Source organism: Alcaligenes sp. Lyrl_28, assembly GCF_051948705.1.
Classification (GTDB): Bacteria; Pseudomonadota; Gammaproteobacteria; order Burkholderiales; family Burkholderiaceae_B; genus Alcaligenes; species Alcaligenes ammonioxydans.
Map to the genome: position 1 here is coordinate 114,765 of NZ_JAYJLG010000001.1, position 57,671 is coordinate 172,435.

50 protein-coding genes (2 of these 50 cut by a window edge) are annotated in these 57,671 nt (G+C 58.1%); 14 read left to right on the forward strand and 36 right to left on the reverse strand.

What is annotated here, in order from left to right; all coding sequences use genetic code 11:
• From VF694_RS00510 to VF694_RS00520, 3 genes are all read left to right on the forward strand, one after another.
• Positions 1 to 517, forward strand: partial view of a multicopper oxidase family protein gene (locus VF694_RS00510; RefSeq protein ID WP_440163514.1) — the 3' portion only. It extends 992 nt beyond the left edge of the window; the window shows 517 of its 1,509 coding nt (coding positions 993-1,509); the start codon falls outside the window, past its left edge; the stop codon is at positions 515 to 517.
• A 156-nt stretch (positions 518 to 673) separates the two neighbouring features.
• On the forward strand, positions 674 to 1,876 hold the full coding sequence (gene purT, locus VF694_RS00515) for a formate-dependent phosphoribosylglycinamide formyltransferase (RefSeq protein WP_440163515.1): 1,203 nt from the start codon (positions 674 to 676) through the stop codon (positions 1,874 to 1,876).
• A gap of 21 nt (positions 1,877 to 1,897) precedes the next feature.
• Positions 1,898 to 2,356 carry a hypothetical protein gene (locus tag VF694_RS00520; protein WP_440163516.1) on the forward strand — a complete coding sequence of 153 codons (459 nt, stop codon included), beginning with the start codon at positions 1,898 to 1,900 and terminating at the stop codon, positions 2,354 to 2,356.
• A gap of 193 nt (positions 2,357 to 2,549) precedes the next feature.
• Here VF694_RS00520 and pap read toward each other — a convergent pair whose 3' ends face one another.
• From pap to VF694_RS00535, 3 genes are all read right to left on the reverse strand, one after another.
• A complete protein-coding gene (pap, locus tag VF694_RS00525) occupies positions 2,550 to 4,079 on the reverse strand; it encodes a polyphosphate:AMP phosphotransferase (protein WP_440163517.1) in 1,530 nt (509 codons plus the stop codon).
• A gap of 591 nt (positions 4,080 to 4,670) precedes the next feature.
• A complete protein-coding gene (locus tag VF694_RS00530) occupies positions 4,671 to 5,633 on the reverse strand; it encodes a DUF4892 domain-containing protein (RefSeq protein WP_440163518.1) in 963 nt (320 codons plus the stop codon).
• A gap of 93 nt (positions 5,634 to 5,726) precedes the next feature.
• Positions 5,727 to 6,155 (reverse strand): hypothetical protein, encoded by a 429-nt coding sequence (locus VF694_RS00535; RefSeq protein WP_131070581.1) that lies wholly within the window; start codon positions 6,153 to 6,155, stop codon positions 5,727 to 5,729.
• A 1,069-nt stretch (positions 6,156 to 7,224) separates the two neighbouring features.
• Between VF694_RS00535 and VF694_RS00540 the strand changes: the two genes are divergently transcribed.
• On the forward strand, positions 7,225 to 10,791 hold the full coding sequence (locus VF694_RS00540; RefSeq protein ID WP_440163519.1) for an AAA family ATPase: 3,567 nt from the start codon (positions 7,225 to 7,227) through the stop codon (positions 10,789 to 10,791).
• Here VF694_RS00540 and VF694_RS00545 read toward each other — a convergent pair.
• The 22 genes from VF694_RS00545 to VF694_RS00650 form a co-directional block, all read right to left on the reverse strand.
• A complete protein-coding gene (locus tag VF694_RS00545; RefSeq protein ID WP_440163520.1) occupies positions 10,760 to 14,752 on the reverse strand; it encodes a type VI secretion protein IcmF/TssM N-terminal domain-containing protein in 3,993 nt (1,330 codons plus the stop codon). The two genes, VF694_RS00540 and VF694_RS00545, sit on opposite strands and share 32 nt — an antisense overlap.
• Before the next feature lies 1 nt (position 14,753).
• Positions 14,754 to 15,434 (reverse strand): DotU family type IV/VI secretion system protein, encoded by a 681-nt coding sequence (locus tag VF694_RS00550; protein WP_081050039.1) that lies wholly within the window; start codon positions 15,432 to 15,434, stop codon positions 14,754 to 14,756.
• Between the two features lie 5 nt (positions 15,435 to 15,439).
• Positions 15,440 to 16,837, reverse strand: a complete 1,398-nt coding sequence (tssK, locus tag VF694_RS00555; RefSeq protein WP_003799839.1) for a type VI secretion system baseplate subunit TssK — start codon at positions 16,835 to 16,837, stop codon at positions 15,440 to 15,442.
• Positions 16,838 to 16,844: 7 nt separating this feature from the next.
• Positions 16,845 to 17,486 carry a type VI secretion system lipoprotein TssJ gene (gene tssJ, locus VF694_RS00560; RefSeq protein WP_059317616.1) on the reverse strand — a complete coding sequence of 214 codons (642 nt, stop codon included), beginning with the start codon at positions 17,484 to 17,486 and terminating at the stop codon, positions 16,845 to 16,847.
• Between the two features lie 2 nt (positions 17,487 to 17,488).
• Complete coding sequence (locus VF694_RS00565) at positions 17,489 to 17,893, reverse strand: DUF4150 domain-containing protein (protein WP_059317615.1); 405 nt, start codon at positions 17,891 to 17,893, stop codon at positions 17,489 to 17,491.
• 29 nt (positions 17,894 to 17,922) lie between these two features.
• The gene (locus tag VF694_RS00570; RefSeq protein ID WP_003799836.1) at positions 17,923 to 18,594 is read right to left on the reverse strand and encodes a DUF3540 domain-containing protein; all 672 of its coding nucleotides are present in this window, start codon (positions 18,592 to 18,594) and stop codon (positions 17,923 to 17,925) included.
• A gap of 13 nt (positions 18,595 to 18,607) precedes the next feature.
• Positions 18,608 to 19,564, reverse strand: a complete 957-nt coding sequence (locus tag VF694_RS00575) for a pentapeptide repeat-containing protein (RefSeq protein ID WP_440163521.1) — start codon at positions 19,562 to 19,564, stop codon at positions 18,608 to 18,610.
• Positions 19,561 to 22,062 carry a DUF2169 domain-containing protein gene (locus VF694_RS00580; protein ID WP_440163522.1) on the reverse strand — a complete coding sequence of 834 codons (2,502 nt, stop codon included), beginning with the start codon at positions 22,060 to 22,062 and terminating at the stop codon, positions 19,561 to 19,563. Before VF694_RS00580 ends, VF694_RS00575 begins: the two co-directional genes overlap by 4 nt.
• A 13-nt stretch (positions 22,063 to 22,075) precedes the next feature.
• The gene (tssI, locus tag VF694_RS00585) at positions 22,076 to 24,961 is read right to left on the reverse strand and encodes a type VI secretion system tip protein TssI/VgrG (RefSeq protein WP_059317612.1); all 2,886 of its coding nucleotides are present in this window, start codon (positions 24,959 to 24,961) and stop codon (positions 22,076 to 22,078) included.
• Positions 24,962 to 24,964: 3 nt separating this feature from the next.
• On the reverse strand, positions 24,965 to 27,646 hold the full coding sequence (gene tssH / locus VF694_RS00590) for a type VI secretion system ATPase TssH (RefSeq protein WP_440163523.1): 2,682 nt from the start codon (positions 27,644 to 27,646) through the stop codon (positions 24,965 to 24,967).
• Positions 27,633 to 28,661 (reverse strand): type VI secretion system baseplate subunit TssG, encoded by a 1,029-nt coding sequence (gene tssG / locus VF694_RS00595; RefSeq protein WP_336579486.1) that lies wholly within the window; start codon positions 28,659 to 28,661, stop codon positions 27,633 to 27,635. Before tssG ends, tssH begins: the two co-directional genes overlap by 14 nt.
• A complete protein-coding gene (tssF, locus tag VF694_RS00600; RefSeq protein ID WP_094196780.1) occupies positions 28,625 to 30,343 on the reverse strand; it encodes a type VI secretion system baseplate subunit TssF in 1,719 nt (572 codons plus the stop codon). Before tssF ends, tssG begins: the two co-directional genes overlap by 37 nt.
• 40 nt (positions 30,344 to 30,383) lie before the next feature.
• Positions 30,384 to 30,803: a type VI secretion system baseplate subunit TssE gene (gene tssE, locus VF694_RS00605; RefSeq protein ID WP_003799822.1), complete on the reverse strand. Its 420-nt coding sequence runs from the start codon at positions 30,801 to 30,803 to the stop codon at positions 30,384 to 30,386.
• Positions 30,804 to 30,815: 12 nt separating this feature from the next.
• The gene (locus VF694_RS00610) at positions 30,816 to 31,301 is read right to left on the reverse strand and encodes an Hcp family type VI secretion system effector (RefSeq protein WP_003799821.1); all 486 of its coding nucleotides are present in this window, start codon (positions 31,299 to 31,301) and stop codon (positions 30,816 to 30,818) included.
• Between the two features lie 143 nt (positions 31,302 to 31,444).
• Positions 31,445 to 32,932, reverse strand: coding sequence for a type VI secretion system contractile sheath large subunit (gene tssC, locus VF694_RS00615; RefSeq protein WP_003799819.1), 1,488 nt, complete (start codon positions 32,930 to 32,932; stop codon positions 31,445 to 31,447).
• 2 nt (positions 32,933 to 32,934) lie between these two features.
• The gene (gene tssB, locus VF694_RS00620) at positions 32,935 to 33,438 is read right to left on the reverse strand and encodes a type VI secretion system contractile sheath small subunit (RefSeq protein ID WP_003799817.1); all 504 of its coding nucleotides are present in this window, start codon (positions 33,436 to 33,438) and stop codon (positions 32,935 to 32,937) included.
• A gap of 38 nt (positions 33,439 to 33,476) precedes the next feature.
• A complete protein-coding gene (locus VF694_RS00625; protein ID WP_003799815.1) occupies positions 33,477 to 34,904 on the reverse strand; it encodes a TssA family type VI secretion system protein in 1,428 nt (475 codons plus the stop codon).
• Between the two features lie 288 nt (positions 34,905 to 35,192).
• Positions 35,193 to 35,855, reverse strand: a complete 663-nt coding sequence (locus VF694_RS00630) for a hypothetical protein (protein WP_440163524.1) — start codon at positions 35,853 to 35,855, stop codon at positions 35,193 to 35,195.
• 444 nt (positions 35,856 to 36,299) lie between these two features.
• Complete coding sequence (locus VF694_RS00635) at positions 36,300 to 36,761, reverse strand: GNAT family N-acetyltransferase (protein WP_039942953.1); 462 nt, start codon at positions 36,759 to 36,761, stop codon at positions 36,300 to 36,302.
• An 80-nt stretch (positions 36,762 to 36,841) separates the two neighbouring features.
• Positions 36,842 to 37,969 carry a site-specific integrase gene (locus tag VF694_RS00640; protein WP_240208665.1) on the reverse strand — a complete coding sequence of 376 codons (1,128 nt, stop codon included), beginning with the start codon at positions 37,967 to 37,969 and terminating at the stop codon, positions 36,842 to 36,844.
• A gap of 71 nt (positions 37,970 to 38,040) precedes the next feature.
• Entirely contained in the window at positions 38,041 to 38,553 is a 513-nt protein-coding gene (locus VF694_RS00645) for a ClbS/DfsB family four-helix bundle protein (protein WP_003799808.1), read from the reverse strand.
• Positions 38,554 to 38,634: 81 nt separating this feature from the next.
• A complete protein-coding gene (locus VF694_RS00650; RefSeq protein WP_003799807.1) occupies positions 38,635 to 39,219 on the reverse strand; it encodes a hypothetical protein in 585 nt (194 codons plus the stop codon).
• Between the two features lie 214 nt (positions 39,220 to 39,433).
• On the opposite strand from VF694_RS00650, the gene VF694_RS00655 reads away from it, so the two are divergent.
• From VF694_RS00655 to VF694_RS00665, 3 genes are read left to right on the forward strand one after another with little or no spacing between them, the layout of a single operon-like run.
• Positions 39,434 to 40,003 (forward strand): cytochrome b, encoded by a 570-nt coding sequence (locus tag VF694_RS00655; RefSeq protein ID WP_003799806.1) that lies wholly within the window; start codon positions 39,434 to 39,436, stop codon positions 40,001 to 40,003.
• Entirely contained in the window at positions 40,000 to 40,563 is a 564-nt protein-coding gene (locus VF694_RS00660; RefSeq protein WP_003799805.1) for a YceI family protein, read from the forward strand. The genes VF694_RS00655 and VF694_RS00660 overlap by 4 nt, the downstream gene beginning before the upstream one ends.
• 58 nt (positions 40,564 to 40,621) lie before the next feature.
• Positions 40,622 to 41,194 (forward strand): YceI family protein, encoded by a 573-nt coding sequence (locus VF694_RS00665; protein WP_039942951.1) that lies wholly within the window; start codon positions 40,622 to 40,624, stop codon positions 41,192 to 41,194.
• Between the two features lie 32 nt (positions 41,195 to 41,226).
• On the opposite strand, the gene arsC is transcribed toward VF694_RS00665, so the two are convergent.
• Positions 41,227 to 41,571 (reverse strand): arsenate reductase (glutaredoxin), encoded by a 345-nt coding sequence (gene arsC, locus VF694_RS00670; RefSeq protein WP_003799803.1) that lies wholly within the window; start codon positions 41,569 to 41,571, stop codon positions 41,227 to 41,229.
• 122 nt (positions 41,572 to 41,693) lie between these two features.
• Between arsC and VF694_RS00675 the strand changes: the two genes are divergently transcribed.
• The 3 genes from VF694_RS00675 to VF694_RS00685 all read left to right on the forward strand — a co-directional run bounded on the left by VF694_RS00675 (position 41,694) and on the right by VF694_RS00685 (position 44,198).
• A complete protein-coding gene (locus VF694_RS00675) occupies positions 41,694 to 42,392 on the forward strand; it encodes a glutathione binding-like protein (RefSeq protein WP_059317607.1) in 699 nt (232 codons plus the stop codon).
• A gap of 12 nt (positions 42,393 to 42,404) precedes the next feature.
• Positions 42,405 to 43,199 carry an RsiV family protein gene (locus VF694_RS00680; RefSeq protein WP_003799801.1) on the forward strand — a complete coding sequence of 265 codons (795 nt, stop codon included), beginning with the start codon at positions 42,405 to 42,407 and terminating at the stop codon, positions 43,197 to 43,199.
• 159 nt (positions 43,200 to 43,358) lie between these two features.
• On the forward strand, positions 43,359 to 44,198 hold the full coding sequence (locus tag VF694_RS00685; protein ID WP_003799800.1) for a DUF2789 family protein: 840 nt from the start codon (positions 43,359 to 43,361) through the stop codon (positions 44,196 to 44,198).
• 160 nt (positions 44,199 to 44,358) lie between these two features.
• On the opposite strand, the gene VF694_RS00690 is transcribed toward VF694_RS00685, so the two are convergent.
• The 3 genes from VF694_RS00690 to holB form a co-directional block, all read right to left on the reverse strand.
• Positions 44,359 to 45,213 (reverse strand): ankyrin repeat domain-containing protein, encoded by an 855-nt coding sequence (locus VF694_RS00690; protein WP_003799799.1) that lies wholly within the window; start codon positions 45,211 to 45,213, stop codon positions 44,359 to 44,361.
• Positions 45,214 to 45,698: 485 nt separating this feature from the next.
• Complete coding sequence (locus VF694_RS00695; RefSeq protein ID WP_059317606.1) at positions 45,699 to 46,469, reverse strand: TatD family hydrolase; 771 nt, start codon at positions 46,467 to 46,469, stop codon at positions 45,699 to 45,701.
• 17 nt (positions 46,470 to 46,486) lie between these two features.
• Entirely contained in the window at positions 46,487 to 47,536 is a 1,050-nt protein-coding gene (gene holB / locus VF694_RS00700) for a DNA polymerase III subunit delta' (protein ID WP_003799797.1), read from the reverse strand.
• Between the two features lie 136 nt (positions 47,537 to 47,672).
• Between holB and VF694_RS00705 the strand changes: the two genes are divergently transcribed.
• Positions 47,673 to 48,482, forward strand: coding sequence for a hypothetical protein (locus VF694_RS00705; RefSeq protein ID WP_003799796.1), 810 nt, complete (start codon positions 47,673 to 47,675; stop codon positions 48,480 to 48,482).
• An 86-nt stretch (positions 48,483 to 48,568) separates the two neighbouring features.
• On the opposite strand, the gene mltG is transcribed toward VF694_RS00705, so the two are convergent.
• Positions 48,569 to 49,576: an endolytic transglycosylase MltG gene (gene mltG / locus VF694_RS00710; protein WP_440163525.1), complete on the reverse strand. Its 1,008-nt coding sequence runs from the start codon at positions 49,574 to 49,576 to the stop codon at positions 48,569 to 48,571.
• Positions 49,577 to 49,778: 202 nt separating this feature from the next.
• On the opposite strand from mltG, the gene ygfZ reads away from it, so the two are divergent.
• Positions 49,779 to 50,702: a CAF17-like 4Fe-4S cluster assembly/insertion protein YgfZ gene (ygfZ, locus tag VF694_RS00715; protein WP_440163526.1), complete on the forward strand. Its 924-nt coding sequence runs from the start codon at positions 49,779 to 49,781 to the stop codon at positions 50,700 to 50,702.
• Here ygfZ and mmsB read toward each other — a convergent pair.
• The 5 genes from mmsB to VF694_RS00740 form a co-directional block, all read right to left on the reverse strand.
• Positions 50,677 to 51,573, reverse strand: coding sequence for a 3-hydroxyisobutyrate dehydrogenase (gene mmsB / locus VF694_RS00720; RefSeq protein WP_059317604.1), 897 nt, complete (start codon positions 51,571 to 51,573; stop codon positions 50,677 to 50,679). The two genes, ygfZ and mmsB, sit on opposite strands and share 26 nt — an antisense overlap.
• A gap of 59 nt (positions 51,574 to 51,632) precedes the next feature.
• The gene (locus tag VF694_RS00725; RefSeq protein ID WP_440163527.1) at positions 51,633 to 52,760 is read right to left on the reverse strand and encodes an enoyl-CoA hydratase/isomerase family protein; all 1,128 of its coding nucleotides are present in this window, start codon (positions 52,758 to 52,760) and stop codon (positions 51,633 to 51,635) included.
• Positions 52,757 to 53,905, reverse strand: coding sequence for an acyl-CoA dehydrogenase family protein (locus VF694_RS00730; protein ID WP_003799787.1), 1,149 nt, complete (start codon positions 53,903 to 53,905; stop codon positions 52,757 to 52,759). Before VF694_RS00730 ends, VF694_RS00725 begins: the two co-directional genes overlap by 4 nt.
• Positions 53,906 to 54,054: 149 nt before the next feature.
• Positions 54,055 to 54,408 (reverse strand): RnfH family protein, encoded by a 354-nt coding sequence (locus tag VF694_RS00735; protein WP_003799785.1) that lies wholly within the window; start codon positions 54,406 to 54,408, stop codon positions 54,055 to 54,057.
• On the reverse strand, positions 54,401 to 54,835 hold the full coding sequence (locus tag VF694_RS00740; protein ID WP_003799783.1) for a type II toxin-antitoxin system RatA family toxin: 435 nt from the start codon (positions 54,833 to 54,835) through the stop codon (positions 54,401 to 54,403). Before VF694_RS00740 ends, VF694_RS00735 begins: the two co-directional genes overlap by 8 nt.
• A 59-nt stretch (positions 54,836 to 54,894) precedes the next feature.
• Here VF694_RS00740 and smpB point away from each other — a divergent pair, with 59 nt between their 5' ends.
• Entirely contained in the window at positions 54,895 to 55,359 is a 465-nt protein-coding gene (gene smpB, locus VF694_RS00745; protein WP_003799781.1) for an SsrA-binding protein SmpB, read from the forward strand.
• A 32-nt stretch (positions 55,360 to 55,391) separates the two neighbouring features.
• Here the strand turns inward: smpB and VF694_RS00750 are convergent, their stop codons facing one another.
• Complete coding sequence (locus VF694_RS00750; RefSeq protein WP_059317600.1) at positions 55,392 to 56,702, reverse strand: NAD(P)/FAD-dependent oxidoreductase; 1,311 nt, start codon at positions 56,700 to 56,702, stop codon at positions 55,392 to 55,394.
• 342 nt (positions 56,703 to 57,044) lie between these two features.
• Here VF694_RS00750 and VF694_RS00755 point away from each other — a divergent pair, with 342 nt between their 5' ends.
• Positions 57,045 to 57,671, forward strand: partial view of a TetR/AcrR family transcriptional regulator gene (locus tag VF694_RS00755; RefSeq protein WP_440163528.1) — the 5' portion only. 15 nt of this gene lie beyond the right edge of the window; the window shows 627 of its 642 coding nt (coding positions 1-627); the start codon lies at positions 57,045 to 57,047; the stop codon falls past the right edge of the window.

The following is a 57,671-nucleotide window of genomic DNA, read 5'->3' on the forward strand; positions in this document are numbered from 1 at the left end:
CGGTGCCTCCAACACCACGAAAGTGGTCTTTAGCGAATTGATGCCCATGGATCATGACATGCCCATGTCGTCAGAACACGGCTCAGGGGCGACATCGAACCAGCACCATCAGAACATGGGCGCAATGAATATCGCCAGCACCATGGACGGCAATGCCATGATGCCTGAAATGGCAGCTTTGCGTTCCATGTTCCGCATCAACGATCAGGTTTATGACATGAACCGCATAGACCTGCGCTGTCCGACCGGGCAATGGCAATACTGGGACGTGATCAACGACTCACACATGGACCATCCCTTCCATCTGCACGGGACCCAGTTTCAGGTCCTCGCCCGACAAACCGGGATGCAGTCGGTTCCAGAGGCGTTCCGCGCCTGGAAAGATACTGTCAATCTGCGTCCCAGAGAAACCGTGCGTCTGGCATTCCGACAGGAACTACCGGGCCTGCGAATGTTCCACTGCCACATCCTGGAGCATGAGGACCTGGGCATGATGGCTCAGTTAATGGTGGAATAGAGGCCGCGCATCCTGCGGTCTCGGTCAACAAAGTCCGCCTTGCCGGTGTGTGTGTGCCGGCAGGGCGGACAAAGCCGTCCCCCCTTTTAAAAAAGCAGGCACGGCCTGCATTACAATAGCGCTTTTGACTTTCTCATTTTCTGCGGAGCATGCACCATGAGCCTGTTGGGCACCCCCTTATCGTCGTCGTCGGACAAAATCATGCTCCTGGGCTCGGGAGAGCTGGGCAAAGAGGTGCTGATTGCGCTGCAACGTCTTGGGGTGGAAACCATCGCGGTCGACCGCTACGAGAATGCGCCGGGGCAACAGGTCGCCCATCACGCGCGCACGATCACCATGAGTGACCCCGACCAACTGCGCGCCCTGATCGAAAAAGAAAAGCCCACCTTAGTGGTACCGGAAATCGAGGCAATTGCCACGGGCGTGCTGGAAGAATTGGAAGCGCAAGGTCTGGTCCGTGTCATCCCTACCGCTCGTGCCGCCAGACTCACCATGGATCGCGAAGGTATTCGTCGTCTTGCCGCGGAAACTCTGGGTGTGCCCACCAGCCCCTATCAGTTCTGTGAATCACTGCAAGAACTCCAAGCGGCCATTGACAGCAAAATCGGCTACCCCTGCGTAGTCAAACCGTTGATGAGTAGTTCAGGCAAAGGCCAAAGCAAAATCAGCGGCCCCGAGGACGTTGCCCAAGCCTGGGACTACGCGATGGCTGGTGGCCGCGTCAGCCAGTGCCGCGTCATCGTGGAGGGCTTCATCGATTTTGATTACGAAATTACCTTGCTGACCGTGCGCGCTGTCGGCGCCGATGGTCAGATTGAAACCCAGTTCTGCGATCCCATCGGTCACCAACAAGTGGATGGCGATTACGTGGAAAGCTGGCAGCCGCAGCCCATGAGTCCCCAAGCGTTGCAAAGCGCGCGCGAGATTGCCCAGGCGCTCACTCAGAACCTGGGCGGTCAAGGTCTGTTTGGTGTCGAGCTTTTCGTCAAAGGCGATCAGGTCTGGTTCAGCGAAGTCAGCCCGCGTCCCCACGACACCGGCATGGTGACCATGGGAACTCAATGGCAGTCGGAGTTTGAGCTGCACGCACGTGCCATTCTGGGCCTGCCTGTCAACACCGCCTTGCGTATGCCCGGTGCCAGCGCAGTGATTTACGGAGGGGTAGACGCCAAAGAGGTCGATTTCCTGAACGTAGCTCAGGCGTTGCGCATTCCGCAAACCGATATCCGCTTGTTCGGCAAACCCGAAAGCTTCGAGAAACGACGCATGGGTGTCGCTCTGGCGGCACATGACGACCTGGAAACTGCTCGTGAAAATGCGCGTCAGGCGGCGGCCACGGTGACCGTTCAAGCCCGCTAAGTCCAAAGACCGGTCGTCGCCATGCCCATTATCGTCGTCCTGCTGCTAATCGGCATTCTTGCGGGGCTGGTGCAGGGCGGCGTGCAGCTTTTCAATCGGGTGAACGCCAGCGCGGGTGTAATGGCCGCTATCTTCAGTCTACTGGTGGCGGTGGCCATACTGCTGACACCATTCATCCTCTGGCGTCGTCATCACCTGGCTATTCACGGAAAAAAACAGCATGGCCAACGCATTGTGGAGCTGGCATTCGCTGATGGTTCCTTACGACTGGATGCCCTGCAAAAGCGGGGCCATATTCAGACCGGGCAGGGGAGCCGCGCCTTTATTTTTGCGGATATTGACACCATTGAAGTGCAGGACAGGGGCTTGACGCTGCTACTGCGCAACCCCGTACAGCCTTGGCATATCCGTCCCACCAATGCCGCCGATCTCCGAAGTTGGCACAAGATACTTCGTCTTGCCGCCAGCCAGGATCTCTAAGCGGCGTCCGCACTGCGGGACCAGGCCAAACAGCGCTAAATGAACGCGGTGCTGACGAGCCTGTGAGCGTAGCGTCAAGACACATCATCACGATCCGGTGTGCGTGTTCCCATGGCCGCCCACCATTCCCACACAAATTCGCCCCAAATGCAGGATGACTGCATTTGGGGCGGATCATTAGCAGCCCGCTGTTTTATACCTGCTCACTGACCTGATCGGCCAAAGCCGGCTCATTCAGGCTGATCATATGTTCGTCCAAAGATTCCAGAGTCTCGACCACGGTGCGCAATACCTGGATGCGAGCGGCTTTTTTATCTTTACTGGGCACAATATGCCAAGGCGCCATATGAGTGTCAGTCTGAGCAAACATATCTTCAGCCGCCCGTTGATAAGCCGCCCAGTTTTCCCGATTGCGCCAATCTTCTGGCGTGATCTTGTAATTCTTGAAGGGCGTTTGCTCACGGGCCTTGAAACGCTTAAGTTGCTCATCTTTATCAATATCCAACCAAAACTTGATCACGGCCGTGCCATTGGCAAGCAATTGCGCCTCAAATTCGTTTATTTCTTCATAAGAGCGTTGCCAGGCGGCCCGGGAAATCAGCTTTTCCACCCGTTCCACCAGAACTCGGCCATACCAAGAGCGATCAAAAATCGCGACCTCGCCCAGCCGCGGCAACTTACGCCAGAAGCGCCATAAATATGGCCGTGCCCGTTCCACCGCATTGGGAGCGGAAATAGGATGAATATCGTAAATGCGAACATCCAGCGCTTCGGTCAGACGACGAATCGTGCCGCCTTTGCCAGCGGCATCGCGCCCTTCAAACACCAGTACCAGAGAATGATTACGAAACGCCTTGCTGCGTACCGCGGTCGACAGACGCCCCTGCCAATGCAGGAGTTCCGTGTCGTAATCGAGCACAGGCTTTACAGGGGGAGGGGACAGCAAGGAAGCGGCCGGAACATTCAAGCGAAACGGGAAGGCATGCGGCTCTCTGACCTGACGCGGGACAATAGGCTTGTCCATCGCTTGCAATACCACTTTTGCCAAGGACACATCACGCAGATTCTTGTCCGCACTGGGGATGACCACCCAAGGCGCATAGTTACGATGAGTCAGATTGATGGTCTGCGTGGCGGCGTTACGCAAGGTCTTGAATTGTTTGTGAACTTTCAGGTCAGCCTTGCTAACGCGCCATGCCGTATTGGGGTCAGCCATCAGCATGGCACAACGATCCAGCTGCGCCTGGGCAGACAGGTGGAACCACAACTTGAGCACCTGCACACCCTGATAGGCCAATTGCGCCTCAAACCGGTTAATCAAGTGGGTATATAACGCAATCCTGGCCGGATCGGGCGTTTTACGCGCCAGCTCTTTCATCAGGGGTGCATACCAGGAGCCAAACACCAGTCCGGTCTGACCCCGTGCCGGCAAGCGATTCCAATAACGCCACATAAGGGGACGCATGGCTTCTTCTTCACTGAGTTTGCCGAACGCCAAGGTATGCACATGACGCGGGTCCAACCAGGTGTTCAGGGTGTTGATGGCAGATCCTTTCCCCACACCGTCCATGCCGGCCACCACAATCAGCAAGGTTTGATCGGCTTTTTCCAGCCGTTCGTACTGTTTGAGCAACAAGGCTTCGCGCAGTGTTTCGATCTGCGCCTTGGCCAACTCATCACTTAAGCTGGGGTCGCGTTCAGCAAACTGTAGTACATGGCCCATCGTGTTTTTGCTCCGTTTTACTTAGCAATCCACTATAACCACGCCAGGGAAAACTTAACTACCTTGGGCGTAAAAATAATCGGCGAAAGATAAACGGAGGGGAGACCGAAACGGAACTGCGCCTCAACCAGAAACATTGATCGATTCGCGACTTTACATAATATACATTATGCGATAATTGCCAGCGAACTAAACAAGAGGTCTTTATTTGTCCCACACAGCAATCTCGCGGGACCTTCAAGCAACTGATTTTCAAGCAAAAAAGCATTCAATACAGTCAAAATCCGGCCGCCTGTCGTTGCTTCGGTGCACCGGCCACCTGCACCCATAAGGTCTACACCCAATCCTGGGCAATGCGCGCTTTCAGTTCCCTTAAATCGGATTGATTGCCCCTAGGGCTGGGCTCGATGTGTTTTGTGGCATGAGTGTAGCCACCACAAGCACGCCCAAGCACAGCCGCTCAAGATCAACCCGCCACAGATACAGAGCGGTGTAGGACGACGGAACGAACGCAAGCCCTATCCCTGATCGCCCGAGCCCGCAGCCAGCACACTGGTTCTGGTCATCTCGTTGCTTGCGCCTGAGATAGTGTTACTGCACTACCAACTCAACTCGTCTATTGCGCGCGCGCCCTTTTTCGTCTGCATTGCTTGCTACCGGAGAAAAAGACGCGACCCCTTTAGCCAGCAAGTTTTCCGCCTTAACACCATATGAAGTATGTAAAGCCTGAACAACTGCCTGAGCTCTACTCTGCGACAAGGTCAGATTGGCCTCAAGCGAACCTTGATTATCCGTATGGCCCACCACATATACTTTTAGGTCTGGATGGCTAGAGAGCAATTTAGCCATTTCTGATAAGGCCGTATCCGATTCTGGTTTTATCTCTGCTTTAGCACTATCGAAGTAAATGCCTGGAACCGTGACATACCCTTGGCGTTCGAGTGATTGTTGCAACTCGTCCGCTTGTAGCACTTTAATTTGATCCAGTTCCAATTGGGCACCTTCTACGATTTCCTGATAGAGATAGGTCCTGTTATTGGACGTATCATCCACCACATGCAGAAAAACGTGGACCTCTCCTGCCTCATCACTACGACGGGTGAGCAAAACACGCTCACTTGAACTACCAAAGACCGCATCGCCAAATGCAGTAGGTCGAACGCGTCCTTCAAGGGAAATAAAGGGCATCATATCCGGACCACAGGTCTCTGGGCCATGGCAGGCAAACAGCGTTTCAAACCCGCCTTGCTGCAGCGCTTTCTCGTAATTTCGCAGAACCTCCAATGCTGAATGCTCACCCGGAATCCGGTAAGCGATGCGAGTGACCTTGCCCTCCAATTCAAGCAATTGCCCCGGTGCTTTCTTGTCCTTAATGATTCCCGCAGGCAACACGGCGGCATCGTAGTTTTTTCTCAAATAGTTGCGAATCTCTGCCCCTGGGAATCGACTCAAAAGCGGATGATCGCTAGAACCTTTGACGTCAGCAGCAAAAACAGCTGGTGTATCCACTATCAGCAACACCAGAAACACGAAAGATAAAATTGTCTTTAACATATATTTTAATTATAAAAATAAACCGCTATTTATTACTATTTACATTCTGATTTTTTGATTCTTGATTTCTATGATCATTAATATTTTTTGTTGTTATAGGTTCCGCAATGCACTACGGACTTCTCCACATTTTGCGGGATTGGTGAGTTCAAAATCCGTCACCAAACGCGTCTTTGGATCGTAGGACATCGTTAGCTGACAGGGACGGAGTATGTCTCTGTCCTCATAAATAATACCTGTCGTCATTCCTGGTCGATCCAAGTTATGGTATGCGTAAGTATCTGCCTCCACGGTGACTCGTTGGTAGTAGGAAAGATTCCACTTATAGGCAGGCTCTCCATTCAAAACGGTTTCAACTTCCCCGCTACGACCAAAAGCATCACGATATTTTTCTATGCTCTCCCCCCTTACCATCGGTTTTTCTATAAGCTGAATACCTAACGCGGAGCCTATTTCAGCAGCACAGCCACCAAGACTTATCAGGGTTAAAAACGAAATAATTAATTTTATGATGTGTGTCATTTTATATAAAAAGATACAAATTGTATTAAACGATCAGCTCGGAATAATTCCAAAAGCCACGTGTTTTTAACACACATTCTGCAAGCTCAGGCTTAAAATTTTTCTCTTTTCCAAAGCATGCTCGATAAAAACAATTCAAAGAGAATCTGCACTCTTTTTCACTCATAGCCATGTTGCAAGGCTATGACGGAACGCCTGGCTAAGCACTCAACGACTCAGCCCATATCCATTAAGCCTCCACAATCGCCATAGTCGTTTTAATACGCAACTGTGTACGGCAAGCCCCTTCTTTTAAACGCAAGGTCAAAAGTATCTGGGTTGTTTGCCTTCTAGAGGGAAGCGGACACCCACTGCATACGGCGTGTAGTGATTTGCTCGTAACTAGCATTGAACAATCCCACATGGAGGGAACGGTCTGTGCCCAGTACAGAGAGAAACAATGACTTCCGGTGCCCCAGCCGTTCTGAGTACACGTCAAATCCCGACAAGGAAAGCACCATAAGGTTGGGGCACAGACCCAAGCCGACAAGGGCAACCGCCCTGAGCCTTGCGTGCAAAGCGCAAGACCAGCCATGCGCGACAGTTCTGGCGCATCTGAGCACGGCCGGAGCAACACCATTCTATCGGGACCTGTACCCTGCTCCGTCGATCCTGCTACGCAGACCGGCCCGCCAATAGTCGTTTTTTCAGCGCTATGTGATGTCGCGTTTGAGCCGCCGTAATCCTCACAAAGCCATTAACAGCCAATTATCGCCCCCCATGTGATCTATGTTTTGCCACAGCCGCGTAATAAATCAGAGGCCTAATTAGTTTTGTTACAAGCCGACGCGGCCCGCTGCATGCCTTGTGTTCGCGCGGCCAAGCTTGATGGGTCCCTCATAGCGGTATTGGGGATCAGGTTTCCTTCCCGGTTAAACCAAAAATAAACGCCTGCAAACCAGAATGAAGCCTTTTGTTGCATCACTCTAACATTTACTAACGCAGGGTGCAGTCGGCAGGGATGGAAAACAAGATGGGAATGCAAACGGGGATCTCGAGACAGGGTCCCAACCGAATTGAACTCTATTGTTTGGGAACCTTTCGTTTATTGATCGACGGGCAGGACCGCAGTCACCTGTTAAGTTATGACAAGGTCAAGCTGCTGCTCGCTCTTTTGGTGCTGGCACAGGGCCAGGCAATAGCACGAGTCAAGCTGGCCGATATGCTCTGGCCCGAGAGCGACCCCGAGCAGGGGCGCGCTCGGGTGCGCCATGCCTTGTATGTGTTGCGTCAGGCATTGGCCCCCCTGTCCAAGGTGCTGCTCAGCTCCACGGCAAGCCTGACACTGGAGTCCGATACCGTCTGGAGTGACGTTCTGTACATAGGCAGTTCCACGGCGACCGAGCTGGACGAAGCGCGCAACAAACTAAGCCTGTACCAAGGTCCATTTCTGGAGGGCCTTAAATTGCCCGGTAGTGACAGTTTGATGAGCTGGCACAACAACTGGAATGCACGCCTGGACATCGAGCTGGCGCAATGCCGACACCATCTGATCAAGGCATTGATGGCCAGCGAACAGCAGCAGGCAGCCCTGGCGTATGCCAAAACCTGGGTCAATCTGTGGCCTGAGGATGAATCCTGCCACCGTTTACTTATCCGACTTTTGGTGCAGGACAATGATCATGACGCGGCCATGCTGGCCTATCAGCAATGCTGTGATGTGCTCCAGCAGCGTCTGGGTGTACAACCTGACGCACAGACGCGCGCTTTGCTGGGCACCGGTGTTAACGCAGCGCCCGCCTTACATGGGCCGTCCGATCCCGAAGGCTACCACTTTCGGGCCATGGCTACGGTAGCCATTGCGATTGGCTGGCGCCCCAACCCGGACAGCGGCGACGATCCCATGGAGACGGATTACGAAACCAGAACCTTTCTCCTGCGCGAAACGCATGAGCGTGTGGTGCGCTGTGCTCGCGAACACGGGGCCTGGATAGAACAGGAACATAACGCCACCTTGCTGGCGCATTTCGGTTACCCCGCCATCAATGAGCGTCCCGTGGCCCCTGCCCTGACCCTGGCGCGCACGCTGGCCGGTCTCAGCCGGCCAGCCCAAGTCAGTCTTGGCCTGGCCGTTCATGCTGATGTACTGCCCATTGATCCGACCACGCCCATCAACGCACACCATTTGCTCTGCCAATCCGTCATTTCCCTGGCCTGGCAAGCAGACAATGGGGCGGTCTTGCTCAGCAGTCAGGCGGCTGCACGCCTGTCGTCCTGGTCTCTGGAGGCCTTGCCATCAGGCAAAGAACCATCCTCATACCAGTTACGCCTGAGCGAAACCGCCACCGATACCGGCCGCATTCACGGACGGCTGCGCGAGTTCGATATTCTGCTTCAATACTGGAGCGGTCGTCTTAGCGCGGCGCCACGCATGCTGTTGCTGCATGGTCATACCGGAATGGGCAAGACCAAGCTGCTGCGTTCGCTGCAGGACTATGTGCGCAATGTGGAAGGTGCCGTCGTGGCGCTGCAGACCCAGGAAAATGATGTACGCAGCCCTTACGCACCGGTATTGCGCTGGCTACAAAAAGAGCTGCGATATGTCACACCGAATACCGCCGACACCCGTAACGGCGAGCAGGACGCGCAGCTACATCAACGATTGATGGCCCAGTACGACCTGAGCGTTGCGCAGGCCGATATTCTGCATCAGACCTTGATTGAACCGTCCACACTCGGCCAGAGCGTAGTGCGTGAACAAACGCAACACGTCTTGCTGGCCCTGTTGCACGCGCTTTGTCGGAACCAGACCTTGTTGCTGACCTGGGAGGACTTGCACTGGTGTGATGCCGCCAGCCTACAATTGTTGCAGCGTCTGCTGGCTGGCGAGGAGCGGCTGCGCATCGTGGCCACCTCTCGCCAGGCCTTGCCCGAGTCCTGGCCTGTCCTGCCCTTGCGGATTGGCGCACTCGCCCACCAGGACATGAATGAACTGATCAGTCAGCGCAGCCGCTCGATCAAGCTGCCTCGCGATATTCGCACGCACATCATCGAGCACAGTGAAGGCAGCCCCATGCTGGCACGCGAACTGCTGCACTTATATCAGCTCGGTCAGGACCTGACCCTGGTGCCGCGCTTGCTGGACCAGTGCGCCGCCCATTTGCGCCGCCTGACGCCGCTACAACGCGAACTGGCCTACTTGGCAGCCCTGCTGCCCGATATTGACGAGCGCCTTGCCAGCCGTTTGCTGGAGCAACCCCAATCGACCATCCGTACCGTTTTGCAGATCCTGGAGCAGCATGAATGGTTGATGTCCACCGAGCAATCCCGCTGGCGCTGCCCCGATATACTGGGCAACTGTCTGCGCCAGCTCATTATCCGTCCCGAGCGCGAACGACTCGGACGACGGCTGGCCGAGCATATGGTCGAGCATAATCACGCGCCATCGGCTATTGCCACCCTACTGGGGCAAGTTCGCTACCAGGATACGGTCCAGTGGTGGCAACGCGCCATCGAGCACGCACTCGAACACGGCCAGTTACAGGAAGCCGAGCGCTACCTGTCACAGGCTTTACGCAGCCGGCGCTTCATCGCCGATCCCACCGTGCATTCACAAACCAGTTTTGCACTGCACCTGACTAAAGCCTCCTTAAGCACCGCGGCCACGGGCCCGGGCTCTCCCCGTTCGGTAGAAGCCTTCGAGCAGGTCAACGAGCTCAGGGACCCTGAAGAGCCCCTGACCTTGCTGGCCAGCCTGTGGGGCGAATGGTTGACCCGTCACAATCGCGGACAATTGGACGGTTCCTTGCCGATTGCCGAAAAAGTACTGCGCTTGTCCCAGGATCAACTCAACGAGGCTTGGCAAGGCTGGGCCTGGTACGCATTGGCCCAGCATCGCCTGTGGCGGGGCGATCCGGTACAGGCAGAAACGTTGCTGGTGCGGGCCCTGCCGTTGATCGGCATGTCGGCCGAACCCCAGGATGCCCAGGCCCTGCCATCCCAGAAGCCCTCGCAGGCGCTGGCCTATGCCTCGTTGGGATTGTGTCAGGCCTTACAAGGCCATTTTTCCACTGGTTTGCAAAATGCCCGCCACGCCATCACCCTGGCCAGCTACCACCATCATCCTTTGGCGGGCGCCATTGCCTCCCGGCTACATCTGATGCGTATTTACTACCTGGCCGGAAATCTGCAGGAAATGGCTCAGGAGAGTTTGGCGTTGACTGGAACGCAGTCACCGGCCAAGCCCGATACGGTCTGGATTGCACTGGCGCAGATGCATCAATTACTACCCGCTGTGCTACAGACCCGCAACGCGGACCTGATTGAGCCCATGCAGGCCGCGATCGAACGTATACGCATGGATATGCCTGTTGCTGTGGAAGGACAACTGTGCATGCTGGCTCGCGCCCTGCTTAGCCTGGCGCGCGAAGACGCAGCGTTTGCCGTATTGGCCGAAGCCGAACAGATCAGCGAACAACACGGTTCCGTGCTGATGCTTCCAGAAATACAGTGTCTGCGCGGCGATATCTGGCTACAGCGCCAATGCCCGGACCTGGCCAGCCAACACTGGCAGCAGGCCCGGGAAAGCATGGACCAGCATGGGCTGCTGGCCTACCAGCACTGGCTTAACGATCGCCAGGCACTAATTCCGGGTTGACCCGCAAGGCCTGGGCAATCTGCCCGGCCACGATGCGGGCTTGTTCGCGGCTGTCATAAACCGGGCTTTGCACCCGGTACAGATCTTTGCGTCCCGGACGAGGCAAGGGAATCTGCACGGCGTCAATCCCCAGCGCATCCAATTGCTCCACGGCAGCGCGGGGATCGGCAAACACCCCCACCTGAACACGCCAGCCCTGCTGCGACCGCTCCTGAGCCGGCGTCGCTAATGAGGCCGCCACTTGCTTGGGCGCAGGTTTGGCGGCCCGTTTTGAAGCGGGCTGAACAGCCTGCTTTTGCGGTGCCGGTGCAGTCGGGGCCGAATCGGGCGACAATGGTCCCTCCTTCTGAAACACCGTTACTGGCGAACGCCAGCACTGGGTCACAATGCGCTCGGGCACCAGATCCTGCGTCCAGCTCGGTTGCGCCATCGGACTGCTCACGCCGGACTGCGCCTCGCGCAGGGTCAGCAATTGCTCGTTGATCTGAGCCTGTCGGGCCTGAATGCGATGCAACTGGTTCACGTTATCCACCAGATTACGTTGCCCCTGCAAACGCCAGTTCAAGACCAGCCACTGTACGCCGGCATCGATCAGACGCTCTTCTTGCTGCGGGAAGTCGCTGGCCTGGAAACGGTGCTCACCACTGCTGAACTCGTGCAAAAAGTCGATAAAGCCTTCTGCGCCCGGATAGACCCGCTCCAGCACAAAGCCTGGAAACTGAATCTGCAGCACTGCATCACCACACTGCCCCTGTGCCCATGCAAAGGTAGCCCTGGAGGGGAAGTTGAAGTTATCCAGCCGCGTCACACCGCTGGCACATTGCAAACTCAGGCGGGTGCGTTGAGGCAATTGACGCGCCCCGGTGTTGAGCAGCGGCGGCTCGGCATCGATCACAACGGCCGCGGCCAAGGACTGAACCGCTTTGGCCTGTTTATCCAGCTCAGCCAGCTCCTGCTGCAAGGTTTCGATCTGGCTACCGCGCACACGCGCCGCCTGTTCATCGTGCAGGCGCGTTTCGGCATGCGCCACCTGCCGCGCCTGAACGGCGTTCGCGTAGGCATAGAACTGCCCACTAAGCGGCATGCTCTGCCCCAGCGCACTGCGCGGTCCGTAACTTTGCGCATCACGGCTCACAAAGTAGCGCAAATCACCCTGCAAGAACTGAGGCACGGTGCCACGATCACCGTACAACAGTTCATAGGCCAGGACGGGACTGCGCACACCCTGTACCACACTCAAGACCGAAGCGGCCCATTGATCCTGCAAACCGCAGGCGGTGCGCCGGGCGGTGTAATCCAGCACCAAGGCCAGCGGACCACGCATCAGAGTCCACACGGCATCCTCACGGGCTGTATCGCGCTGCAACTGGGTGCGCAAGTCATCCAGACTGTGTTGGGCATCGTGCAGCAACGACTCTTGCACTTGCGGGTCCTGTCCAAACCCCCAGGTCTGGCGTGCCAGTTCCTGCGCGCTGCCCGGCCCCTGCAACAAGCGCTTGATCGCATCGGCAAGTTGAGTCTGATAGGCACGCAACGGCGCAATGCCCGCCAGACTGGCGCTGACGCCCTGCACGCTTTGTGTCAACGACTCCCCCTGCTGCACCGAGCGCAGCCCCACATGCCCCAGTGCATTGACGCGTTGAGCCTGATCCAGCCAGCCTGCCAGACCCTCCTGGGCGGGGGCCTGACGGGCGGCCAGACGCAGTTGCTGCAACGTCAGCATGCTAGCCACCCAAGCCGGGCGTTCTCCGGCCGGCACCTGCTGAAACAGCCCATCGACCGCTTCAAAAAGACGGGCATAGGGATCAGCCACTGAAAACAGACTGCTGATGGCGCCATCCCAATCCGATTCGGTCTGCAAATAAAAACGGGCATCGTTAAAGCGCACAATGAAGCGATACCAGGCGTCGTAGGACAGTTGCCGGAAACCCTGTTCCAGCACATCACTTTGCCCCATCCAGAAACTGCGCTCACCCGAGGCTTCGGCCAGCTCCTGGACAAAGCCCGAGATCGCTGCCGTACCGGTCTGCGTCAAACCGGCAGCGATCACAGGCGCCCTAGCATCGGGCCGGACACTCCAGAAATCCGCCAGCGTAATCGGGCGGATGCTGTTTTGAAAATCCGCCCAGGCCAGCAACCAGGAGGGCGAGCGAGCACGCAAGCCCAGCTGGCGCAGCGCCGCCTGCAACGCATCTAGCTCCCCTTGCAGTTGAACCCGCTCGGGCGACCAGCGCAGATAATCCACATATTGTTGACCAAGCAGCACACCCGTCTGCAGACCGACTTGCCGGGAGGCCGAGTCGCCATACAAGGTCGCCAGCTCCATGCCCGGCAAAGGCCGACCTTCAAGTGGGCTGCCGCGTAACTGGCCGGCCACCAGATTGATGCGACGCACCAAATACTGACTCCAGGCAGCCACTTCTGTCTCGCTGCCGCTACGACTGACGCGTGGAAGATCCTGCACAATCAATGGGTCCAGAAATGCCTGCAGGATTTCGCGCCGGAACGCATCCACAAAACGTTGCTGGTAAAACTGCTGTACCTGGCGCACATGGCCCTGAAACGGCAACCAGGCCTGGATGCCGTGATTGGCGCTGTCCAGCCTGCCAATGGCACTGCGCCAGATATTGAGTGACTGCACATCTTCGTCCAGCGCACCCTTTTGCATGCGTGTTTCGAGCTGCTGCAACGGTTGGGCCGCAAAGGCTTGCAAACTCGAGCGCGCGCGTTCACTGGAGTAAAACAAGCCGCCTGCCAGTGCACCACACAAGAGCAGCCAGGCCAGAACCAGAGAATGACGCAACACACGGCGCCAGGGCGACCAGCGGTCGAAGACTTGCCAGCCATACCGGCAAGACGGCAGGATGCGATCGAGCACGTCGCGGGCAAAGGCAATGCCTTCACGAGTTTGATGCGGAGTGCGCACCTGCCAGTACAGGCCACGCAATAAAGGGGTGGCCGAATACGGCGTGGCCTCGAAAGCCGGGGCCAGCAAGTCTTGCAGGATGGCTTGTTGTGCCGCGATACGTTCGGGCAATTCAAACACCGGCGCAGGCTGCACTCCATGCTGACCGAGTACAATCCGCAATTGCGCCATTCGTCGCCCCACGGACTCGAACGCCTGCGCCAGAAACTGCAGCGAGCCCTGCTCGGCCCCTTGTCCGCCCACCATATAGCCCAGCGCCTGATCGTAGACCTCGGGCGGCAATTGCTGCAGCCAGGCAGACAGACCGGGAACCTTCTCACCCCCTTGCAACATCAGCCAGACAGGAATGCGCGCCTGAAAAACACGCGCCAAGGCATCATGGCGAGCCCGCATCTGCTTGCCCGCCGCCTGCAACTGTTCCTGATTGGCCTGCAATAGCCAGGACAAGTCGATATTGAAAACCAAGCCGTTAAGCGGCTCGCGTCGGCGCGTGCGCATCAGTTGGTGCAACAGACGCGACCATGCCGCTTCTTGGGCCGTGTGCTCATCCGCGCCGAGCACCGGCCCAGCCCACACCATGACACTGGCTTTCATGAAAAACCAGCCCACGCCCTGATCCAGGCCTGGCCCCGCTGCGGGCAGCGATTGCACCGCGAGCCGGGCATAATCGTCCTGAGTCTGGCAAGGTCCAACATCCAGGCTCAGCATCCAGGGCAAGGCATACAACGATGAACGCCGTCCCCCCAGTCGTGCCTGACGCAGCACCTGCAAGCCGGCTCCCCATTGGGCGTCAAACGCGGCATGCTGGCTGCCCGCCACACGCGGCATGTCCCGCGCCAGACGCCGGCGCAAACGCCACGCCAGCCAGCGCCGACGCAGCCCCGCAGCCAGCCAGATCAGCAACAGCGCGACCAGCACCAGCGTTGGCAAGGCCCACAGCGGCCAGCCCTTGTGCATCACATACAACCAGGCCAGCCCCGTCAGCACGAGCAGCAGCGCCAAGAAGCCCAGCACACGCAAACTTCGTTTCAACATATCAATGGTCCATCAACAAAGCGCTGGCCAGATTGGCCAGTGAGTGATCCAGATACAGATACAGCACCAGCACCAGCAGCAAGGGTGCCAGCAGCAGCGTCACCGTGTATCCACTGGGCCGCCCCGTCAATCGCCCGGCTGGCCGCGGGGGCGTGGCCTGTCCGGTACCCGACTGCGGAAACAGCGCCTGTCCCGCCGCAAAACCCGGCATGCCCTGCTCATGACGTATCTGCTCGAGCAACTGCACTCGCCAGGACTCAAACTCACCGGGCGCGCGCGCCGCATATTCACCCTGGAATCCGGCAACCAGCACCAGGCCGTACACCTCACGCACCTGCGTGGCATTCTCGGGCAGGGCCTGCAGCCGTTGATAAAACTCGCTGCCAGCGCGCGTGGTGGCAAAGTAATGACGCTGCAACGGCGTCAAACGCCAGTGTCCGGCTCCGGGCCAGGGACTGGTCATGGCCGCCTCGTCAATCCAGGCCACAATGGCAAACAGGGCGGCGCCGACCTCGGCCTGTTCATAGCCGCGCTCACGGGCGCGCGCGCAGGCCTGATCCAGCGCCTCGATCAACGCCGCACCGCTTTGGGCTGAATCGGCTTCCTGAGAAAAGTGAGTACGCGCCTGACGCATGACCGTCAAAAAGAAAGAAGCCAGGCTACTGTCCTGTATCACGGGCATCGCGCTCACCATTTGCTGACAATCAGTTCAATCTGCAGGTTCTCGGGCGCGCCCAGCGCAACCAAGGACACTGCGCGTGTCTGCTCCAGTGCCGCCCAGCCCGGCGACATGGGATCGATGTAGCAGTACAAGGCTCCCGGACGACGAGGAATGCCGCGTGGCGGTTCGGCCAGTTTGAGCAGCTCGACCCCTCCCAGCGAATGGGTCACCATCAATTCAACCTGATCGGGAGCACACAGCTTGAAGTCGCCCGCCAGCGATTGCAAACGCTCTTGCTGCTCGACTCCGGCATAGGCCACCAGGTGATAGCGTTGCCGAGCGGCAAAAAACGCGTCCGGCAGCTCAGCCTCGTACAAGCCTGCGCTGGCGCCAACAGGCTGCAAACGGATCAGCAATTCAGGAGCCGCAACAATTTCATTGAGCAAGGCGCTGATCAGGGTGCTCATGGCGTGAAACCCCGCTGCCAGATCTTCGTGCTGATACGGCGGGGCCAGCACCTTGCCGTCCCGGGTCTCGCCCATCATGTCGTAGCGTTCCGAGAACGTGGACAGCTCGCCGACCAACTGCCGCAACAAGCCGTAGACCTGCCAGGGATGCGTCTGCGGAGCCTCCAGCACATGATTGAGCATGGGGCCATAACGATTGAGCACCTGCAAAGCCACCAGCAAGCTCAGGTGGTTACCGTCCAAATCCTCCGTCCTGCCCAAGCCGCCAGGTTTAAAGACTTCCAGCTGCCGTGCGCGTCCGGTCAGCTCGTCGCGGATGCGTCGTATCGTCTCGATCAGCCAGGGACTGGCCGACAAATTCAGGCTGGGGGGGATGTACTGGCGCTGCAAGCGCGCCTGATCGCCGTCCTGCTCCAGCCGCGCCACAGCCAGCAGTTCATAATGACCCAGCTGAGGCAATTCCTCGTCCCAGAACACGCGCAAGACGTAATTCATCAAGTCCAGTTGCCCCTCAGGGCCCTGCGCATAATCATCCGCCACCGTGACCGGATCGGCAGCCGCCACCATGCGCGTGCTCACCGTCTGAGCCTGGCCCGGATCGTCAACCACACTCACATTGGCCTGGCCAGGCATCATGCGCCGCAGTCCAAGGTACACCGTACGGCCAGTGGCCAGATCCGCCAGTTCAAAACCGCGCGACTCAATCACGGCATTGCCGGGATACTGAATGAAACTGCCGTCGCGCAGCCGCGCTGTTAAGGCCAGCACCCTGAAATCCAGCGTCTGCAATGCCGCCTCGTCCAACTCCAGTTGCAGCACACCCCATGGGTACGGCTGAGTCTGGGCCATGAATAAAGCCAGACGCTGGTAGAACAGATTGTCGTTATGCTGGAAATGCTGGGGCTGCAAAAACAGACCCTGGTGCCAGAAGATCGGTTGCAAAGGATGAACGCTCATGAAATCTCTATGGGTGTTGGTGACCGACGGGCCAGGGGCCCGCTGCCGGCAAGGTGGCCGGGGGCGGAATGACAGTATCAGTCTGACTCTCGATGATGGCTTGCGGGCCCAGCCGCAGACGAATACGCAACGGCTCGGGCCGGGCCTCGTACTCACGGAACATCAGGCCATGGCTGTCAAGCTTGGCGCCAAACTGATAAAGACGGGTGCTGCGGGCGGGGTCCAGGTGCTGATAGCCCAGCGCGACGGCGACGTAACGGGCCTTGTCCATGCGTGCCAGCCGGATGCGCCGCTTGACGCCCGGCTCGATAAAAATACGATCCAGACTGAGCAAACCCGTCGGCGCGCTATCGGCCATCAACAGACTGGAGAGCTGATCGGGCCTGCTTGAATACGGCTCAAACACTGAGGGTTCGACCATCTGCGCCACCACCATCAGCACCGTATGCGCCTGCCCTCCCCAGGTGTTCAACTGTGGATCGGCATTAACCTCCAGCACCAGCGCATCACGCTCGTACTCCCACTGCAGATCCTTCAAGGCCTCGTCCTTGGACTTGGTCTTGAACATGCCGCAGCCGGTCAACACCAGTGCGGCCAGCAAGACCAGCGCGGCGCAGCGACCCGTACGGACACTATGACTGTGCCTCATCCTCAGCTCCCCACCATCACCGTACTTTGACTAGGGCTGATCACCGTCCCGACCGAATTGACCGGCATGCCGTTGTGGCCCGTCATGCAGCCCATGCGCACAGCCGGTTTGCCACCCACCATCACCGTCATGCTGCCGTTCATGAACTGCACTTCGCCTTTGATTCGATTGCTGGCTACGCCGCCGACAGCGCCGACCTCATCACCGCTGCTCATCATGATTTTGCTGCCCTGATTCAAAGCAGGCATATTGACCACCAGCACATTGCGCACCAAGCCCGAGGGCTGGGCCATCTGCGTCGTCGCCAGATTGGGAAAAGGCGTAGGCACGGGACCGGCCGGACTTGGCACTTTGCACACATCGGGAATCGCATTGGCCTGCGCCCCGCCATTGTTGAGCATGAACATAAATAAAAATCTCCTTGGCAATACCGGGCCTAGCCCAGATGCACCTGCTGGCCGTCCACGACCACACGTTGAGCGCCACGCAGCTCAGCGCTGCGGGCCCGCACACGCCAATCCCGCTCGATGACCAGCCGCTGAGAGGCAGCCGCATAGTCATCGTGTCCCGCCACACGCGTAACGCGCTGACCAGCATGTAGCTGGCTCTGGCCATCGTGCTGCTGACGCTGGCCGCTATACTCCTGCCGCTGTGCAAAATAGCTGTGCAGGGACTGTCCGGCCAGATGCACGTTCCGGGCCTGTAACAGATACTGTTCCGCCTGTAGCGCCACATCCGCCCCTTGCAGCACCACGGCCTGCGCCGCTTGAAAATGCAAACCGCCGCCAGTCTGGACACGGACGCTGCCAGCACTGCGCACCACGGTATCAGCGGGCAGATGCAGCTGCGCCGTCTGACCGGAGCGCTCCAACACCGCCAGGATGTAGGCCTGCCGCCCATCGAACGTCAGCAAGACCAGATCGCCTACTTGTGGCTGCAACAGGCAGGAGGCTGCCAGCGGTGCAAAGCAACTGCCCATCGTGCCAAGCACGCCCCAGCGCTGGCCGGCCTGGACATAGACTTTGGCCGGCACGGTTTGCCACTGAGCGACCTGCGAGGGCTCCTGCGCGATGGACGGCTGCTCAGAACCTGAACTCAGACAAGACATCTGCATCTCCTTTTTATAGAGCCGACAAAGTCCAGCGCGCGTCGGCACGCCAGCGCTCGGCCTGCAGGCGGGGGATATCGTCACCCTGCAGGTCTTGCTTGTCACAGCCATCCCAGCACACCTGATGCAGATCGGCTCCGTGTACGCGCATGCCTTTGGCCTGCGCGCGGCTCAGATCAGCCCCTTGCAAACGCGCATAGCTCACATCGGCATATTCCAGACAGGCGCCCGACAGGCAGAGCCCCTGCGCATGCGTATGCCCCAGTCTGGCCTGAGCCAGATGAGCTCCGCGCGCACTGGCCTGCGGCAAGCGTGCATAATTGAATATGGCCCCCTCCAGACGGGCCCCGTCCAGGCAGGCTCCATCCAGCGTGCTGTAAGCCAGCGACAGAAACGGAGCCACAATCTGCGACAGGTCGGCTCGCTCCAGATCACAATGCTCAAACGCACATTGTTCGAAACGGCCTTGTGCCAGATGCGCGTGCGCCAGACTGGTGCGACGCACCTGAACCTGAAACCACTGCGCGGCCACCGCCTGCAAGCCAGCCGCCTCACAATCCATCCATAAGGCCGGCCCGATTTGCTCGGGCAGGCGCAAGCCCCTCAGATCGCAGTGTTGCCAGGTCACGCCGTGCATGAGTGCCTGACTAGCCTGCACCTGGCTCAAATTGCACTGCAGCCACCAGCCATCGTCCAAAGAGGCCGCGCTCAAATCCGCGCCGCTGAAATCGCAGCGCTCAAAGTGCGCCCGGCTCAGTGCGGCCCCGCTCAAGCGCGCCCCCTGGAACTGGCAGTCGACCAGCACCGCATCCGATAAATCACAGGCGCTCAGATCGGCACCGCGCAGGTTCAATCCGTCCGCCCGCAAACCGTCGAATTTCAAACCACTATATTGACCGCCGGACAAATCCAGATCTCGAATTGGGCCCTGCTCGATCAGGGCCAGCAACTGCTCTGCACTCAAACTCATCGTGATTTACCTCCTTGTGTGTGTCGGGCCCAGTCAGGCAAATGGCCTAGCAGCGCCCCTTCCAAGTCCACGCTACGCACTGTGGCACTGCCCAGTTGCGCTCCGTACAGATTGGCTCCACGCCAATCGGTTTGGTCAATCAAGGCGTAATCAAACGCCGCATCCAGAAAATTGGCGCCAGGCCAGCGCGCTCCTGTCCAATTCACTTCTTTGAAAATGCTTCGTGCAGCTTGCACCTGCCAGCCCGTCGCAGCGCGTAAATCGCAGATCTGTAAAAAAGCATCGCTCAGATCAGCCTGGTCGAAGCGGCTGCCGCCCAAGTCACTGTCCTGCATACTGGCCCCCCGCATATCGGCAGACCGCATATCGGCCTCACGCAAGATGCAGCCACTGTCCAAGCGCACATCGGCCATCTGCGCGCCCACCCAGTCCACAGCGTGGCCCTGCGCGCCGGAAAAAGTGGCGCCCCGTAATACCGCTTGCGAGAAACACGCCCGATCCAGCGTGCATTGCGACAGATCAGCGCCATCCAACTGTGCGGCATGCCAATTACTGCCTGCCAGACGGCAACTCGTCATTCCCAGGCGCTCGGCCTGTGCCTGGGCAAAGCCGCCACCTTCCAGCGAACAGTTTTCCCATTGCCCAGCAGCCAGTCGGGCCGCGCTCAGAACAACGCCCTGCAAATCACAGTTCTGTAAACGAGCACCGGTCAGATTCAATGCATCGATCCTTTTGCCCGCCAAAATGCATGCTTCCAACACGGCGCCGCTCAGATCGGCTCCGTCGAGCTCCACACCCCGCAGATCCAGCCCCATCAGATGACACCCGCGCAGGCTATGGCCCGCCTGTCGGTGGGCATGAAACTGCTCCAGCGTGTCGATAAACTGCTGCGGTGCTCCTTGAGCAGCCAACCCAGCCTGCAACACGGCCAGCTCGGCAGCCAGACTGTCCAGACGCTGATCCATTTCGGCCAACTCAGCGTGCAGGCTGGTCCCTTGCTCCTCCAAGGCATCAAAGGCGGAAGGCGGCACATCGGCCCAACCGGCCTTGGCAGCCCGTATCTCGGCCAGCATGTCCACTGGTCCGGAGGTCGAGGGGGCGCGAGGTAATTGCGCCAGCGCCAGCAAGGGCTTTTCATCCAGCTCCAGACGCGTGGCCACGTCCTTGACCTGCGCCAGCAACTGGTCCTGTCCCTGTTGCAAGGCATGTTCGATGCTTTGCAGCGGATCGCTATCCCCGGCCTTTTCGCTCAGAACCAGAGCGGCCAAAGGTGCAATGCGCGGCAAGGAAACCGGGCTATACGGAGCCAGACGTTCTTCCATATCCGCAATCCAGGCATTGCCCTGCGCTCGACCTTGCTCCAGGCTGTCCTGCAACTGGGCCAGGATCTGCGGGTCCGCCTGCGACGCGTCGGCCATCTGCGGCAGGTCGCCCAACGGCTCCATCTCTTTGTCCTGCGGTGTTTCGTGCGCCATACCCTGCGCACCAGCGGCTGCATGCAGCGCTGTCCAACGTGCCTGCAGATCAGGCAGGCTGCCAGCCGGCTCGTGCGCGTACTCGGTAAAGACTGCCGCAGCGGCAACATCGGCCGCATCGGCACGCTGGACCGGGATGCTGGCCCGATACAGCATCAGGACACGTTCATCTTGAGGAAACAGCCACACCGTATCCAGATCAAGGACCGCCTCCTCAATCCGTTCACTCCCTTTTCTGCGCAGCAGCAAACGGGGGCGCAGGCCTGGCAGGCGGCCCGACACTTCCGGTCGTTGCGGATGCATCCCCTGCACACGCCAGGACTCCGTGCCTTGCCAGTAACCATCCCGTACCTGATCCTGAGGAAAAGCATCGAACAATCGCGGATCAGTATCATCAGGCAGCCAGGGAAAGCGCTCTTTCTCCCAGCGTTCATCCACCGTCCCCACCCAACGCATGCGTGAGCCAGCGCCAGCGGGCAGACGCGTCAATATCGCCGGCCCCCATCGGTCAGCCGGCGAAAGCACCGGCGTATCCGGATGTTCGGTATGAGGCAGCAAGACACCCTGCGCCTGCTCCGGGTCTTTCAACCACCCGCAACCGTATGGGTTTTCGTTGTAGCCTGCGCCACCATACGCCTGGCGCAAGGTCAAGGGCAGCGACTGAAACGGCTCGGCAGCACTGGCACGCCAACCTGCCAGCGTGTGTTGCCAGCGACGCGTGCCATGCACATGGAGGGTTTTTTGCAAGTGGCCCAATTGGACCTGGACCGCCATGGCCGTCGTGTGCTGCCCAGGGGGCGCCCAGGCCTGTCCCGCTACGCCATAACTGCCCCGTGTCTTTTTCAAACCCGCATCAAAGGCCTCATCCGGAAAATGCGCCAGCAACCACGGCCAGGCCTGGGCTTCGGGCAGGCATCCGCCCGCTTGCCAGACATAGCCCAAGGTCACCACCCAGCGCGCTTGCCCTGCCTGGGCATGGTAGGCCTGCATCAGCAGCACATCATCGGGTTTGTCGATATCCATAGGGGCAATGTTCCTAATTGAGCTTCACAATGCCGTTGGCCTTGATATTGACCGAGGCCGTGCCATTGATGCGTACGTTCTGGCCGGCCACATCAATCATGGGAGCCTTCATGTAAACCACCGTGTCTTTCACCTTGAGCTGCCCCGTCATGGACATGGATTCCAAAATCACACCGGCATTACCCGCTTTAATCACGACCTGAGCCTTGCTGATCTTGATCTTGGAGATCAGGACTTCCCAGGACAGCAAAGACGTGGGCGCTCCAGTTACGGTGGCATTGCCAGCGACCAGCGTATCGATTCCTCCGGTTCCCACGACATACTTGATTGTGCGGCTGGTCAGCGAGTAGGCATTGGCCACCGTAATGGACTGCTTGCCATAGGTGCCCTCCATATCCACCACCTTGGTGCTTTGACTGCGCACCACCCGTTTCTCGGCCCCCAGGATGATCTTCTTCTCATCGCCTTTGGTAATGCGGCTCTGATCGCTCAACTCGACTTTGGTGTAGTCGCGCAGATCCAGCTCCTTGGAGCCGCTATACTTGATCCCCACGCTATAGCCCACGGTAATGCTGCTTTTGAGCGAGGCTGAGGCACTGACTTCCGCGCCCAGCGACGTGGATATCTTGATGGGATTGACATTCAGCAGCGAAATATCCAGCACCTTTTCCGGTGCCTTGAGGTAGGACAGATCAACCCAGCCATCGGTCCCTTCCTTGACCTTCTTGGCCGATTGATTGATCTCATCCATCAGTTCTTTGAACTTTTCGCTGGACGTTTTTTCCTTCTTTGCCTCCGTCGTATCCTTCTTGTCTCCGGTATCCTCGCCCGCTGCCTCCCCTTCTTTTTTGGGTTCCTCAGATACGGACTTGCCTTGCTCGAGCCTGTCCAAAGCGCTATCTAGTTTGGCCAGCAGGGCTTGCAACTGCTTTAAGGCCCCATCCAGATCAGGCTGCCCGCCTGCCGTGGCCTGCGCATTCTTTTGCAGTTGGGCCAACATCTGCGCCAACAGCGCCCGTTTGGCCTCCAGGGCTTTCATCTGCACGGGCGCGGTAGCCGTCGGCAAGCTGGCCTCCTCTTCCAGAAAGTCGGCCATGGCCTGATTCTGTGCCTGCTTTAGGCGTTCGCGCGGTTCGGGATCGGTATCAACATTGCCCTTGTTGCCCACTTCCAGGTGGTAAACACCAGGCACTTGTTGAATGAACGAGCGTCCCAGCAGGCCCATATGCCCCTGTGTACTCAGACGCACGCCCGAGCGATGGGGGCTGGCCGGGTCCGCGCCCAGATGGAAAGTGCTCCCCAGCGTAGGCGAGGACAAACGCGTATGCTGGGCGCCCAGTCTGTCCTCGAACTCCAGAGCATTCTGACCGGCCGTGCGCAAGCCCGGCTGAGTCGCCGTATCCTGATTGCGAATGCTAGGATTTTCTTCGTTTGGAATGGCCGAAACAATCACCGGCCGGTCCGGGTCGCCGCCCAGAAACGACACCAGCACCTCCGTTCCCTTGAGCAAAGGAAAATTCATGCCATGCTGGCTGCCCGCATACGGCGTGGCCATGCGCACCCAGGCGGAGTTGCCACCATCGGGGCGATTCGCATCGACAGGGGCAAACAAAAAGCGTATGCGGTAACAACCGTGCTCGTTGATCTGGGCATATTCGCCCTGGCCTTCGGCCACGACGATCGCGCTCAAGAAGCCAACCACACGGGGCTTGGGAGTGACGCGCGCCGGGCGAAATTGACGCACCTCGGGCAGCACCGTCAAGGAAGCCTGATAAAAAACCTGCTCATGCCCCGCCGCACCACTTTGGCGCGGCAAGGGCTGGCGCCCCTCGTGGCGCAGCGCAATCACAAAGTAGCGCTGGTTGAAATCGTGGCGGAAATGCTCATGCAACTGCACGGGATAACCGGCCCGTACTCCCGGCGCCAAAGCCACACCCTGAAAACGACTACGCTGGCAGGCAATTTCTTCGGCACGCAAGCTCGCCATGCGCTCGCCATCGTCCTGCTTGCTGAAGTGGGCCCCATAGATCTCCACACTTCCCACGCCATCGAACCTGTCTTGTGGCGGCTGCCCCTGCGGGTCGATAGCCGCTTTCATGGTCAGATTCAATGAAGGCTGGCTAACCGAGAAATCCCGCAGCACCACCGAGCGCGGCGACACACTCAGCGCATGATCGAAACGCGAAACCCCAATCCGATTCTGTTCACCGCTCAAGGCACCGGCCGGTCGCCAATACAGGGGGACAGCCTGCCGAGGCTGGTCCGTGCGCTCATGACCAAACACCAGAATTTCATGGTCTGCGCCCTGTTCGAACCAGTAGTAGACGCCCTCGTGCTCCAGTCGCCGCGAGAGAAAGTCCAGGCTGCTCTCCTCGAACTGACAAATAAACGCAGTGCGCGTCGCCATCAACAGGTCGGAGGACAAACGCAGGCAATACTGCGCGCCGGCATCCTGGGCTGGCTCGCCTTGCCGGCTCAGGCCGCACTGCGCCAGTACCATGCGAATGATGGTGCCCAGATCAGGTTTACCGCCTGCCTGTGCATCGGCTTCCATATAGACTCGCGACAGGCGAAACATGCGCAGCAGCGCCATTTGCGGCTCAAGCACGGCTCGATAATGGGCAAAGCCATCATCACGATGCGTCTGCCGCAATTCGGTAATAATGCCGTGCCAGGGCAGCCAACGCTCCTGCGCATCAAGCACGCTCAAGGTAGCACGCGCTCCCAGCAGTTCTTCCAGATCGATATCGTCGCGTGCGGAGGCCAGCTCGATCTCGAAACGATAAGGCCGCGACACGGCCTCCTCGCCGGACCAGCGCGTCACCAGAAAAAGGTCAGGATCGGCCAGGCCACAACGGAAGCTGGCCAAGGCCTGTTCGGTATCGTAGTCATTGAGCATGCCTTAGCTCCCCATCCGTATCACCCAGGGCTGCGATGCCTGCGGGCCCACATCTACACTCAAGGCGGTCGAGCCATCACCGTCGGCCATCCAGGCCAACACCCGGTCAGACAGCGCCGGCAACAGGCTCTTGCGCAAAATAAAGTCGATATTGCGCGCGCCACTGTCTACCTCGGTACAACGCGCCGCAATGGCCTGAGCAACTGCGGGGGTAAATTCCAGACTCAACCCATTGCTAACTTGCAAGCGCTGCACGATGCGAGCCAGTTTTATCTGCACAATCTGCGCCAAAGCCTCATCCGACAGCGTGCCGTAGGGCACCACCGTCATGCGCGCCAGCAGAGCCGGCTTGAAATGCTGCGACAGTGTCGGGCGGATACGCTCGGCCAGTTCATCAGTCTGCGGCGGGGGGGTCTCGGCCCGGGCGGCCGTCACGATGTCGGTGGCCAGATTGCTGGTCAGGAAAATGACCGTATTGGAAAAGTCGATCAGCCGACCTTCGCCATCGGCCAGCGAGCCTTTGTCAAACACCTGATAAAACAGATTGACCACATCCAGATGAGCCTTTTCCACCTCGTCCAGCAGCACCACACTGTAGGGCCGTTTTCTGACAGCCTCGGTCAGCACGCCGCCTTCGCCATAGCCCACGTAGCCGGGAGGTGAGCCGACCAGCCGGCTGACAGTGTGTTTTTCCTGAAATTCGCTCATATTGATGGTGGTCAGCGCCTGCTCACCGCCGAACATCTCATCGGCCACCGCCAGCGCTGTTTCTGTCTTGCCCACCCCCGAAGGACCGACCAACAGAAACACGCCCAGCGGCTGGCGCGGATCGCGCAAGCCGGACTGCGCCGCCTTAAGCACCTGGGCTATCTGCGCGAGGGCCTCATCCTGACCCCGGATGCGCTGACACAACTGCCCCGCCAGGCCCTGCACGGCACTGGCCCCATCGCGCTGCATCTTGCCCAGTGGCACGCCGGTCCAGTCCGAGACCACCTGCGCGACCGTATCGGGCCCGACCTCCGTAAACAAGAGAGGGGCATCGCCCTGCAGGCGGCACAATTGCTCGCGCGCCTGGCTCAACGCCTGGGTCAAATCCTCGGGCGACAAGTCCGGTTCCACCGCCGCATCACCGTGTTCAGGTCCGGCCTTGTCGGGGTCTGCCTGCAAGCGGGCCAGACGCTGCCGCAAATCCAGGACCTGCTCGGCAGCTGCCCGTTCGGCCTGCCAGCGTTCGACCAGCGCATCCAGATCCTGTTGGTCCTGCTGCACGTGTGCATCGATCTGCTCAAGACGCGCCGCCTCGATACGATGACCGTGCGCCTGATCGCGTTCCAGGGCCTCACGCTCGCGGGCCAAACCCGCCAGACGACGTTCTATCCGCTCCACCCCGGCAGGCTTGACTCCTAGACTGATACGCACGCGGGCTGCTGCCGTATCCAATAAATCCACAGCCTTGTCCGGCAACTGTCGACCCGTGATGTAGCGCTCCGACAAGGTGGCTGCAGCCTGCAAGGCATCGTCGCGCACGCTCACACCATGCACCGCCTCGTAGCGGCTCTTGAGCCCACGCAGTATCTGCACCGCCGTGGCACTGTCAGGCTCGTCCAGTCGAATCAATTGAAACCGCCGCGTCAGGGCCGGATCGCGCTCGAAATACTTCTTGTACTCGGCCCAGGTGGTCGCGGCAATGGTGCGCAGCTCACCACGCGCCAAGGCCGGTTTGAGCAGATTGGCGGCATCGCTGCCACCGCTGGCGCCACCGGCGCCAATCAGCATATGCGCCTCGTCGACAAACAAGATAATGGGCTGCGGTGAGGCCTTGATGGCATCAATCACACCACGTAGCCGTTGCTCAAACTCCCCCTTGACGCTCGCCCCGGCCTCCAGCAGCCCCAGGTCCAGGCCCAGCAAGCGGGTACCGCGTAAAAACTCCGGCACATCGCCTTGCTCGATGCGCAAGGCCAGCCCCTCGACCACCGCTGTCTTGCCCACGCCGGGTTCACCCACGCAAATGGGGTTGTTCTTGCGACGACGCGCCAGAATGTCGATCATCTGGCGGATCTCATCGTCACGCCCGAATACCGGATCTATCTCACCGCGCGCCGCCTTGGCGGTGTAATCTTCGCAAAACCGCGCCAGTGCGCTATCAGCGGCCGAGGTCGCCGTGGGCGGTGCCCCCTTGGACGCGTCGAGCGGCTCGTAAGCCTGCTCAGCCGACGCCCCGGTCCAGGCGGCAAACTGCTTGTGCAATTGCTCACTGGAGAGGGCACGCAAACTCTCGCCCCACGGTGTACCTGCGGCGTAATAACCCAGCCGCATCAACAAGGCCAGCAACACGGCACCACTACGCACATGGCGGGCCCCCAGATTGACCGAGGCGACCAGCCAGCTATCTTGCAAGCACTCCGTCAGCATGGGCGAGAACACCGGGCGCCCCGGATTGCCGCTTTTGAAGCGTGCCAGTGCATCCTCCAATTGGGCGGCCAGTCGCAGGCTATCAATCTGGCTCTGGGCCAGAATGTGTGCCAGATCGCTGCCCGTCTCGCTCAGCAGGCGATGCAACAGGTGCTCAATGCTGATTTCATAATGCCCCCGTGCCAGGGTCAGGCCTGCGGCAGACTCCACGGCCGCTGTGCACAAGGGATTGAGCCTGGCAAACAAAGGCTTTAAGTCAACGAGCATCATGATCATCGTTCTCCGCAGTAAAAAGATTCAAGCCGAAACGCACCGGCCGCTCGGCCAGTACGCGGCTACGGCCTTGGCCCAGCCATGTATTGCATCCCAGCCGCTGCCAACCCCGGCCCAGACAGGCCCCCTGGCGCTGCTGCGGCTCCAGCCACAACTGCAGCTCACACTGCAGCGGAGCCTGTAAATACCAGGCCACGGTGCGGCTGACCCGATCAAACAAGGGCGCACCCGGCAATAAGTCGTGAAACAACTCGGCCTGCAAAGGGCCAATTTCGATATCGGCATTGCCGGCGCAATCGAGCACCTGTTCGCCCAGCACACTGTCCTCACCCAAACTACAGGCCTGTCCGCCCAAGCGGCTGCGATAGACCGGGGCAATGCGGACAAAGCGCGGTGCACAGGGGTGGACCCGCACCGGCAAGCCCCCCAACAAACCTGCCAACAGGCTTTGCAAACCCAAGGCGGAACGTGACTTCATGCCCAGATTGCCGGCAAAAGGCAGGAGCGCCTGCGCATCATCCTGGCGCTCAGGCGTCTCACGCAGCCCTACCAGGGCATATAGCTGGCGCAGGCGCTGGCCGTCACGACGCTCGTGCACAGCCAGCCAGATGCGATACTTTTCCCAAGCCTGATACAGCAGCGGATAAAGCGCCGCATGCACAATGTCGATAAAGTCGCGGCGGGCCGAATATCCCTGCATCGCCTCTTGAATCAGGTCCTCGGTATAAAACGTGGGCAGCGGCGAGGTCACCCCATACAAGCCAAAGAAATTGGCTTCAATATGAAAACGGCCATCGACACCGCGTTCGACCTTGGCCAGATCCGACTCGGGGAATGCCAATGTCAGTGCCGGCCGAATACGCACGCGCTCGCGCAAGGCCGCATCGTCGCCCAGATGCTGGCGCAGCAAACGCGCCGCCTGGAAAAAGCTGTATTGGGGGGCCTGGGCCTGCAAATCCTGCAGCAGCCCAGCCTCTACAACAGGCGTTGCTGACCGATTTGCGCTGGCCATTGCAGCGTCTCCCCATGGACCGTGTCATGCAGCGTCAAGGCGATGAAGGTATTCATCGTGGCGCAGCCGGACAAAAATTCGTTCAAGACAGAACCGAACAGATACAGGCTGCCGGGACCTGAGAAATGATCTCCTGCGCACTCGATGCGAACCGTACTGCCCTGCACAGGCATGCCGCGCACCATGCGCCGCTGGCTTTGCACCTGCACCTGCTGAATAGATTCGATCTGGCGCAATCCGGCGGCCCGCTGCCCGGACTCCCCGCGTTGCTCGGGCAGATACAGCAACAGCAATTTGCGCAGACTCTCGGCGCTGGACAGCGCCATCTGATTGGCCTGCATGTGCGAGAGCACGCGCCAGAGCAAATCCTGCGCCAGATAGGGTTCGCGATAGGAGGTGACCCCGGTGATGTTGGAGAAGGTCACCCGCACCGGCGACCGGTCGGTCGCCTCGCAGATCTCGCCCAGGCGCAGATCATCCGGCCCGCTGCCGTCTGTGCAGCTCAGGCGCAAGGACAGGACCTGCTCACCGTCTTGCGCCAGCCCAGCGCCTGGCAAGCTTAAATAATGCTCACAACCCGAGCCCAGTGCCGAGGCACGTACGCGAATGTGATAGGACTGGGCGCCCGGCACACAGTCGCTGGCCGGCTGATAGCCTTGTTCCAGCCCATCCGCACTGCGTAGGTCCACCCGGTCCACACTGTAAATCTGAGCACCCTGACGCCCCGTGACTGGCCGGATACGATATTCCGGCTGCCGGTGATCCACGTACAAGGGCTGGCCATCCAGGGGGTACAAGTTGACGGCCGGGCTCGCATGCAAGACAAAATTGTCCACACTGACCTCAGGAGCCCAGTCGGGCAGACGGTCAAACTCAAAACGCAACACCAGCCGCGTCCCCTGGCGGGCACGCCAGCGCTCCAGTCCCTTTAGTTCCAGAAAACGCAGCTTTTCAGGCAGGGCAAAATATTCATGCAAAATGCGCCAGGCCGGATGCGCGCCTGCCGGCCAGGGTAATAAAGGATAGGCGGGGTCAAAGCCAAACGGACGCAGACACGCCGGCTCCAGCCGCACCATGCTGCCTTGGGGCGAGCCGACATAGATGGCGCGCGTGTCACGCATAAGAATTCGAAACAAGCCGCTGGCCACCGTCTCGCTGCCGCCCAGCCACAGCCGTAACGAGTTCCCTTCCCATTGAGCGGCATCCAAGCCTGTCAGAGCCAGTTCCAGCACCAGCGCCGGCACCTGACTGGCGCGCTGACCTGCATCCCAATAGGCGTGTTCCAGACGCAAAGGCTCAACAGCGACCGGATAAATCGCATTGAATACCGCGCGTTCACCGCGCTCGCCGGAAGAGGAAAAAGTCGTACCGACCGGCACCTGCAAGGTTTCACCGGTCACGCTGCGCGGACTGTACTGCATGATGGTCATGCACGGCACCGGCCGCAGGAACTGCGGAAACATCAGTTGCGCCAGACTTTGCACAAACTCAGGAAAATCGTCGTCCAGACGCTGGCGCACAAGCCCCGTCATGAAGGCCACACCTTCGAGCAGACGCTCTACATCCGCATCGACCGCGGCCGCACTGCCCAGCAAGGGGGCCAGAGCGGGATTGCGACGCCCAAACTCCGCGGCCAAGGAGCGCAGATTATGCAGTTCCTGTTCGTAGTATCGATTCAACATTCCCATTTCCCTGGAGCACACGCAATGGCCAACACGTTTGTCATTGCGCTTGCAACGACACCCGGCCAGACGAGGAGATTGACGTAGCCAGCCGTATTGGCAGCTCGTGGTCGTCTACCTGCACCAGACCTTCGAGCGAAAAGCTCAAGGACAGCACTTCACTGCCCTGCTCGCTGACCTGCACTTTGGGCGCTTTCAGGCGCGGCTCGTAGCGTTCGATCATGCGGGTGATACTGTCGATGATCTCGCGCGTGGACCCGCTGCTAAAGGAGCCGGCCAGATTGGTGAAATCCGGCACCCCGAACTCCGGGTCCAGTGGCACGCTGCCGCGCCGGGTATTGAGGATGCGCTGCAGATGCTCGCGTATCGAGACCACCAGCACCTGGGCACGCGTGGCCTGGGTCTGGATCTGTCCCGTCTCCAGCGCAGCAATGCGCTCCAGCAGACGCAACTCGCGCATCCCTTTTCCCTCTTACTTTGGTGTGAGCCAGGAGTCTTCGGCCTCGATGCCGTCCGGCTCCCAGGTCCAGACGATTTTTTCGTAGGTCAGGGCGATGTCTTCCATGTGGCCGAACTGGCGGTTCTCGGGAGCCAGGCAGTTAGGGACCCAGGTGCGCGAGCTGGTGACGACGGCCTTTTCCAGGCGAATCGTGTAGTACTTTTCTTCCGTGCCCTTGGGGCTAATACGGTAAAACTCCAGCTCGACTTTGCTCAGTTGTTCGCCCGAGCACTGTGCCTGGAAGATCTTGGGCGAGGACTTGTCGATTTCCTTGGTCAAGGTAATACCCAGGTGCTGGCGCTTGCCCGAGGGCAGGCCCGTCTGGGGGCTCTTGGGCAGTTCAATACGATGATCGACGGCCTGGATCAGAATCTTGCCGCTGTGACCCTGAACTTCGCAGGACCCTTCGATCTTGCCCTGGGTTTCGCCTTCAAGCGTGAGATAGCATGGCATAGGCATGGTAAATTACTCCTGTTGTTAACTGACTGTGTGATGACTTAAGCAGTAGTTGCCAATACCGGGTACACCACGACGTCTGGCTGGCGTCGCGCCGGTGCCTCAAGGCGGCGATCCTGTGTCAGCAGGATCGCCCGCCCTCAAACTCAGTTTTTGTCCAGCTTGCCCACCAGCGACAAGGTGAACGATGCGCCCATGTACTTGAAGTGCGGACGCACTTTCAAGCCCACGCGGTACCAGCCTGGATCGCCTTCCACATCCGAAACGGTCACCTCGGCCTGTCGCAAAGGCCGACGGCTGCGTACACCCGCGCTCGGGTTATCCATATCGGCCACGTACTGACGAATCCACTCGTTCAGTTCGGCTTCCAGGTCATTGCGCTCTTTCCAGGTGCCGATGTTCTCGCGCTGGATCACCTTGATGTAGTGCGCCAGACGGCTCACCACATAGATGTAAGGCAGTTGCGTGCCCAGCTTGTAGTTGGTCTCGGCCACCTTGCCTTCTTTGTTGTTGCCAAAGAACTTGGGCTTTTGCGAGGAATTGGCCGAAAAGAAGGCCGCATTGTCCGTGTTCTTGCGCATGGTCAGGGCGATAAAGCCTTGTTCGGCCAACTCGAATTCGCGTCGTTCGGAGATCAGCACTTCGGTCGGGATCTTGGTCTGGGTCTCGCCCATGGCCTCGTAGTTGTAAATAGGCAGATCCTCGACCGCCCCGCCGCCTTGCGGACCGATGATGTTGGCGCACCAGCGATAACGTGCAAAGCTGTCGGCCAGTCGGTCTGCAAACGCAAAGGCCGCATTGCCCCACAGAAAGTTCTGATTGCCGCCCGACACATCTTCGTTGTAATTGAAGGTCTTGGCCGGTACCGTGTCCTCGCCATAAGGCACGCGCAGCAGAAAATGCGGCAAGGTCAGGCCCACGAAGCGGGCGTCATCGGACTGACGAAATGAATTCCACTTGGTAAATTGCGGGCCTTCAAAAACCGCACTCAGATCTTTCAGATTGGGCAGTGCCGAGTAATTGTCCACGCCAAAAAACTGCGGTCCGGCCGATGCAATGAAGGGCGCGTGCGCCATGGCCGACACGCTGGCCAAGGACTGCAGCAGCTTGATGTCCTGGGTGCCGGGACCAAATTCGTAATTGCCGATGATCGAACCAAACGGCTGACCACCGAACTGTCCGAATTCCGCCGTGTAGACAGCGGTATACAAGCCCGAGCGGGTGATATCGGTGGCATCCTCAAAGTCTTCCAGCAGCGCCTGCTTGGACACATTCAGAATGGCCAGCTTGTTGTTCTCACGAAAATCCGTGCGATCGACCAGAAATTTCAGCCCTGTCCAGGCCGACTCCAGACGTTGGAAATCGGCATGGTGCAAAATCTGGTCCACCTGACGGCACAGTTTGCGATCCAGATTGGCGATCATTTCATCGATCAGGCCCTGGCTGATCTTCTCGCTTTGGCGACCTGGCTCAAGCAGCTCGGCTACAAAGGCTTCCAGCCCCTGGCGGGTAATGGCATAGGCCTCATCATCAGGACGCAGGCGAGTCGATTCAATCAGCTCATCGAGCAGCGAGCCGCCTTCCTGGGCGCCTTGCGCAGTCTGAGCCTGCTGTTCCGGTGTGTTTGCAGTCATGTTTATTCCCCTTGCTTGTCCTGTACGCCCAACTCAGCCAGCAGACGCTGACGCGTGCCTTCGTCCTGTACCAGTCCCTGCAGACGCTTGCGAAAATCAGGCAGATTGCCCAGTGGCCCTTTCAATGCCTTGAGTGCGTCGCGCAAGGCAATCAACTGGCGCAGTTCGGGCACCTGATCGACCAGCGCATCGGGCTGAAAGTCGCGCATGGACTCAAACCGCAGGTCCACAGTCAGTTGATCGTCCGGCCCGGCCTGCTCATTGAGCTTGTCCTGCACCAGCAAGGTCAGCGACAGATTCTGGGCCTTGAGCACGTCGTTGAACGTATCCTTGTCCACGCTGACCGGCGTACGCGCATCCAGGGGCGTACTGTCTTCGCGCAAGGTAAAGTCGCCCAGCACTAACTGGCGAAACGGCAGCTCCACCTGCTCCTGGGCATCACCCGTGGCGGGTTTGTACACAATATTGACGCGCTCTTTGGGGGCGACGGAACCATCAGCAGCCATGTCGGTTTCTCCTGTTTAGAAAATCGGGGTCTGTTCTTTCATCGGGCGCGCATCAGTTGCTCGCCACCCGTCTTTAACCGCGCCAACGCTCCATCCAGCAAGCGTCGCGCAGCTTCGGCCTCGGCTCCAGCCGCCATGACCAGAGAGGTCAGGCCAAACACATCCAATCCTTCACCGTCCCGCGCCGTCTCTGTAGGCGGTTCGGCATGGCCAGCGGCCGGTGCAGGCTCAGTCACCCGCGTCCCGGACGCGGTCAGCCACGCACGCGTCTGCTCATCGGCAAAGGGACGCCCATCGCTAAAAGCCAAGCGCTCCAGCCCCGGTAAACGCTGCAAGATCGCTTGCGTTTCGATCAGAATGGTTTGCGCACCGGGCTGTCCCTGAGGCAAAGCCTGCGCCGCCTGATAGGACAGGCGGTTCAAATCCAGCCAGAAACGCATGCGTCCCAGGCGCGACTCTGCAAAGCGCAATATCGCCGCCGGGTCCTGGGCTTCGCTCAGGCGCTCCAGCACTGCCAAGTCCGCGACAGGCGGCGGAGCAACACGCGTCACCCCTTCCTGGGCATGCGGCAAGGTATCCAGAAACAGCCAGGCGCTTTGCCGGTTCAACCGCAGCAGCCAGGCCGTAGCCAATAGTGCATCGTCCAGAGTCAGCAAAGACTCCTGGATCGTCGCGACGCTTTGCTCTACATAGCGCTCGGCCGCGACCACGTCGCTTAGCGTTGCAGCAGCGATGGCAAGGGCCTTGTCGCTCACGGAATCAGGCGCCACCTCAGAGTGCACAGGCTGAGCGACTTCTTTGGCTACACGTACCGGGGCGGCCGTCTGGGTCGCTACCGCAGGCTCGTCCTGAGCCGGTTCAGAACGCGGGAAATCAGGAACAGGCGTTTCAGACGAAGTCTGTGCATCAGGGGCCTCGCTCTGGGCGGTCGGCAACAACTCTCCCAGACGCTTGCCTAAACGCCACCACGCCGGCGGTTCATCGTCTTTAGCCTGCCAGAACGCATCCAGCTCATCACACAGGGCAAGAACCTCGTCGCGTTGCTGCGAATCCAATCCCTCTGTGTCCCAATCGGGCTCGGACAATACTGCGTCACATTCGTCCAGCAGCCATTGCACCTGATTGCGCCGGCCACGAATGCGTGCCGCAGGCGGACTCATGACGTCCCAGTACACCGTATGCAGATCGCGGATCACCTGCAGTCCAGCTGCCAGACCACGCGTACCGTACTCATGCAACCAGGCTGCGCACAACCACACCCCGGCACTCAAATCCTTGCCCTCTTTATCCAGTACCTGAGTTGCCAGAGAGGCGACCAGTGACCAGTCCACCGGCGTAGCGGCATGCATGTCCACACGCTTTCCGACTTCAGCCTGAAGCGACGCAAATGTCTCACCGTCACGCGGCATGTGCCCATGAGTGAGTGTTTCATTGATGGCCCGTACGCCTAGCTGCTTGTCCAACATCTCTACGTGCTCCCTGAGTCGGATCACCGGAAAAACGGCGATCTGCTACTGATGAACCTAGTGTAGAAATGTCACGTTTAATGACCGTCCAAATCTTATTGTTGCTGTTTCACCGTTTGAGACGATTCAATAAACACTTGGTAAACGCTCAGCCGTTTACACCCGCAGCTTGGCTGCAGCTCCCGCAAAGCGGATGTGCTAGACAACGGTGCCACTTGACATCATCAAGGAGTCTGGGGGCGGGAAGGTTGGATAAGACGGGAACCGGTTATTTCTGGGGCTGTTTTCTCAAGGCGCTAAGGGTAGCGCCGCATTGGATCGCATGGAGGCATCGGGGTTGCGAATGCCAAGTGCAGGGTTCAGTACCGGACTTCCTACCGGCATATGATCTCTGAATTTGAAAGTCTGAAAATTAGCCAAGGAAATCGCCCGTATTCCATTAATAAAATTGAAAGGGATGATAATTTCCTCTTCACTGGCGGTATGCGGCCCTCGATAGATGAAACCTTGCAGTCCTAGACTCTGAATCAGCGGTTTGTCATCTGGAATTTTTATACCAATTTCACTTAATGCTTCCCTGACCAATTTTGATTTTTCTGATTGCGGAATTTCAGGGTCTGCGATTTCATTACCGGCAATATCAACAAAATGGGTTTTTTTCCCCTTACCTGCGAAATTGTTAACGGTTGAGGTCTCTATATAAATCAGATTGATATAGGCTTCGCCGGTACCATCCGGCGGTAAAGCGTCCGGTAAATACCCTTCTGCCGTGAGTCTATCCTCCGCCACATACAAACCCGACCAATCGTCTTTTTTGCCTTCCGGATAAGACTTGATCGTGCTGCGATAGCGCTTGTCATTGGCGCTGACACCAGCGGACTTGTAGCCCAGAAACACGCCGGTCGGGCCGGGCTCAATGGCGATCTCCCTTGTTTTCGCTTTGACACTCATCGGACTCTCTCCCTGTCTAAGACATGTACTGCAGCGTCAATCCATTCCGTCTTTGACTATATGGTGATTAAGAATAGAAAGCAGCAACAGGAAAGATAGATCGAGCAAGAGTCAAACGTCAATCAAACAAGAATACTCAGTTTCATTGATTCCTTATTATCAGGCCCTTTAGAAATAACGCCGGGTTCATCATCAGGCAGCGTCACGCCGGATTTTTTTGCGCACACACGAGAACATATTTTTTGAACGAAGAATAGATAAAATCCATATTCAATGAAATGGTTCAGCGTCAAAAAACCATAACACCTCGGTTGCGCCTTATTCTGCCTACAGACAGGCTCGAGCGCTTGTTCTTGAATTCGAAAAAACTCCTTGCTGTCTGAGCGGTCTTTATCGTTCTTGTTCGCACCGCGCTCCCTGGCAAACTGCCTCAACAAGACAGGTTTACAGAGTCAGCTTGAAACCCTTGTGGCTGGCCGTAAAGCCCAGCTGTTCATAAAACCGATGTGCATCCGTTCGGGCCATATCGGAAGTCAACTGCACAATACGACATTGGCGCTGACGGCACTGCTCGACGGCCCACTGGATCATCAAACGGCCCAGGCCGGAACCACGGGCCGAGCTGGCAATACGAACAGACTCGATCTCGCCCCGCCATGCGCCTTGGTGAGAGAGTCCCGGCATATAGCTGATCTGCAACGTACCCACCACACGACCATCCAGTTCCACCACGGCCAGATACTGATTGGGATCTGCCTCTATGGCGGCAAAGGCATCCAGGTAGGACCGGGCTAGGGGCAAGCGTGTATCTTCGCGTTTTTGGCCCAAAATGTCGTCGGCCAACATGGTGACGATCGCCTCAAGATCGGTTGCAAGCGCCCGACGAAAAACAGGTGTGGATGTCAATTCAAACTCCTTGGTCAAAAAACCGGCTTAATGGATTTGAAATTATGCCCCTTGGAAGCGAACAAACCATGACTAGCCCTTCAGTCTGATTGCGTACTGGGCCTCGTTAATGAGGTCGCCACCACTTTTTGCGCCTGCAACCAAGCCAGCCAGGCAGCCTGCAGACGCCAGGCGCTGGCCGCGCCCGGGGCGTAACCCATCACCTCTTCAATTTCAGGCAGAGAAAAGCCGCGTTCAATCAGGCCAGCACCAAAGGTGTTGCGCAAGCGTTGTGGCGTCATCAACAAATCCATCTGCTTGATGCCCCATTTACTGACGATACGCGCCAGGGTGGCCGGATTCATCTGCGCCTGGGGACGAGCCGCGCTGATCTGACGGCTGCCCGGAAAGACGCGACTCTCTTTCACCCAGGCTCCAGCGTCTTGAAGGCCACTGAAGATCAACCAGCTACGCAACATCTCATCACACCATACGGGCACCCTGACATCGCGCTTTGCCACGCCCGAGAGACTGATGAGCAGGGAGCCATCGCGCCAGAGGGCCATGCCCTCGTCCTCATCGGCCTGCCCGTCAGAAAGGGGGTCAACCCCCACTTGGGTGGCTCTGATGGCCGAGGGATGCAGCTGTTCCAACTCCACCGGACGCAGACCCGTCGCCAGCATCACCGCCACAATCGTCATGTCCCGATATTCGCGCCACCGGGTGGCGACCGTCATATCAGTGGCCAGCTCCAGAACGCGGCGCCGATGACGCAATGACTTGATCGTCGCCCGACATTGTTCGACCGACAGAAATTGAGTGGCCTGATTGTCGGGCGCTTGCCGCCAGCTTTCCTTGAAGGGATCGTTGATGGCTGGCGCCAGAGCGGGGTTTTCGGAGCGACCATCCTGACGACACAGTTCCTCGTAGGCGCGGGCGATGACTTGTTGATAGCGTTCGCGCTGAGGTCGGCGCACATCGTCCAGATTGCTCAAAAAGTCACGAATATCCGTGGGCTGAATCTGCGTGTACTGTTTTTGATGCTCATGAAGGGCCTGCAAAAAGCGCCGCCATAAGGTTCGATACACTCGTTGCGTACTGGCTGCCATGGGGGGACGCTGATGCTGCAGCCAAGTATCAAACAAGGCTTCCGCCGAAATGTCGGCGGCTTTTACGCCCAATAGTGGCAGGTCAAACTGCCCTTCTTCGCGTGTAGACCTTTTTTTCATGGCGTGCCCGTCTTTTCCGTTAATTGCATTTTATGATAAGCCCCCAGGGAGCAGCGTGCAATATGGCCGGCTCAGGCCAGTGAATTTGCTTTCTTCCATTGGCGCAGCCGATTTCGCGCATTGGCATACGGCGAGGCCGTATTAAACTGAATCATGCGCCCCTGTGAGTAGGTCTTGTACCAAGGGGCACCGTACAAGGCCTGGTCGGTACAGTGTCCGACCAGCTCCACAATCCGGCCATAGACATCCTGGAGACGGGTAAGCAGTTCCGAATAAGAAAGATCGGCATAATCCGCGTAGAACTTCTGTGCCAAGGCCCCCAGCTCGTTCCATTTGAAACCACGTTCGGGAAAATCGACCGCTTCCCCCCGGGCTTTGGCGTGACTCCACTTCAATACCAGTTCGTTCCAACCGATTAAATAAGCCACCAGATCCGACACGCTCATCTGTGTTCCTTTGACATGCCCTTGCAGGCTGCGCTCGCGGCATCGCTCCTCAGGAACCGTCAGCAACTCTGCCCTGAGTTGTTGATAGCTACTAGAGATAGCCTGCAGTAACTCCTGTTTGTTTTGCGGTACTGCCATCGGTGCCCTCCCCTGGTCTTGGTTGTTCAAGTCCGGCGCGCCGCCCCCCAGGCAAGACAGACGGCAGCCAGACCGCCTGACTTAACGAAAGAGATTTTGGTGTACCCAACCCTTATTGGTCAGAATCAACCGTGCCTGCCCTTGAACTTCTGGTGCTGTCAGTGCACGCAGGTCCTCGTAGGCATCCAGAACGGCTCCATCCGTAATCCACGGCGCGGCATCAGCCAGATGATAAACATAGTTAACTTGGCTGACGGTAAATCCGCCTGCACTGGCCGGCTCTGTGAAGTAGTTGATGCGTTTGAGAACCAGACGGCCCGTACAAAAGGCATCACGCTCGCCCTGGGACGGCTCGGAGCCTGCACGTCGCAAATAGGTATCGGCCTGAGGCGTCAATTCGTAGCGCGGTGCCTGCTCTGTCCCCACCTGACGCACGAGCCCCACCGAGGCCAAGGCCGCCAGACGAGCCCGATCCTCCACGATCAGGGGCGAGTCATGCTCAGCCTGGTAAGGATAACTTCGTCCCGGCACACCGACACATAAACCATCCCGGCTATCCAGATAAGACTGGATAGCTGTGCTGAAATTTTCCTCATTGGCCTGCCTGGAGTCCTGACACCCTGCCAACAAGGCGGCTGCCCCAACGACCAACGCTGTCTTCCACATAGATACTTCCTTGCTCGCGAGCTGAAAAATCGAGTGTATCCCGCGCTCGCACCACCCTAACAGCCTTGTCACACGCTGACAAGAAAAGACGCCGATAGCAAGGTCGCAGCGCGACTACCCTCAAATTTGCATTACTGCATTGCAAAATCTGGTCTTTTAGGAAGCTTACAAACAGGTTAAAGTTTCCAGGCTTCGTAAATGAAAGGCATTATCAATGAGCAACACTTCTGTCCCAGAGGATCAGCCCCGTTACACCCGCATCGCCCGCATCTTGCACTGGATCATGGCATTGGCGCTGACTGCCTTGGTCATCGTGGGCCACACCATGAAAACCTTGCCGCTGTCCCCCCTGAAACTGCAAGTCTATTCCTGGCACAAGTGGGCTGGCATCACCCTGCTGCTACTGCTGGTGCTGCGCCTGATCTGGCGTTTGTTGCACCGCCCCCCTGCCTTGCCCGCCAGCATGTCTTTCTGGAGCCGGGCGCTGGCGCATAGCGGCCATGCCCTCCTGTATCTGTTGATGCTGGCCATCCCTCTGACCGGCTGGCTGATGAGCTCGGCCAAAGGATTCCAGACGGTCTGGTTTGGCGTGATCCCCCTGCCCGATCTGGTCTCCAAAGACAAACCTTTGGGAGAGTTGCTGGTCCAAGTACACATCTTTTTGAATTACGCCCTGATTGCCATGGTCAGCCTGCACGTTCTGGCGGCCCTCAAGCATCAGTTCATTGACCGTGACGGCTTGCTCGGCCGCATCACCTTTACTTTAGGCAAAGCCAAATCATGAAAAAATCTGTCTTCGTGTCCCTTCTGGCCGGCTCCTTGGGTCTCAGTCTCAGTCTGGCGGCCAATGCCAAGAACTACCAGACGCTGGATGCCCAAAATAGCGAAATCGGCTTTCAGTATTCGCAAATGGGCGTGAAGCTGGATGGCCAATTTCGCAAGTTTGAAGGCGAGCTGAACTTCAACCCCGACGCCCTGGATCAGTCCAAGGTGGTGTTGAAAGTGGCACTGGATAGCGTGGATACCGGCTCGGAAGAAGCCGATGACGAATTGCAGGACGTACGCTGGTTCGACATTGACGCGCATCCCCAGGCCGTTTTCAGCTCCAAGCGTTTCCGTGCCGTCAGCGCCCAGCAATATGAAGTGCAAGGCACGCTGCAGATCAAAGGCCGTGAACAGCCCGTTACTGTCATGGCAACCATGGCACCCGAAGGCGATAAAGCTACGTTCAGCGGCGCTTTTGACATTAAGCGTGGCGACTTCTCGATCGGTGAAGGCTCCTGGTCCAGTTACGACATCGTGGCCAACGAGATCACCGTCAATTTCAAGATTGATGCCCGGTAAAACGACGCATCAGCCCTCATTCCTCTTTTCTACCCGCATCAGCAAGGATTACACCCTCATGATCAAACCAGTGATTGCTCTGTCCGCCAGCTTCCTCCTTGTCTTTGCCGCTCAAGCCGCGCCGGTGAGCTATCAGGTTGAGCCCAGCCACACCTTTGTACACTTCAGCTACAAGCACCTGGGCCTGAGCACTCAAAACCAGCGTTTCGACAAAGCACAAGGCACGGTTACCCTGGATCAGCAAGCCAAAACCGGCAGCATCGACATGAAAGTCGACACCCGTTCGGTCAGCACCGGCTTTCCCCTGTTCGATGAACACATTCAAGGCAAGGATTACTTTGATACGGCCCAGTTCCCTGAAGCCACGTTCGTATCCAAGGAAATTCAATTCGACGGCGACAAGCCTGTGTCCGCCAAAGGCGATCTGACCATCAAGGGCATTACCAAGCCCGTTACCATGAACATTGAGTCGTTCCTGACCATGTCCAAGCACCCGATGTTGAATAAACCCGCCCTGGGTGCGGATGGCAAGATCGAGATCAAGCGCAGCGACTTTGGCATGGCTGCCAATGTGCCCCATGTCGGTGATGAGGTCACCATCCGTATCGCCCTGGAGGCCATCGCGCCCTGATCCAGACCTGCCCGCCGTTGCAGGAAATCCAGTTACAGGATTTCCTGCACCACTTCCAGGGGACGCGCCAGACGCGTCCCTTTTTCCGTCACCACAATGGGACGATTCAGCAAAATGGGGTTGGCTTCCAGGGCAGCGAGCAACTCCTCGTCGCTTAAATCCGGATTGTCCAGATTCAACTCGCTGTAAATCGCTTCTTTGCTACGCATGGCCTCACGCACCGTCAGACCCGTGGCCGCAATCAGCGCTTTGAGTTCGCTGCGCGACAAGGGGGTTTTCAGGTATTCAATGATCTCGGGCTCCCGTCCTTTTTCTCGCATCAGGACCAGGGCATTGCGCGAAGTGCTGCAGCGCGGATTATGATAGATTTTGCTCATAACAGTCTTTGACTTCCTATAAACCGTATTCAGGCAAACAATAGTAGCCCAGCGCTGCCGGCCCCGTCATCCGGCCTGCTTGCGGCAAACAGGCCCGCATCTTCATTCAGCCAGGAGAACCCATGATCGACCTGTATTACTGGACCACTCCCAACGGACATAAAATCACGATGTTTCTGGAAGAGTCCGGTCTGCCTTACACCCTGTACCCCGTCAATATTGCTCAGGGCGACCAGTTCAAACCCGAGTTCCTGCGTATCGCCCCCAATAATCGCATTCCCGCCATTGTCGACCACGCTCCGCAAGACGGCGGCGCGCCCATCTCCTTGTTTGAGTCAGGCGCCATCTTGCAGTATCTGGCCGAAAAAACCGGACAATTCCTGTCCGCAGACTTGCGCATCCGCACCGAAACCTTGCAGTGGCTCTACTGGCAAATGGCAGGGCTGGGCCCCATGGCCGGTCAGAACCATCATTTCAATGTGTATGCCCCGGTAAAAATCGAGTATGCGATAGATCGTTATGTGCGTGAGACAGGTCGCCTCTATGGCGTGCTCAACAAGCATCTGGCGCAGCGCGACTTTATCGCCGGAGACTATTCCATTGCGGACATGGCCAGTTACCCCTGGATTGTCTCGCATGAGCGCCAAGGCCAGAACCTGGACGACTTTCCCCATTTGAAGCGTTGGTTCCAGCGTATTGCCGAACGACCAGCTACGGGTCGTGCCTACGCACTGGTCGAGACAATCAACCCAGGCTCTCCCGTCCATGATGCGAAAGCCCGTCAAATCCTTTTTGGCCAAGACTCCAAAACCATTCGATAGGACTACGACTCCATGACCTTACAGCGCCCTTATCAGCTGCTGCTTATTGGCCTGACAACCCTGGCTCTGTCGGCGTGCTCCAGCACGCCAAGCTCCAATATTTCCCTGATCCCCACGCAAACCCAGGATCAGACGGAAAAAGACGGTGTCTTTACCCAATCCCTGAACTACAAGCACATCAAGCCTGGCTGTACCGGCGAATGCCCGCGCCTGGAAGTCAAATCCCTGATTTTCCCCGGTAATCCTGAGCTAACCGGGCTGGTCGATGAAAGCCTGGCACACATGACCGTCATCACCGACCGCCATCCCGGTTATCGTGGTTTGAAAGAGTTCGAGAACTACTACTGGGCCACGGCCAATCATCGCGATGAAGTTCATCTGTCAGCCCGTACGCGCTACCGCAACCGCGATCTGACCGTTGTAGAGCTAAGTTCAGGCATTTACATGACCGGTGCCGCTCACGGTATTACGGCCACGCAGTTCATCAACTGGGACAATCGCCTGAAAATGGCCCTGCCCCTGGATCGTATTATCGCCCCAGGCAAGATCAAACCTTTCCAGGAACTGGTACGTCAAGCCCATCAGAACTGGCTCTCCGGCCTGAGCGAAGCGCGCGAGGATCGCGCCGGCTGGGACAGAATGTGGCCTTTCCAGCCCGCTCAGAATGTTGCGCTGACGGACCAGGGGCTGCTGGTGAAGTACAACCCCTATGAGATCGCCCCCTATTCCTTCGGTCAGCCTGAGTTCTTGCTGCCTTACTCCCAATTGAAAGGCATATTGCGCCCCGACTATCTGCCCGCCAACTAGCCAAACCGCTTGACTGAGCAGAAAGGCGGCCTTCCTCTGGCCGCCTGTCCTAGCCCACACGCTGTTGCACGCTACCCCAAGCCCGGCATCGCTGCCCTGCCGATCCGAAACCCAGCCTGCTGCCAGCGCCCTGTCCCCTCTTTACCTGGTCCCGCCATCATGTCTGATAATTTGTTCCGCTTTCACGACCTGTTTGCCCAATTGGGCTTGCCGAACTCACCTGAGGCGATTGCCCGCTTTCTGAACGAACACCGCCCCTTGCCCAACGACGTCCTGCTGGCGGATGCCCCTTTTTGGGATGCCTCCCAGGCGGATTTCATTCGGGAAAAACGCCTGCAGGATGCGCCCGAATGGATTCAGGTCATTGATCAACTCAGCGAAGCGCTGCGTGAGACCAGGGACGTCGTAAGTTCAGATAGGCCTTGTCGTGTGCTGGCCCTCTCTGGGAGCCTGCGCCAGGGCTCTTTCAATACCGCCTTGGCTCATGCAGCCCAAGCCCAGGCCCCTCAGGGCATGACGGTTGAAGTGGCAACCTTGCACGGCATCCCCCTGTATGACGGTGATCTCGAAAGCAGCAACGGCATTCCAGAGGCGGTACTGAGCTTGAAAGCAAAAATTCTGAATGCAGACGCGCTCCTTCTGGTCACCCCCGAATACAACAATGGCATACCCGGCGTGTTCAAGAACGGCATTGACTGGCTGTCACGCACTGATAGGAACGCCATTTTCTCAGAACGTTTAACGGGGTTGATCGGTGCCTCCATGGGGGGATTTGGCACGATTTCATCCCAGGCGGCCTGGCTGCCCACACTGAAAATGTTGGGCGTGTCCCTCTACAGCGGGGGCTCTTTGATGGTGTCTCGCGCACAGAACTCCTTTGACGCAGCGGGCACGTTACACGATGAGCACACCCTGAACCTGCTGAGCACGTATCTGCAGGGTTTCCACCGTTTTGTCCAGGCCTCCCAGCCAAGCAGAGCACATCAAACAAGCGCGTAACCGACACGGCCAGAAGTGCCGGGTGGCCTGATCGCTTTTACAAAGCAAATCGACACGCACAGGTACAACAGAAAACGGTGGGATCAGCACCAGCAAGCCTTACAAGTTCGCCGTCTCAGCAAAAAGGAGCCTTGAAGGCTCCTTTTTTATTGCCCAAGGCTTAAGGCTGAACGGGCTTGTCGAAACGATCCAGATCAAAGTAACGACTGGTACCACTGGAAGCGGCGGGAGCAGAACTTGTACTGTCCGCCGCAGGCGAAGCGGCAGGCTCGACCGTGACAGTCTGGACCCGATTAAGATCGGGCTGCTCCACGCGTTCGGGCACACCATAGGTCTGTACACTCTCTCCCGAAGATGATCCTGCGGGAGGAGGAGTCGAGCCGGCCTTGCGGGCAAGCGTCTGTTCGAGATAGGCGGCCAATTGATCGTGGTTGGCTGAACGCGCCCAGTCTGCAGCGCTCAAACCCTGGGCATTTTGCATGCCTGGGTCTGCACCGGCCGCCAATAACAGATCCACCACCGCACGTTTGCCCGATAAGGCCGCCATCATCAAGGGACTGGTACCGTCGGGTGCGGGCGCATTCACAATCGCTTTTTGCGACAGCAGGTAGCGTACCGTGTCTTCATGACCTTTAGAGGCTGCGTAGTGCAAGGGCGACCAACCCACTCGGTTCACTTGCCCTCCTCGTGCCTGCAAATCACGTAAACGGTCGGTTTCCCCCATCAGGGCCAGATACATCATGGGGGTTTCACGGGCCTCGTTCTCGATGTTCACATTGGTTTGGCGATTGGCCAGCAAGGTATCCACCACTTTCCAGGACTTGTTGCGGATCGCCAGCATCAAAGAGGGATTGCCCTTGGAGTCCACCGCATTAGGGTTCGCCCCTTTGATGAATTCCTGCTCAATGATGTTGGGGCGATCATTTTCCAGCGCCAAATACCAGTTCCGGCTTTCCAACTCAGGCTCCTGCGCCTGCACAGAGGTGGACATCAGCAGGGCCAGAGGCAGCATCATGGAAAGAACAGGCCTTCTTATTACTTTTTTATTAAAAATCATTAACTTAAGTCCTTTTCTTAAGGTGCTTGATGAGGTATTGAAGCGGAAAAACAAGCTCTTTCGAATCTCAAGCCGTTCCCTCTTGGCAGTAGGTATTTTCTCAGAAAAAGGATCATATAAATCCGCTAAGCAATTGATAATAAACATCAATATAGTCTTAAAAATCTGGAAATGCCTCAGACACTAGACGCCCGTCAAAGCCGTGCGTGACTAGCATGACCGCGCTGCCTTGTTTGTCAATATCGCCGCCTATTGCTCCGTCTGGAGCGAGGGCTTATCCGCGTTCACCCCATCCTGAAAACACAGGCACTACTTATTTAAAATCAATCACTTAGCCTGACTATTTGACAAATTACCTAAGAATCAACAGGCATCCCACGTTCTGCTGGCTATGCTCTACTCAATCCCGCAGAGTAGTAAACGAATCTCTCATTCAGATTAACTTAGAGCCGTACCTTATTGAATAACCTGAAAAAATTCTCTGTGCTGGCTTCTTCCACCTCCTTGACGGAAATACCCCGCAATTCTGCAATCTTCTCGGCCACATGAATGACCAGAGCAGGATTATTGGTTTTACCTCGATACGGAACTGGAGCCAGAAAGGGCGAATCGGTTTCAATCAGCAAGCGGTCCAGCGGCACCCGTTGCGCCACGTCTTGGAGCTGGGTGGCATTTTTGAAGGTGACGATGCCCGAGAAGGAAATGTAGAAATTCAGGTCCAGGGCCGCCTGCGCCACTTCCCAGGTTTCCGTAAAGCAATGCATGACGCCCCCCGCAAGCTGAGCCTGCTCCTGGCGCATGATCGCAATCGTGTCCTCACTGGCTGAACGCGTATGAATAATCAAGGGCAGGCCCGATTCACGACTGGCCCGTATATGGGTACGGAAGCGCTCGCGCTGCCATTCCAACGGCTCTTGCAAACGGTAGTAATCCAGGCCCGTCTCTCCGATAGCCACGACTTTCGGGTCCTGAGCCAGCGTCACCAGCTCCTGCACGGTGGGCTCGGTCACCTTTTCGTAGTCCGGATGTACACCGACCGAGGCAAACAAATGGGTATGCGGACGGACCAACTCCATCAAACCGGGCCAGTCGTCCATATCGACGCTGACCACTAGCGCACAGCCCACCTGGTTCTGACGCATCTTATCCAGAATGGCGTCCAGATTTTCAGCAAGTTCGGGAAAGTTAAGATGGCAATGCGAATCAACAAACATGATGAGAGGTACTTTTCTTAAACACGACGACATGCCTGGTGCAAGCGGTCCAAGGCATGATGAACCAACAATTTAGCATTGAGCGGATGATTGCCCAGCGCCTTTTGCTGGGCCAGCCATTTGAGCGCTTCGGTAAGGGCCGCCGAATTGGCCTGAGCCGCCAGCGCATCAATCTGTTTTTGCAACGAGGGATAGTAACGCGCTGACTGGGCAAAACCACTTAACTGAATATCAACGAACAAACGTTGCCAATGATCGACCCATTCCTGAACCGGAAGTTTTTCCAGCGTATCGGCCAGCGACAAGTCCGCTTCACGGCCAGCTTTCAAGACACCCTCGATCCAGGCACTGAGCCAGTCCGGACACGGCGCCTGCATCGCCTCACTGGCGCTGAACGCCTTTAAGGGAGCTCCCCCCCAGGCTGCCAACCAATCAGATGCGTGCTCTAGCCCCTGCTGCTGCAGCCATTGCACCGATTGCTGAGCATCCGGTACCGGCAAAGGCAAGCGGCGACAGCGTGAGACAAGCGTTGGCAGCAGTCGATCGGGGGCATCGGCCACCAGCAAAAAAACAGTACGATCGGCCGGTTCCTCCAATACCTTCAGCAAGGCATTGGCAGACACCAGATTCAAGGCCTGAGCCGGATACACGACCGCGACGCGCCAGCCTCCCCGATGCGTGGCCGTATTGAACCAGTGCTGCAACTGTCGCAACTGCTCCACCCGGATTTCCCGAGACGGATTTTTACGGGCTGCCGCGTCCTTGGCCAGATCGCCCTCCTGCATGTCGGGTCCCTGCTCCTCCAAGGCAATCGCATCAGGACGCAACAGACGCAAATCCGGGTGATTGCCCCCACGCACCCACTGACAGGCCTGACAGTGGCCGCAAGCCAGTCCCTGAACAGGCTGCTCGCACAATAAACTGGCTCCAGCCGCCCGGGCGAACTGCGTCTTGCCGATACCGGGCAGACCATGGATCAGCCAGGCATGGGCAAAACGCTCTCGATTACCCAGCCAGGCCTGAGCCGTCTCGATTTGCCAGGGTAGAAAAGTCAAACTATCAGACACCGTATTGCCTCAAGGTTGCACATCAACAGGCCTGATTCACGCCAGAAAGACAAGATGGTCTCCCTTGCCTGAACGGCTCAGCGCACATTGTAATATGAACCGGTAAAATGCCTGCTCCACTACCAAGGATGATGAAGTGAGCTTATTGATCGGGCTGGCCGCCAAAGCGCGTTCAGGCAAAGATACCGTGGCCAATCTTTTGCTGGCCCACACCCCTTTACTGGCTGCCTATGCCTTGGCCGACCCTGTCAAAATGGGCTGCGAGGTGCTGTTTGGCCTGAGTCCCGCCCAGGCCTGGACTGACGACAGCCTGAAAGAAGTCCCTATCGCGCTATGGCAGCGCTCCCCGCGGCAGTGCTTTCAGTTGCTGGGAACAGACTGGATGCGCGAACGCGATCCCGATCACTGGTTGCGCCGCGCCCAACATCTGCTGAAGTTCGGGCCAGGCGCCGCCCTGGTTCGCAAACCGCAGGACTATTCGGTCTGGGCCCTGGCTTTGCCCGCTCTTTACGGCTTGTCGGCCGAACAGTTGGACGGCGAGCAAGCCGACCGTGTGGACAGCTTTTGGGGACTCAGTCCACGTCAGGCCGTTGAACACCTGCGCAGCCGGGTCCTGTCGCAGTATCCCGACTTCGAGCAACGCCGTCAGGCCTTGCCCCTGCGTGCACCGAGCCACCAGCTACCGGATATGAGCCAGGCACGCTGCCTGCTGATTAAAGATATTCGCTACGAAAACGAAGCCGACTTCATCCGTCAAAATGGCGGGGAGATATGGCATATTGAACGCCCTGGCAACCCGGTCATCAGCCAGCACTCCTCGGAATGGGGGATCGCGCGTGCCCCGCAAGACTACCTGATCCGAAACGATGCCGGCTTGCCAGAGCTGGCAAACAAGGTCCATGACCTCTGGCGCGGATTTACCCAGCGCCACGGCTTGCTGGCGTAAGAGGCCGCCAGCTCGGCCCCGGTCGGACAGGATCTGCCATGGCCGGCCTTCCTTCATCGAGCGCCGGCCTGTCTTGCACTCTGGCGCTAACGCTTGAGAATGTACTTGGCCACGGCCCGGTTATGCGCCGCCAGATTGGCCGAGAACTCGCTGGTACCGTCACCCCGCGACACAAAATAGTAAAAATCGTGCTTTTCCGGATGCAAAGTCGCCAATAAGGAGGCCTTGCCCGGACTGGCGATCGGAGTGGGCGGCAGACCCGCACGAGTGTACGTGTTCCAGGGCGTATCGGTTGTCAAATCACGCTTGCGGATACGACCCTCATAGGCTGAACCCATTCCATAAATCACCGTCGGATCCGTCTGCAAAGGCATACCCACGCGCAAGCGGTTCATGAACACCCCCGCCACTCGCGCCCGATCCTGGCTGTGACCCGTCTCACGTTCCACAATGGAGGCCATGATCAGCGCCTCATAAGGCGTTTTCAACGGCAAATCAGGATCACGGTCGGCCCATAACTGCTCCAAGAGCTCCTGCTGGGCCAGAAAACCGCGTCGCAAGATATCCACGTCAGCCGTACCCGGAACAAAGACATAGGTATCGGGGTAAAACAAACCTTCGGGATGTCCGACTTCAACACCCAGGCGGCTTAACAAATCGGCATCGCTGACCTCGCCCAAGGTCTGTCGAACCTGCGGGTTGTTCGCCAGCGTGTCACGAATGCGCTGATAGGTCCACCCCTCCGGAATGGTCAGGCGGGTCTGCAGCATATTGCCGCTGGACATCCGCTCCATCACTGTCCAGGGGGTATCACCACGCACCGCCTCATAGGCGCCGGCCTGCAGCGAGGTATCCAGACCCGTCAGGCGCGCCATCCAGACGAAGGCGTCCTCCTGGATATCAATGCCAGCCTGCTGCATGCTGCGCGCAATCGCACGCGGCCCTGAACCGGCAGGGACCACATAATCAATGCGTTCAGCACCCATGTTCACGGGCAGCTTCTTGGCCCAATACCAGGCGCCACCCGCGAGAACACAGGCGGCAACCACCACAAGGCCCAACAGGGCAGAGAAGATTTTGACGTTTTTTTTCATGCGAGCGCTATTGTAAACAGAATGGGGCGGCCTGTTCTTGACGATGTGTCACAAGGCGGCATGGAAATGACGTGCGCCGATCGTCCCCTTAACACGCGAACACGCACATGCCCTGTTGTCAGCGGGGATATGAGCCTGGAACAGGCCCTACCCACGGTATGATTGATGTTTAAATTTATTCTTTCGCTCAGCCATGACCGGAATGTCTGCCCCTCTCTCGTTCACCTTGCCCGATTTGTGCGTCCTCCAGTTTCAGGGAGCGGATGCCGTCCCCTTTCTTCATGCCCAAGTCAGCAATGACCTGGAGCATCTGGGTGCCGATCGTGCCTGTCTGGCCGCCTACTGCACCGCCAAAGGGCGCAGCCTGGCGACCCTGGTGCTCTGGCGCGAAGCGACCGACACCGTATTTGCTCTGGTGCGTCGTGATCTCAGCGAAGCGCTGATCAAGCGCCTGCGCATGTTCGTGCTGCGCAGCAAGGTCACCATCAGCCTGACCGAGTTGCAGGTTTATGGTGTGGCCGATCAATCTGCCGCCCAAGCCGTCTGGAATTTGCAGCGCGAGGGTGGCGACACCCTGATTCAAGCCCCCGGCACGCTGGAGGGCATGAATCGGCACTGGCGGATTTCTTCGCAGCAAGCTGCGAACGCGCAGGCTTCTGAAGGCCGTTGGGAAACAGCAGATATTTTGGCGGGCTTGCCCTGGGTCAGCGCCGCTACGCAGGACCTGTTCATTCCCCAGACCCTGAACCTGGACCTGATCGACGGGATCAACTTCAAAAAAGGCTGTTATCCCGGCCAGGAGGTCGTGGCGCGCAGCCACTATCGGGGCACCATCAAGCGTCGCATGATGGCCGCCCGCACGGACCGGCTGGATGCGCCCCCTGCAGGCCAGGAAGCAGCAGACGTATTCTTAGTCCCTTCCGAGGGAGGGGCCGAGCCGATCGTTGCCGCCCGTATCATTAATCGTGCCTGGCAGGCCCAGCAGCAGCGTCTGTATGTCTTGATGGAAGTGGTACTGGCGGACCTGGAGCAAGGCCAGTTTCAACTGGAGCAAGGACAGGCACTGGAATTGCAGCCCCTGCCCTACGCTCTCCCAGAACTTAGCGCCTCTGACGGTACAAATTAAGAATGCTGGAAAAATCCAGTCCGGCATTCTGACCCTGGGCCGCGTGCAAGGCGAACAGGTTACGGGCCAGTTCGCCTAACGGCGTCGCGCTATTTTGGCTCACGGCGGCATCCGCAGCCAGACCCAGGTCTTTGAGCATCAGACCGGTGGCAAAGCCCCCCTGATAGTCACGCGAGGCCGGCACATCCGGCATGACACCGGGCCATGGGTTGTACAGTTCGGTGGCCCAGTTGCGCCCCGAGCTGCGCGCCATGATGGACGACAACACGGCAGGGTCCAGACCATGGGCAACGCCCAGCGCCAAGGCTTCAGCGGTACCCGCCATTAAAATTCCCAACAGCATATTGTTGCAAATCTTGGCAACCTGACCCGCACCGGCTTTACCGGCGTGGAAAATGTTCTTGCCCATCGCATCCAGATAAGGACGCGCCTTTTCCAGCGCCTGATCCTCACCCCCAACCATAAAGGTCAAGGTACCGGCAATTGCGCCACCCGTACCACCGGAGACAGGCGCATCCAGCATCAACAAGCCCAGCTTGGCTGCCTTGGCCGCCAGATCCTGGCTGGTTTGCGCATCAATCGTGCTGCAATCGACCAGCACCGTGCCCGGGGCCACCGCCTGCAGCAAGCCGTTCTCGCCCTCGTAAACCTGACGAACATGGCGGCCAGCGGGCAGCATGGTAAAGACCATCTGTGCCTCTTTGGCGATTTGCGCGGCTGACTCGCCCACCTGCGCCCCCGCCGCCTGCAATTCCTTCATGGCTTCCGCATTCAGGTCAAAGACTTTCAAACGATGACCGGCTTTGAGCAGATTCAGCGCCATGGGTTTGCCCATATGGCCCAGCCCGATAAATGCAATCGTGTTACTCATTTTGTCTCCTCGTCATTATGAAAACGGCGCCGTCAGGCGCCGCAGCGGTCTGCCTGAATTTACAGGTCAGCCAAGGGATGAGTCCTGTCTGCAGGCCACGCCGGAACAAAAAAGCGTTCCACCCAGCGGGCATCGGCCTGTTCCAGCGACGCCGGATTCCAGCGTGGCTGTTTGTCCTTGTCAATCAGCAGTGCGCGTATGCCTTCCTGGAAATCGCCTTGCACACCACACTGGAGCGAGACGATGTATTCCAGACGGAAAACATCGGCCAAGGACAGGTGGTGCACGCGCTCCAGTAGCTCAAAGGACAAGCGAGCCGAACCAGGAGCCCCTTTGGCGAAGGTTTGTGCAGCACGCGACAGCCAGGGGTCGGCACTATCCTGCCACTGCTGCAGAGCCTGTGTCATGCGTTCAAATTCACGGCTGGCGCAGACATCACGCAGCATGGCGTAATTTTGCTCCAGTGGGCCGCTATCGGGGCGAGCGCCCTCTGCCAGAGTGCGCAGGACCTGATGCAGGCTGCTGTCACGAGCAGCGCGTTCATCAGACCAATCCGTGGCTTGCAGGGCCTTGAGCAAGGCGTCGAAATGCGATCGTGGCAAGTACGCATCCGCCAAGCCCAGGAACAGGCAGTCCGAGGCGTTGATTTGCGCGCCGCTCAGGGCCAGGAAATGGCCGATCCCCGCAGGCAGATGCGACAGCATCCAGGTACCGCCCACATCCGGGAACAGACCAATGGAGATCTCGGGCATGGCAAAACGCGTGGTATCTGTCACCACACGATGGCTGGCGCCGTTGAACAGGCCCACGCCCCCACCCATCACGATACCGTCACCCCAGCACAAAATCGGCTTGGGGAAGGTATGGATCAGATAGTCCAGGCGGTACTCCACATCGAAAAATTCGCGGGCGTACTCATTATTCCAGGCCGAGCCCCCCTGGTTCTTTTGCATCGAGGCGTACAGCGAATGCAGATCGCCCCCTGCGCACAGCGCCTTTTCTCCGGCACCGCGCAAGACGATCATGGCAATACTGGCGTCCTGCGCCCATTTCTGAAACTGCTTGAACAGCAGCTGGCACATTTCCAGATTAAGTCCATTCAGGGCTTGCGGGCGGTTCAGCGTAGCAACACCGATCGCCTTCCCGTTCTGGCCGGGCAGGCGATCAAACAAAACAGAATCCGTCATCGAATATCAGCTCCAAGATCAATGATTTGTCGTGCAATGATGACACGCATGATCTCGTTGGTGCCTTCCAGTATCTGGTGCACCCGCGTATCGCGCACCAGACGCTCGACAGGATAATCCTTCAGGTAACCATAACCGCCAAACAGCTGTTGCGCATCCACGCAGGCCTGAAAACCCAGATCGGTGGCCATACGTTTGGCCATGGCGCAGTAGGTACTGGCCTGGCTGCTACCGGCGTCCAGATGAGAGGCCGCCAGCCGCACCATTTGGCGGGCAGCCACAACGCTGGTCAGGATATCGGACAATTTGAACTGCAGCGCCTGAAACTGATCCAGCGGCTTGCCGAACTGGCGGCGCTCCTGCATATACTGACGGGCCGCATCATAAGCGCCTTGGGCGGCGCCTACCGAGCAGCAGGCGATATTGATGCGCCCACCGTCCAGGCCCTTCATGGCCAGTTTGAAGCCCTCGCCTTCCTGGCCCAGCAGGGCCGAGGCAGGAACGCGCACACGCTCAAAGGTAATGCCGCGCGTGGACTGACTGTTCCAGCCCATTTTCAGTTCTTTGCGACCATAGGTAATACCCGCCGCATCCGCAGGAACCACAAAAGCCGAAATGCCTTTGGGACCGTCGCCTCCGGTACGGGCCATCACCACCAGCACATCGGTATCGCCCGCTCCGGAAATAAAGGCCTTGCTGCCACTGATCAGATAGTCATTGCCGTCACGCTCGGCACGGGTACGCAGCGACGCCGCATCCGAACCCGAACCAGGCTCTGTCAAGCAATACGAGCCCAGTTTCTGTCCGCTGCTGAGCAGTTCGCCCCATTGGGACTTGACCTCATCCGTGCCCCAGGTGCCAACCATCCAGGTCACCATATTGTGGATCGTCAGAAATGCCGTGGTCGAGGGATCAACCGCCGCCATTTCCTCAAACACCAGGCTGGACTCCAGACGCCCCAGTCCCAGGCCGCCGATGGACTCCGGAGCATACAAGCCGCAAAAACCCAATTCACCCGCTTTACGGAAGGCCTCGATCGGGAAAATCTGTTCCTCGTCCCAATGCGCCGCATGGGGTGCCAGCTCACCTTGCGCAAACTCGCGAGCCGCTTGCGCAAACGCGTTCTGATCGTCTGTCAGTATCATGTCCGTCTCCTTATTTTTACCCACCATAATGCGAGCTGCCCCCTTTAGTTGTCGTGCTGATGACAATCAGCCGTTTCATAGGGGGCAGTGCAAGGCAGGAGGCGACAGTCTAGCCGAAAGTAGCGGCCTGACGCGCAGGCGCAGAAGAACTAGGCGCGGACGGGCTTGCGGCGGGGTCGGGCAGCAGCGCGAGCCGCCAGCTTGTGCGCATAGCGGCGGCGGCGGGAGTCCATGGGGTCAAAGACCAGTTCACGGTAGATCTCAACGCGATCCTGATCACGCAACACCTGATCGAGCTGACAGCGCTGGCCATAGACGCCGACCTTCAAGCCCTCCAGGCTCGACGCCTCATCCAGGGGCGGCAAGCCACATTCACGCAATCCTTGCGCAATACCGGCCTGTAGCAAAGCGTCACGCACACAACTGCCAGCCGGCAAGCGCAAGGCGGCTTTCCAGACCTGGGCCTGGGTTGCCACCACAACGCTAACGGATAATTCAGTCACCGTACACCTCTTGTGCGCGACGGGTGAAGGAGTCGATGAAACTGTTGGCAACACGGTTGAAAATGGGACCGACCACCATCTCCAGGGCGCGACTGGAAAACTCGTACTCCATGGTGAACACGATCTTGCACCCGTCTTCCCCCAAAGGCGTAAACTGCCAGTCCCCCGTCAGGGCAGAAAACGGCCCTTTGACCAGGCGCAGCACAATGCGGTTAGGATAGTCGTGCTCGTTACGGGTGGTGAAGGTCTGGCGAATACCCGCGATGCTGATGGTGACTGAGGCTTCCATCCCCTTTTCGTCGCGCTGGCTGACACTGGCACCACCACACCAAGGCATGAACTCAGGGTATTTTTCCACCTCTGCAACCAGGTCAAACATCTGTTCGCAGCTATAAGGAAGAAGGACGGAGCGTTTTACTGTATGCATCAGGTCTGGTTAATAGATAGAATGTTCTGATTTTACAATCTATGGTTGGCAATTAATTCATGAGTATTGTTGATAATCGCAAGGCTACCCACGAATACTTTATCGAAGAGCGCTTTGAGGCCGGTCTGGTCCTGGAAGGCTGGGAGGTCAAGGCGATCCGGGCTGGGCATGTCCAGCTCAAAGAAAGCTATGTCATCGTGCGCGAGGGCGAGTTGTTTATTTTGGGCATGCACGTCAGTGCCTTGCCCACCGCCTCAACCCATATCCGGCCCGACGCGACTCGTACCCGTAAACTGCTGCTCAAAGCCGAGGAGATCAGTAAACTGATCGGCAAGGTTGAGCAGCGCGGTTACGCCCTGGTTCCCCTGAACCTCCACTACAAAAAAGGTCGTATCAAGCTGGACTTCGGTCTGGGGCGCGGTAAAAAACTGCACGATAAACGTGATGTCTCCCGCGACAAAGACTGGAAGCGCGAACAAGAACGCTTGATGAAACACGACACCCGCCGTAAGACAAATGAATAAAACGGGCTGAAAAGCCCGTTTTGTTCTAAATCTCAATGTAATTTAACACGAGGGGCGGCCCGTTTGCTGAGCAAGCGGCCCAAAGCCAGGGTTGCGGTACGTGCAAACCCCAAAATCGCCATGTAATGCATCAGGTGCAGGCTCATGTACATGATGCGCGCCAGCAGCCCTTCCACAAACCAGCTTTTGCCAGACAGCACCCCCATCAGGCTGCCGACACCGCGACTGTGGCCCACCGATACCAGCGAACCATAATCCTTGTAAACAAAGGGCGCTTCATCAACCGGCCTGCCCTGAATGCGTGCCGCCAGCCGCTTGCGCAAATAGCTGGCCTGCTGGTGAGCGACCTGGGCACGGGCAGGCAAAAACTGACCCTCTTTGTCCCATGGCACCTGTGCGCAGTCTCCCAAGGCCCAGATGTAAGGGTCCGGCGTGGCCAGGCAGGCATCGAGCACCAGTTGATTGATTCGGTTAACGGGCAGACCCAACTGCGCCAAAAAGGCGGGGGCTTCAATTCCAGCCGCCCAGACGCAGAGATCATTGGGATATTGCCCCCCTTGCGCGTCCTCAATGTAATCAGCGGCCACTCGGCTGACCCTGACCGAGGTACGCACGGCCACGCCACGCTGCGCCAGCAAACTTTGCGCGGTGGCAGACAGTTTGGGCGGCAAGGCTGAAAGAATACGATCGGCACCTTCCAGCAGGGTAATGCACACCTCGCGGTCAGAACTGCTGCCTGGAATACTGTAAATACTCAAATCCGCACGAGCTTCGAGCAGCTCAGCGGCCAGTTCCACCCCGGTTGCCCCGCCCCCCACAATATTGATATAGAGTGGCGCCCCCGGTTCTCGCTGCGCGCGACGGGTCACACTGATCAGTTCATTGAGCAACTTCAAACGAAAACGCTCGGCCTGATGTGTCGAGTCCAGCGCCAGCGCATGCTCATGGGTGCCCGGCGTATTGAAAAAATTCGATTTGCTACCCACAGCCATCACCAAGGTGCCGTAGCTCAAGGTGCGCTCGGGAAAGACCTCGTCATGATCGGGCCCCAGAACCGGGGCCAGCGTGATCGTGCGTCGGGCACGGTCTATGCCGGTCATCTCACCTTGAATAAAGGTAAAGCCACAATCGCGCGCCAGCATGAAATACGACAGGCCCTCGCGATGAATATCCAAGGTGCCCGCAGCAACCTCATGCAAGGACGGCTTCCAGATATGGTCGCTGTCTTTATCGACCAAAAAGATATGCTGGCGCCCGAACTGACGCCCCAGCTTGGCGGCCAGCTCCAGCCCACCTGCCCCACCCCCAACGATTACCACTTGATACGGCTGCGTAGTAGACATCCAAAACTCCTTGGGACTTACCTCAAGCAAAGAGAGTATCAGAACCGTCGCCTTATACTTTAAATCAAAACAGATAAGGACTATAGCGATACGCAAACACGATCTGGGTCACTCAGCCAGACGAGCTTGTGGACCGCCAAGGACCCGTGCTGTTTTTAGAGGCCTGAATGGGTAGCAGATCAAAGACTGACGCAAAGAAATACGTCTTTGCGTGGTGCATGGCGTAAAATCGGGACGTTAGTCTTGCCTTCCCTTAACGATCGAAATAGGGCAGCAGCACAACAGCCATTGATACGGTATGATGCTGACTTTGTCCTGTTCACTTCCTTTCTGCCTGCCACTATGCATGACGATGTTCCCCGAAAATCCCAACGTGCGACTCGAAAGGGGCGCGAACGCCGCGACAAAATCCTGGAAGTCGCTTCCGAGGTTTTTCGTGAGAATGGTTTTGAGGCTACGTCCATGTCCCAAATCGCCGCATTGGCAGGCGGTTCCAAGGGCACGCTCTACAATTACTTCCCCTCCAAAGAAGACCTCTTGCTGGCTGTCCTGCTGACGGGAGCCCAGAGATTTACCGAGCAGGTCCTGACCAAGCTTGACTGTGAAGGGGATATACGCGAGGAGTTGCGGCGTTTCCTGCTTCCCATGTTGAGCAATCTGTACTCGAAGCAAACGGCTCAACTACTACGTATCGTGGTTTCGGTAGGTGGCCATAGCGATATTGGCAAGCGCTTCATGGACATGCTGGACGACCAGATTTGGGATGGGGTGAAGTGCTTTTTTGCCCGCCACATTGAACGCGGCACCCTGCGCAAGCTGGACCCCACCTTAATGGTGGAACACTTTCGCTGCCTGAGTGAGGGCGAGATTGTGCTGCTGCTCATGGGAGCCATGGAGCCCTGGAGCGAAGAGCGCATTCAAAACGAAACCGAACACATTCTGGATATGTTCCTGCACGTTTATCAGCTG

What these genes read in the sequence shown, in the direction of transcription:
- VF694_RS00580 (WP_440163522.1), bottom strand. Translation starts at nt 22,062, where the DNA reads ATGGATATCGACAAACCCGATGATGTGCTGCTGATGCAGGCCTACCAT.
- VF694_RS00640 (WP_240208665.1), bottom strand. Translation starts at nt 37,969, where the DNA reads ATGAAAAAAAGGTCTACACGCGAAGAAGGGCAGTTTGACCTGCCACTA.
- smpB (WP_003799781.1), top strand. Translation starts at nt 54,895, where the DNA reads ATGAGTATTGTTGATAATCGCAAGGCTACCCACGAATACTTTATCGAA.
- VF694_RS00550 (WP_081050039.1), bottom strand. Translation starts at nt 15,434, where the DNA reads ATGCCCGTGATACAGGACAGTAGCCTGGCTTCTTTCTTTTTGACGGTC.
- VF694_RS00575 (WP_440163521.1), bottom strand. Translation starts at nt 19,564, where the DNA reads ATGAGTTTGAGTGCAGAGCAGTTGCTGGCCCTGATCGAGCAGGGCCCA.
- tssI (WP_059317612.1), bottom strand. Translation starts at nt 24,961, where the DNA reads ATGCTCAATGACTACGATACCGAACAGGCCTTGGCCAGCTTCCGTTGT.
- mmsB (WP_059317604.1), bottom strand. Translation starts at nt 51,573, where the DNA reads ATGAGTAACACGATTGCATTTATCGGGCTGGGCCATATGGGCAAACCC.
- VF694_RS00685 (WP_003799800.1), top strand. Translation starts at nt 43,359, where the DNA reads ATGTCTGATAATTTGTTCCGCTTTCACGACCTGTTTGCCCAATTGGGC.
- VF694_RS00625 (WP_003799815.1), bottom strand. Translation starts at nt 34,904, where the DNA reads ATGTTGGACAAGCAGCTAGGCGTACGGGCCATCAATGAAACACTCACT.
- VF694_RS00660 (WP_003799805.1), top strand. Translation starts at nt 40,000, where the DNA reads ATGAAAAAATCTGTCTTCGTGTCCCTTCTGGCCGGCTCCTTGGGTCTC.
- ygfZ (WP_440163526.1), top strand. Translation starts at nt 49,779, where the DNA reads ATGTCTGCCCCTCTCTCGTTCACCTTGCCCGATTTGTGCGTCCTCCAG.
- VF694_RS00645 (WP_003799808.1), bottom strand. Translation starts at nt 38,553, where the DNA reads ATGGCAGTACCGCAAAACAAACAGGAGTTACTGCAGGCTATCTCTAGT.
- VF694_RS00675 (WP_059317607.1), top strand. Translation starts at nt 41,694, where the DNA reads ATGATCGACCTGTATTACTGGACCACTCCCAACGGACATAAAATCACG.
- VF694_RS00680 (WP_003799801.1), top strand. Translation starts at nt 42,405, where the DNA reads ATGACCTTACAGCGCCCTTATCAGCTGCTGCTTATTGGCCTGACAACC.
- VF694_RS00570 (WP_003799836.1), bottom strand. Translation starts at nt 18,594, where the DNA reads ATGTCTTGTCTGAGTTCAGGTTCTGAGCAGCCGTCCATCGCGCAGGAG.
- VF694_RS00520 (WP_440163516.1), top strand. Translation starts at nt 1,898, where the DNA reads ATGCCCATTATCGTCGTCCTGCTGCTAATCGGCATTCTTGCGGGGCTG.
- arsC (WP_003799803.1), bottom strand. Translation starts at nt 41,571, where the DNA reads ATGAGCAAAATCTATCATAATCCGCGCTGCAGCACTTCGCGCAATGCC.
- purT (WP_440163515.1), top strand. Translation starts at nt 674, where the DNA reads ATGAGCCTGTTGGGCACCCCCTTATCGTCGTCGTCGGACAAAATCATG.
- VF694_RS00650 (WP_003799807.1), bottom strand. Translation starts at nt 39,219, where the DNA reads ATGTGGAAGACAGCGTTGGTCGTTGGGGCAGCCGCCTTGTTGGCAGGG.
- VF694_RS00630 (WP_440163524.1), bottom strand. Translation starts at nt 35,855, where the DNA reads ATGAGTGTCAAAGCGAAAACAAGGGAGATCGCCATTGAGCCCGGCCCG.
- VF694_RS00545 (WP_440163520.1), bottom strand. Translation starts at nt 14,752, where the DNA reads ATGTTGAAACGAAGTTTGCGTGTGCTGGGCTTCTTGGCGCTGCTGCTC.
- tssF (WP_094196780.1), bottom strand. Translation starts at nt 30,343, where the DNA reads ATGTTGAATCGATACTACGAACAGGAACTGCATAATCTGCGCTCCTTG.
- VF694_RS00750 (WP_059317600.1), bottom strand. Translation starts at nt 56,702, where the DNA reads ATGTCTACTACGCAGCCGTATCAAGTGGTAATCGTTGGGGGTGGGGCA.
- VF694_RS00730 (WP_003799787.1), bottom strand. Translation starts at nt 53,905, where the DNA reads ATGATACTGACAGACGATCAGAACGCGTTTGCGCAAGCGGCTCGCGAG.
- VF694_RS00535 (WP_131070581.1), bottom strand. Translation starts at nt 6,155, where the DNA reads ATGACACACATCATAAAATTAATTATTTCGTTTTTAACCCTGATAAGT.
- tssJ (WP_059317616.1), bottom strand. Translation starts at nt 17,486, where the DNA reads ATGAGGCACAGTCATAGTGTCCGTACGGGTCGCTGCGCCGCGCTGGTC.
- tssH (WP_440163523.1), bottom strand. Translation starts at nt 27,646, where the DNA reads ATGATGCTCGTTGACTTAAAGCCTTTGTTTGCCAGGCTCAATCCCTTG.
- VF694_RS00695 (WP_059317606.1), bottom strand. Translation starts at nt 46,469, where the DNA reads ATGTTTGTTGATTCGCATTGCCATCTTAACTTTCCCGAACTTGCTGAA.
- VF694_RS00610 (WP_003799821.1), bottom strand. Translation starts at nt 31,301, where the DNA reads ATGCCTATGCCATGCTATCTCACGCTTGAAGGCGAAACCCAGGGCAAG.
- tssB (WP_003799817.1), bottom strand. Translation starts at nt 33,438, where the DNA reads ATGGCTGCTGATGGTTCCGTCGCCCCCAAAGAGCGCGTCAATATTGTG.
- tssG (WP_336579486.1), bottom strand. Translation starts at nt 28,661, where the DNA reads ATGGCCAGCGCAAATCGGTCAGCAACGCCTGTTGTAGAGGCTGGGCTG.
- VF694_RS00665 (WP_039942951.1), top strand. Translation starts at nt 40,622, where the DNA reads ATGATCAAACCAGTGATTGCTCTGTCCGCCAGCTTCCTCCTTGTCTTT.
- VF694_RS00565 (WP_059317615.1), bottom strand. Translation starts at nt 17,893, where the DNA reads ATGTTCATGCTCAACAATGGCGGGGCGCAGGCCAATGCGATTCCCGAT.
- VF694_RS00530 (WP_440163518.1), bottom strand. Translation starts at nt 5,633, where the DNA reads ATGTTAAAGACAATTTTATCTTTCGTGTTTCTGGTGTTGCTGATAGTG.
- VF694_RS00690 (WP_003799799.1), bottom strand. Translation starts at nt 45,213, where the DNA reads ATGATGCTGCCTCTGGCCCTGCTGATGTCCACCTCTGTGCAGGCGCAG.
- mltG (WP_440163525.1), bottom strand. Translation starts at nt 49,576, where the DNA reads ATGAAAAAAAACGTCAAAATCTTCTCTGCCCTGTTGGGCCTTGTGGTG.
- VF694_RS00725 (WP_440163527.1), bottom strand. Translation starts at nt 52,760, where the DNA reads ATGACGGATTCTGTTTTGTTTGATCGCCTGCCCGGCCAGAACGGGAAG.
- tssE (WP_003799822.1), bottom strand. Translation starts at nt 30,803, where the DNA reads ATGCGCGAGTTGCGTCTGCTGGAGCGCATTGCTGCGCTGGAGACGGGA.
- tssC (WP_003799819.1), bottom strand. Translation starts at nt 32,932, where the DNA reads ATGACTGCAAACACACCGGAACAGCAGGCTCAGACTGCGCAAGGCGCC.
- VF694_RS00655 (WP_003799806.1), top strand. Translation starts at nt 39,434, where the DNA reads ATGAGCAACACTTCTGTCCCAGAGGATCAGCCCCGTTACACCCGCATC.
- VF694_RS00740 (WP_003799783.1), bottom strand. Translation starts at nt 54,835, where the DNA reads ATGCATACAGTAAAACGCTCCGTCCTTCTTCCTTATAGCTGCGAACAG.
- tssK (WP_003799839.1), bottom strand. Translation starts at nt 16,837, where the DNA reads ATGAGCGTTCATCCTTTGCAACCGATCTTCTGGCACCAGGGTCTGTTT.
- pap (WP_440163517.1), bottom strand. Translation starts at nt 4,079, where the DNA reads ATGGGCCATGTACTACAGTTTGCTGAACGCGACCCCAGCTTAAGTGAT.